58 protein-coding genes and 2 tRNA genes (1 of these 60 running past the window's edge) are annotated in these 57,671 nt (G+C 36.3%); 10 read left to right on the top strand and 50 right to left on the bottom strand.

What is annotated here, in order from left to right; genetic code table 11:
* The coding region (locus tag G532_RS15085) for an integrase core domain-containing protein (RefSeq protein WP_035512845.1) at positions 1 to 326 on the top strand (326 nt) is incomplete at its 5' end.
* A gap of 395 nt (positions 327 to 721) precedes the next feature.
* Complete coding sequence (locus G532_RS0109455; RefSeq protein ID WP_051189131.1) at positions 722 to 1,339, top strand: NUDIX hydrolase; 618 nt, start codon at positions 722 to 724, stop codon at positions 1,337 to 1,339.
* Between the two features lie 47 nt (positions 1,340 to 1,386).
* Here G532_RS0109455 and G532_RS0109460 read toward each other — a convergent pair whose 3' ends face one another.
* From G532_RS0109460 to G532_RS0109490, 7 genes are all read right to left on the bottom strand, one after another.
* Positions 1,387 to 2,358, bottom strand: a complete 972-nt coding sequence (locus tag G532_RS0109460; protein ID WP_027964599.1) for an ABC transporter permease — start codon at positions 2,356 to 2,358, stop codon at positions 1,387 to 1,389.
* Positions 2,351 to 3,271 (bottom strand): ABC transporter ATP-binding protein, encoded by a 921-nt coding sequence (locus G532_RS0109465; RefSeq protein ID WP_027964600.1) that lies wholly within the window; start codon positions 3,269 to 3,271, stop codon positions 2,351 to 2,353. Before G532_RS0109465 ends, G532_RS0109460 begins: the two co-directional genes overlap by 8 nt.
* Before the next feature lie 149 nt (positions 3,272 to 3,420).
* Positions 3,421 to 3,732, bottom strand: a complete 312-nt coding sequence (locus tag G532_RS15090) for a TIGR04104 family putative zinc finger protein (protein WP_035512847.1) — start codon at positions 3,730 to 3,732, stop codon at positions 3,421 to 3,423.
* Positions 3,733 to 3,748: 16 nt separating this feature from the next.
* Positions 3,749 to 5,536: a S9 family peptidase gene (locus G532_RS0109475; RefSeq protein WP_027964601.1), complete on the bottom strand. Its 1,788-nt coding sequence runs from the start codon at positions 5,534 to 5,536 to the stop codon at positions 3,749 to 3,751.
* A 416-nt stretch (positions 5,537 to 5,952) separates the two neighbouring features.
* The gene (locus tag G532_RS0109480) at positions 5,953 to 6,732 is read right to left on the bottom strand and encodes a class II aldolase/adducin family protein (protein ID WP_027964602.1); all 780 of its coding nucleotides are present in this window, start codon (positions 6,730 to 6,732) and stop codon (positions 5,953 to 5,955) included.
* Between the two features lie 28 nt (positions 6,733 to 6,760).
* Positions 6,761 to 7,747 carry a glycine betaine ABC transporter substrate-binding protein gene (locus G532_RS0109485; protein ID WP_027964603.1) on the bottom strand — a complete coding sequence of 329 codons (987 nt, stop codon included), beginning with the start codon at positions 7,745 to 7,747 and terminating at the stop codon, positions 6,761 to 6,763.
* A 24-nt stretch (positions 7,748 to 7,771) separates the two neighbouring features.
* The gene (locus G532_RS0109490; RefSeq protein WP_027964604.1) at positions 7,772 to 8,554 is read right to left on the bottom strand and encodes a carbon-nitrogen hydrolase family protein; all 783 of its coding nucleotides are present in this window, start codon (positions 8,552 to 8,554) and stop codon (positions 7,772 to 7,774) included.
* A 333-nt stretch (positions 8,555 to 8,887) separates the two neighbouring features.
* Here G532_RS0109490 and G532_RS15095 point away from each other — a divergent pair, with 333 nt between their 5' ends.
* The 3 genes from G532_RS15095 to G532_RS15100 are packed head-to-tail and all read left to right on the top strand — an operon-like array spanning position 8,888 to position 10,134.
* Entirely contained in the window at positions 8,888 to 9,364 is a 477-nt protein-coding gene (locus tag G532_RS15095; RefSeq protein WP_084500676.1) for an RDD family protein, read from the top strand.
* 12 nt (positions 9,365 to 9,376) lie between these two features.
* Positions 9,377 to 9,706, top strand: a complete 330-nt coding sequence (locus tag G532_RS15870) for a CHY zinc finger protein (protein ID WP_084500678.1) — start codon at positions 9,377 to 9,379, stop codon at positions 9,704 to 9,706.
* Between the two features lie 29 nt (positions 9,707 to 9,735).
* A complete protein-coding gene (locus G532_RS15100) occupies positions 9,736 to 10,134 on the top strand; it encodes a rhodanese-like domain-containing protein (RefSeq protein ID WP_027964605.1) in 399 nt (132 codons plus the stop codon).
* A gap of 40 nt (positions 10,135 to 10,174) precedes the next feature.
* On the opposite strand, the gene G532_RS0109505 is transcribed toward G532_RS15100, so the two are convergent.
* The 7 genes from G532_RS0109505 to G532_RS0109535 all read right to left on the bottom strand — a co-directional run bounded on the left by G532_RS0109505 (position 10,175) and on the right by G532_RS0109535 (position 15,783).
* Entirely contained in the window at positions 10,175 to 10,882 is a 708-nt protein-coding gene (locus G532_RS0109505; protein ID WP_027964606.1) for a YwaF family protein, read from the bottom strand.
* Positions 10,883 to 11,065: 183 nt separating this feature from the next.
* Complete coding sequence (locus tag G532_RS0109510) at positions 11,066 to 11,665, bottom strand: class I SAM-dependent methyltransferase (protein WP_027964607.1); 600 nt, start codon at positions 11,663 to 11,665, stop codon at positions 11,066 to 11,068.
* Between the two features lie 222 nt (positions 11,666 to 11,887).
* Positions 11,888 to 12,151, bottom strand: coding sequence for an HPr family phosphocarrier protein (locus G532_RS0109515; protein WP_027964608.1), 264 nt, complete (start codon positions 12,149 to 12,151; stop codon positions 11,888 to 11,890).
* Positions 12,152 to 12,162: 11 nt separating this feature from the next.
* Positions 12,163 to 12,612, bottom strand: a complete 450-nt coding sequence (locus G532_RS0109520; protein WP_027964609.1) for a PTS sugar transporter subunit IIA — start codon at positions 12,610 to 12,612, stop codon at positions 12,163 to 12,165.
* Between the two features lie 23 nt (positions 12,613 to 12,635).
* Positions 12,636 to 14,030 carry a PTS fructose transporter subunit IIC gene (locus G532_RS0109525; RefSeq protein WP_027964610.1) on the bottom strand — a complete coding sequence of 465 codons (1,395 nt, stop codon included), beginning with the start codon at positions 14,028 to 14,030 and terminating at the stop codon, positions 12,636 to 12,638.
* A 29-nt stretch (positions 14,031 to 14,059) separates the two neighbouring features.
* Positions 14,060 to 14,998, bottom strand: coding sequence for a 1-phosphofructokinase (gene pfkB / locus G532_RS0109530; protein ID WP_027964611.1), 939 nt, complete (start codon positions 14,996 to 14,998; stop codon positions 14,060 to 14,062).
* The gene (locus G532_RS0109535; RefSeq protein ID WP_035512849.1) at positions 14,995 to 15,783 is read right to left on the bottom strand and encodes a DeoR/GlpR family DNA-binding transcription regulator; all 789 of its coding nucleotides are present in this window, start codon (positions 15,781 to 15,783) and stop codon (positions 14,995 to 14,997) included. The genes pfkB and G532_RS0109535 overlap by 4 nt, the downstream gene beginning before the upstream one ends.
* 189 nt (positions 15,784 to 15,972) lie before the next feature.
* Here G532_RS0109535 and ptsP point away from each other — a divergent pair, with 189 nt between their 5' ends.
* Positions 15,973 to 17,688, top strand: coding sequence for a phosphoenolpyruvate--protein phosphotransferase (gene ptsP / locus G532_RS0109540; protein WP_027964613.1), 1,716 nt, complete (start codon positions 15,973 to 15,975; stop codon positions 17,686 to 17,688).
* A gap of 82 nt (positions 17,689 to 17,770) precedes the next feature.
* On the opposite strand, the gene G532_RS15105 is transcribed toward ptsP, so the two are convergent.
* The 4 genes from G532_RS15105 to G532_RS0109560 form a co-directional block, all read right to left on the bottom strand.
* Positions 17,771 to 18,652, bottom strand: a complete 882-nt coding sequence (locus G532_RS15105; protein WP_051189133.1) for a hypothetical protein — start codon at positions 18,650 to 18,652, stop codon at positions 17,771 to 17,773.
* Positions 18,653 to 18,811: 159 nt separating this feature from the next.
* Positions 18,812 to 19,042 carry an excisionase family DNA-binding protein gene (locus G532_RS0109550; RefSeq protein WP_027964614.1) on the bottom strand — a complete coding sequence of 77 codons (231 nt, stop codon included), beginning with the start codon at positions 19,040 to 19,042 and terminating at the stop codon, positions 18,812 to 18,814.
* Positions 19,043 to 19,162: 120 nt separating this feature from the next.
* The gene (locus tag G532_RS0109555) at positions 19,163 to 20,017 is read right to left on the bottom strand and encodes a protein-glutamine gamma-glutamyltransferase (RefSeq protein WP_245570130.1); all 855 of its coding nucleotides are present in this window, start codon (positions 20,015 to 20,017) and stop codon (positions 19,163 to 19,165) included.
* Between the two features lie 79 nt (positions 20,018 to 20,096).
* On the bottom strand, positions 20,097 to 20,549 hold the full coding sequence (locus tag G532_RS0109560; RefSeq protein ID WP_027964616.1) for a DUF4181 domain-containing protein: 453 nt from the start codon (positions 20,547 to 20,549) through the stop codon (positions 20,097 to 20,099).
* Positions 20,550 to 20,661: 112 nt separating this feature from the next.
* Between G532_RS0109560 and G532_RS0109565 the strand changes: the two genes are divergently transcribed.
* Complete coding sequence (locus G532_RS0109565) at positions 20,662 to 21,309, top strand: uracil-DNA glycosylase (protein ID WP_027964617.1); 648 nt, start codon at positions 20,662 to 20,664, stop codon at positions 21,307 to 21,309.
* A 204-nt stretch (positions 21,310 to 21,513) separates the two neighbouring features.
* Here the strand turns inward: G532_RS0109565 and yihA are convergent, their stop codons facing one another.
* The 8 genes from yihA to G532_RS0109605 form a co-directional block, all read right to left on the bottom strand.
* Positions 21,514 to 22,095, bottom strand: a complete 582-nt coding sequence (gene yihA / locus G532_RS0109570) for a ribosome biogenesis GTP-binding protein YihA/YsxC (RefSeq protein WP_027964618.1) — start codon at positions 22,093 to 22,095, stop codon at positions 21,514 to 21,516.
* Positions 22,095 to 24,422: an endopeptidase La gene (gene lon, locus G532_RS0109575; RefSeq protein WP_027964619.1), complete on the bottom strand. Its 2,328-nt coding sequence runs from the start codon at positions 24,420 to 24,422 to the stop codon at positions 22,095 to 22,097. The genes yihA and lon overlap by 1 nt, the downstream gene beginning before the upstream one ends.
* A 154-nt stretch (positions 24,423 to 24,576) precedes the next feature.
* Positions 24,577 to 25,860 carry an ATP-dependent protease ATP-binding subunit ClpX gene (gene clpX / locus G532_RS0109580; protein WP_027964620.1) on the bottom strand — a complete coding sequence of 428 codons (1,284 nt, stop codon included), beginning with the start codon at positions 25,858 to 25,860 and terminating at the stop codon, positions 24,577 to 24,579.
* A gap of 280 nt (positions 25,861 to 26,140) precedes the next feature.
* A complete protein-coding gene (gene tig / locus G532_RS0109585; RefSeq protein WP_027964621.1) occupies positions 26,141 to 27,427 on the bottom strand; it encodes a trigger factor in 1,287 nt (428 codons plus the stop codon).
* 135 nt (positions 27,428 to 27,562) lie between these two features.
* Entirely contained in the window at positions 27,563 to 28,549 is a 987-nt protein-coding gene (locus G532_RS0109590) for a hypothetical protein (protein ID WP_156882574.1), read from the bottom strand.
* Positions 28,550 to 28,773: 224 nt separating this feature from the next.
* The gene (locus G532_RS0109595; protein WP_035512852.1) at positions 28,774 to 29,646 is read right to left on the bottom strand and encodes a fructosamine kinase family protein; all 873 of its coding nucleotides are present in this window, start codon (positions 29,644 to 29,646) and stop codon (positions 28,774 to 28,776) included.
* Between the two features lie 86 nt (positions 29,647 to 29,732).
* Positions 29,733 to 31,103, bottom strand: coding sequence for a C40 family peptidase (locus G532_RS0109600; protein WP_027964624.1), 1,371 nt, complete (start codon positions 31,101 to 31,103; stop codon positions 29,733 to 29,735).
* Positions 31,104 to 31,569: 466 nt separating this feature from the next.
* Positions 31,570 to 31,803, bottom strand: coding sequence for a phage holin (locus tag G532_RS0109605; RefSeq protein ID WP_035512853.1), 234 nt, complete (start codon positions 31,801 to 31,803; stop codon positions 31,570 to 31,572).
* A 189-nt stretch (positions 31,804 to 31,992) separates the two neighbouring features.
* Between G532_RS0109605 and G532_RS0109610 the strand changes: the two genes are divergently transcribed.
* Positions 31,993 to 32,337, top strand: coding sequence for a hypothetical protein (locus G532_RS0109610; RefSeq protein WP_027964626.1), 345 nt, complete (start codon positions 31,993 to 31,995; stop codon positions 32,335 to 32,337).
* 277 nt (positions 32,338 to 32,614) lie between these two features.
* Complete coding sequence (locus G532_RS0109620) at positions 32,615 to 33,349, top strand: potassium channel family protein (RefSeq protein ID WP_245570131.1); 735 nt, start codon at positions 32,615 to 32,617, stop codon at positions 33,347 to 33,349.
* Between the two features lie 109 nt (positions 33,350 to 33,458).
* Here the strand turns inward: G532_RS0109620 and G532_RS0109625 are convergent, their stop codons facing one another.
* The 23 genes from G532_RS0109625 to zapA form a co-directional block, all read right to left on the bottom strand.
* On the bottom strand, positions 33,459 to 33,758 hold the full coding sequence (locus G532_RS0109625) for a hypothetical protein (protein WP_027964628.1): 300 nt from the start codon (positions 33,756 to 33,758) through the stop codon (positions 33,459 to 33,461).
* Between the two features lie 464 nt (positions 33,759 to 34,222).
* Positions 34,223 to 34,296, bottom strand: a tRNA-Arg gene (locus tag G532_RS0109630).
* Between the two features lie 26 nt (positions 34,297 to 34,322).
* Positions 34,323 to 34,396, bottom strand: a tRNA-Gly gene (locus G532_RS0109635).
* Between the two features lie 155 nt (positions 34,397 to 34,551).
* Positions 34,552 to 35,142: an XTP/dITP diphosphatase gene (locus G532_RS0109640; RefSeq protein WP_027964629.1), complete on the bottom strand. Its 591-nt coding sequence runs from the start codon at positions 35,140 to 35,142 to the stop codon at positions 34,552 to 34,554.
* 12 nt (positions 35,143 to 35,154) lie between these two features.
* Entirely contained in the window at positions 35,155 to 35,892 is a 738-nt protein-coding gene (gene rph / locus G532_RS0109645; RefSeq protein ID WP_027964630.1) for a ribonuclease PH, read from the bottom strand.
* A gap of 131 nt (positions 35,893 to 36,023) precedes the next feature.
* Complete coding sequence (gene racE / locus G532_RS0109650; RefSeq protein ID WP_027964631.1) at positions 36,024 to 36,827, bottom strand: glutamate racemase; 804 nt, start codon at positions 36,825 to 36,827, stop codon at positions 36,024 to 36,026.
* A gap of 4 nt (positions 36,828 to 36,831) precedes the next feature.
* Entirely contained in the window at positions 36,832 to 37,275 is a 444-nt protein-coding gene (locus G532_RS0109655) for a MarR family winged helix-turn-helix transcriptional regulator (protein ID WP_051189134.1), read from the bottom strand.
* Between the two features lie 140 nt (positions 37,276 to 37,415).
* On the bottom strand, positions 37,416 to 37,640 hold the full coding sequence (locus G532_RS0109660) for a helix-turn-helix domain-containing protein (protein WP_027964633.1): 225 nt from the start codon (positions 37,638 to 37,640) through the stop codon (positions 37,416 to 37,418).
* Between the two features lie 120 nt (positions 37,641 to 37,760).
* Complete coding sequence (locus G532_RS0109665) at positions 37,761 to 38,204, bottom strand: acyl-CoA thioesterase (RefSeq protein ID WP_027964634.1); 444 nt, start codon at positions 38,202 to 38,204, stop codon at positions 37,761 to 37,763.
* Positions 38,205 to 38,290: 86 nt separating this feature from the next.
* The gene (sdhB, locus tag G532_RS0109670; RefSeq protein WP_027964635.1) at positions 38,291 to 39,058 is read right to left on the bottom strand and encodes a succinate dehydrogenase iron-sulfur subunit; all 768 of its coding nucleotides are present in this window, start codon (positions 39,056 to 39,058) and stop codon (positions 38,291 to 38,293) included.
* Between the two features lie 18 nt (positions 39,059 to 39,076).
* A complete protein-coding gene (sdhA, locus tag G532_RS0109675) occupies positions 39,077 to 40,831 on the bottom strand; it encodes a succinate dehydrogenase flavoprotein subunit (RefSeq protein ID WP_027964636.1) in 1,755 nt (584 codons plus the stop codon).
* A 42-nt stretch (positions 40,832 to 40,873) separates the two neighbouring features.
* Positions 40,874 to 41,488: a succinate dehydrogenase cytochrome b558 subunit gene (locus G532_RS0109680; RefSeq protein WP_027964637.1), complete on the bottom strand. Its 615-nt coding sequence runs from the start codon at positions 41,486 to 41,488 to the stop codon at positions 40,874 to 40,876.
* Between the two features lie 156 nt (positions 41,489 to 41,644).
* Positions 41,645 to 43,447, bottom strand: coding sequence for an excinuclease ABC subunit UvrC (gene uvrC / locus G532_RS0109685; RefSeq protein WP_035512856.1), 1,803 nt, complete (start codon positions 43,445 to 43,447; stop codon positions 41,645 to 41,647).
* 122 nt (positions 43,448 to 43,569) lie between these two features.
* Entirely contained in the window at positions 43,570 to 43,884 is a 315-nt protein-coding gene (gene trxA, locus G532_RS0109690; protein ID WP_027964639.1) for a thioredoxin, read from the bottom strand.
* 199 nt (positions 43,885 to 44,083) lie between these two features.
* Positions 44,084 to 45,055, bottom strand: a complete 972-nt coding sequence (locus G532_RS0109695) for an electron transfer flavoprotein subunit alpha/FixB family protein (RefSeq protein ID WP_027964640.1) — start codon at positions 45,053 to 45,055, stop codon at positions 44,084 to 44,086.
* A gap of 30 nt (positions 45,056 to 45,085) precedes the next feature.
* A complete protein-coding gene (locus G532_RS0109700) occupies positions 45,086 to 45,859 on the bottom strand; it encodes an electron transfer flavoprotein subunit beta/FixA family protein (protein ID WP_027964641.1) in 774 nt (257 codons plus the stop codon).
* A gap of 18 nt (positions 45,860 to 45,877) precedes the next feature.
* Entirely contained in the window at positions 45,878 to 46,651 is a 774-nt protein-coding gene (locus G532_RS0109705; RefSeq protein ID WP_027964642.1) for an enoyl-CoA hydratase, read from the bottom strand.
* Positions 46,652 to 46,665: 14 nt separating this feature from the next.
* Positions 46,666 to 47,256 carry a fatty acid metabolism transcriptional regulator FadR gene (locus G532_RS0109710; RefSeq protein ID WP_035512857.1) on the bottom strand — a complete coding sequence of 197 codons (591 nt, stop codon included), beginning with the start codon at positions 47,254 to 47,256 and terminating at the stop codon, positions 46,666 to 46,668.
* Positions 47,257 to 47,347: 91 nt separating this feature from the next.
* Complete coding sequence (locus tag G532_RS0109715) at positions 47,348 to 49,039, bottom strand: long-chain-fatty-acid--CoA ligase (protein WP_027964644.1); 1,692 nt, start codon at positions 49,037 to 49,039, stop codon at positions 47,348 to 47,350.
* Positions 49,040 to 49,317: 278 nt separating this feature from the next.
* Complete coding sequence (locus G532_RS0109725) at positions 49,318 to 51,666, bottom strand: endonuclease MutS2 (RefSeq protein ID WP_027964645.1); 2,349 nt, start codon at positions 51,664 to 51,666, stop codon at positions 49,318 to 49,320.
* Positions 51,667 to 51,954: 288 nt separating this feature from the next.
* A complete protein-coding gene (polX, locus tag G532_RS0109730; RefSeq protein WP_027964646.1) occupies positions 51,955 to 53,658 on the bottom strand; it encodes a DNA polymerase/3'-5' exonuclease PolX in 1,704 nt (567 codons plus the stop codon).
* 82 nt (positions 53,659 to 53,740) lie between these two features.
* On the bottom strand, positions 53,741 to 54,283 hold the full coding sequence (locus tag G532_RS0109735; protein ID WP_027964647.1) for a CvpA family protein: 543 nt from the start codon (positions 54,281 to 54,283) through the stop codon (positions 53,741 to 53,743).
* Between the two features lie 2 nt (positions 54,284 to 54,285).
* Entirely contained in the window at positions 54,286 to 54,549 is a 264-nt protein-coding gene (gene zapA / locus G532_RS0109740) for a cell division protein ZapA (RefSeq protein WP_027964648.1), read from the bottom strand.
* Positions 54,550 to 54,683: 134 nt separating this feature from the next.
* Between zapA and rnhC the strand changes: the two genes are divergently transcribed.
* Positions 54,684 to 55,601, top strand: a complete 918-nt coding sequence (gene rnhC / locus G532_RS0109745; protein ID WP_027964649.1) for a ribonuclease HIII — start codon at positions 54,684 to 54,686, stop codon at positions 55,599 to 55,601.
* A gap of 180 nt (positions 55,602 to 55,781) precedes the next feature.
* Here the strand turns inward: rnhC and pheT are convergent, their stop codons facing one another.
* Positions 55,782 to 57,671: the 3' portion of a phenylalanine--tRNA ligase subunit beta gene (gene pheT / locus G532_RS0109750; RefSeq protein WP_027964650.1), read on the bottom strand. The gene runs 540 nt beyond the window's last position; only the last 1,890 of its 2,430 coding nucleotides appear in the window; its start codon lies off the right edge, out of view — the gene reads right to left on this strand; its stop codon occupies positions 55,782 to 55,784.

Raw genomic sequence — 57,671 nt, forward strand, 5'->3', positions numbered from 1 at the left:
TTATTATCCGAACGGATAATGGGCCTCAGTTTGTGAGCGAACATTTTGGTGATTATTGTGTAAACCGAGACTTATATCATGAACGAATTCCACCACGTACGCCTGATATGAATGCTTATATTGAATCTTATTTTAGCCGTTTACAGGCTGAGTGTTTCGATCGACATCCATTCCATCTATACGACGAAGCCTATCACTATATAAATGAATTCACCGATTTCTATAATTACGATCGACCCCATGGCAGTCTAAAGAATTTATCTCCAGATGTTTTTTATGAGCGTTGGAGAGCGGGGCATATAACACAAGAACCCCTTTCGATTTGACACTAGAAAGGAACTTGATAAGGAGAGGGAGAGGTGATAGCCTAGAGAGCTGCCGAAATATTCAACTCGGTCTTTCGGAGCAAATCGCCTCTCCAGAGGCTCCTTGTCAAGTTCATTGGACTCTAAAAAGAAGCAAACTTAAGCAATTCTAAGTTTGGGTGGGAAAAACCAATAATTTGTCCCGAATTAGGGGGCTGGACCGCTATTCTTGATATAATTCATTTCTTCTTGATAACAGTAGATTTTTCTGGATATACATACCGCTTTTCTGGATATATGTTATTTCTTATTCACAATTTACACTACCTCTTCTCGCTATTAACTCGTTCTCTCAAATAACAAACGATAGATAATTTCTGATATAGTAAAAGAGACCGATTTTAAGAGGAGAGAACATGATGAAAAAAGATTCCTTATTACAAACCTTACAATCACATCAACCTGGCTTTTTAGGTATGCCACATGTTAAGCACTACTCTATCATTCTTCCAATAATTGAAAAAAACAATGAACTACATTTAGTATTTGAAGTCAGATCCCTGCATATGAGACGCCAACCAGGTGAAATATGTTTCCCAGGTGGTCGCGTAGATGAGAAAGATCCGCACCCGGAGGCAACTGCTTTAAGAGAAATGGAAGAGGAAATTGGTGTGGAACAATCTCGCGTCAAAAATCTATTTGAATTAGGCACGATGGTTACTCCTTTTGGGCTTAAATTGAATGCTTTTGCAGGATTAATAGATAATGTCCAAGAGTGGAAATTGAATCCCATGGAAGTAGATGAAGTATTCACAGTTCCGCTTCAATTCTTCTTTGAAAATCAACCTGAAAAACATTACATCCATATTGAGGTCACACCAGATCAAGATTTCCCCTATGAGTCCATTCAAAATGGAAAAGACTATCAATGGCAAAAGGTTCCTTATGAAGAGAACTTTTATTATTACGAAGGTAGAGTCATCTGGGGTTTAACAGCCAGAGTGCTAAAAGATTTTATTAAAGTGTTAAAATAATATAAAAGCTCCTTTAGCAACGTTTAAGTTGCCAAAGGAGCTTCTTTTTATTGTCCTGCTACATCTCTTTTCGTAAAGAATAGCCACGCTAACGTCACGAAAACTAAATAATAGACAAGGAGTACCGTAAGAGAAAATGGAAGGGTTAATCCTTCTAATAGCATATTTCCTGTTTCAAATTGCTGTAAATTAGTGTTCGCAAATAAAATATACTTTGCCCAGCTTTGTTCTGCAAAAAACCCAACGATCATGTTTCCAGAAAGCATTAAGAAGATTGCTAACCCAATCGCTAAAGAGCTTTGACGGAAAATGGTTGAGATCATAAATGCGAATGTCGCCATCATTACTAAATTGACTAAACTATACCCATACGTTTTCAAAGCTTCAGTAAATAATGTGACCTCTTCATACCCAGAAGCTCTTGCAGTTACAATAGTTGAATCAAACCCTTCAAACCCAAAGAAAATCATACCAGTTATTAAGGATAAGAACCACACAAAGATCAGTGTGTATAAAGCAAACAACAATACTGCGACATATTTAGATAACAATATTTTCGCTCTACTGATCGGCCTAATTAGAAGCAGCTTGATCGTTCCCCATTTAAATTCATTAGATACAATTCCTGCAGCTATAATAATGGTTAAAAGACTAATTAAAGAAGACAAAAAAGCATTATCGTTTACAAAGTCTAATGCACTATAACCTCGTGGGGGTGCATCATTTTCTAATCGATATGTATTTTCAGCAAGCTGGTCATTGTTCATTTCAATTATAAACTCGTTTTGTCCTTCATCTTCAGCAGCTTGTTCATTATCTTCTATTAATTGTTCATTCTGTTGTTCAAGTTCAGTTCTCCAATCATCTCCAGCAGATGACTGGTCTCCTTCTCCATATGTTAACTCTATAAATGCTAACCCGATAATCAGGGCAGCGATTAAAATATACATTACCCAAGTAGATTTTTTTATGTATATTTTAAATTGTTCATTATATGTTTGTTTAAAAAATTTACTCAATTGTATTCGCTCCCATCAAATCGAAGAATTGATCTTCTAAAGTTTCTTTCGTTGTTTGAATCTGATACACACTTATATTTGAATCAACTAAAAGTTTATTCACAGAAGGGATTTTTTCTTTTTCTAACATTACTGATACAAAATGGTCCCGCACTTGTACATCCGCTTCTAGTTCATTCATTAATAGCTGCTTCGCCTGTTCAGCTTGATCCACTTCAAAAGAAACCACAATACCAGCAGCATCTTCATCTGACTCATGCAAAGATTGAATTTTTACTATTTCTCCGTGTTGAATAACACCAATCCGGTCACACATCAATTCAATTTCGGATAATAAATGACTGGAAATAATCACAGACACTCCATCATTTTCAGCAAGAGATCTTATGTACTTTCTAATTTCTCTAATTCCTGCAGGGTCCAAGCCATTTGTAGGTTCATCGAGTATCAAAATAGATGGTTTATGAAGTAGGGCTTGTGCAATACCTAAACGTTGACGCATTCCTAATGAATATTTTCCTACTTTTTCATTAATCGCCTTTTCTAAACCGACTAATTGAATAACTTCTTCTACTCGATCTTTTGTAACATCTTGATTCATGCGTGCATAATGATTTAAATTCTGTCTTCCGGTCATAAACGCATACATTTCTGGATTTTCAACAATTGCACCGACTTCTTTAATTGCCTGATGAAAATTGGATTTGATACTATTACCAAGGATTTTTATATCACCTTCTGTAATATTCATCAAACCGACCATCATACGAATCGTTGTCGTCTTTCCCGCTCCGTTTGGTCCAATAAATCCAAAAACTTCTCCTTTGTTAATCGAAAAGTTAACTCCTTTAATGATTTCCTTTTTACCAATCTTCTTATGGACATTTGTTAATTCCATGGTTACTTCTTTCAATGTTACTCCTCCTTTTGAACGCTACTTCGTAATACGACCTAAAGGGATAAAAAGTTTCACTAAATCTATATTATGACGAACGATTTTTATACTTATCCTGTTCAACAAAATGAGTACAGCCCTTGCAGATAGATCTACAAGGGCTGTACCTAAAACAAAGGTTCTTCTTTATTAGAAAGCTTCATATACTTAGGCCACAATAACAAAGGTATAAAAAGCAATATTACCGCAATTACAATAATCAATACTAATGGTAAATCATAATAAAAATATAACGCACGTAACGGGATCCAAGCGAAAAAATAAATTAGGATAAACAGCATGGAACCATACCAAATGCTCTCAGTGGTTAAATATTGCTTCTGCCCACAATTCGGACATTTTACACCTCGCTTGAAGCCAAGCATTTTTAATGATTCTTTGTAGCTCCACTGGTATTCGCAGGATTTACATATATCCATAAAAACTAGCCTCCTGCTATTGGTGCTTTTCTAAAAACTTCAACATGGTCTGATATACATTAATTTCATTTTCTTTTTTCGAAAATCCATGTCCTTCATCATCTAACACCAGATAGTCTACATCTCTTCCTTCATTTCTTAGCTTTTCTACAATTTGATCTGATTCTTCTTTCACAACTCGAGGGTCTTTTGCACCTTGAATGACTAACATCGGCTTCTTCATTCCATCTAAATAGGTAACAGGTGAATCCTTTTCAAATCGTGCTCGATCCGCTTCAGGATCACCTAACCAGCGTTTCATAATTGGCTTCCAGTGTTCTGGTACGGAATTCACGAATGTAAATAAATCAGAAACGCCAAAGATATCAACGACTGCCTTAAAGTATTCTGGGTGACGCCCATGTAATAATAATGCCATATAGCCACCATAACTTCCGCCTATTAAGAACAGTTTTTCTGGACTGGAAATTCCTTGGTCAAATAACCACTGAATCCCTTCTAAACAATCGAGGCGAGGTCCTTCTCCCCAATCCTGTTCCACTAGTTTCACAAAATCGGAGCCATATCCAGTGCTACCACGGAAATTTGGACAGAAAATATTATATCCTCTATTTAACAAACACTGAAACATTGCACGGTAAAATTTACGTTCTGACGCCTGCGGTCCCCCATGTGGCCAGAAAATAGTATAGCCATTACTGTTTTCTGCATGCGCGCGGAACAATAAGGATTCAATTTCTGTACCGTCATAAGATATATAAGTAACTACCTCAGGATCAACCATTTCCTCTTTTGTTACGCCTAGAACACTATTGTTCGTCAACTGATTCCAGTTACCTTTTGAATCATATTTGAAAAGATTATGCGGAAGAATTGCACTTCTACCTAAAATGTATACATTGCCTGATTTAGCCACTTGCACTTTTTCAATCACATCAACAGGAGTTTCAATACTTTTAAGATTTTCTCCTTTTAAATCACAAACATAAAAGTGATCTTCTACCCCTTTTTCCGTTACTAAATATAATTGTTTGTGCTCCTTATCATAAGTAAGGGAAGTAATGGATTCCTGATCTATCTCAAGTAGTTTCTCGAATGCTTTCGTATTGATATTATAGGAAGCCAAGTAACGATAATCACTATCAAAATCCGTAACAAAATAAACTGTCTCATTATCGATAAAAGTAGCTTCAAAGCATACATGCGCTTGCTCTGGATCTGGAGTAAGATAATGTTCTTCACCATTTGCTTTAACAAATCCTAATACATACGTATTTGCAAACATTTTAATGAAAGAAAAAGACTGTTCATCATCGGAAACAGCTGTTAAATAAGTAGGTGATTCCTTCCCTTCATTTATTAAAAGATCCTCCCCATTTGAAAGGTTTCGCATTCGGGTATTAAGGTAACTCGGGTTATCTTCCGAAGTCATATAATATAAACGTTCCCCGTCCTCCGTTAAATGAGAGTAAAAGTATTTCTCCGAAGCTTCCCCTGTAATCAACGGCTTTGGAAGTCCGCCTTCTGGTGCTATAGCATAAATTTGATAATTCTCATCACCATCCGAATCGTATCCAGCTAATACATAGCGCTTTTTCGGATCAAATTTCAAGAAATCAACCGATTCATCTTGGTGCGCAAATAAGTAAGGAAATTGATCAGGAAGATCCATCCCCCATACATTCACCTTTCCATTCAGGTTAGAAGTAAATAGCAGTTGGTCTTCATCAGGACTTACTGTGAAATTAGAAATCACGTAAGAGCGAAAAAATTGCTCTACAGTTGGTTTAGGAAACGTAAGCATAATTAAAAAACCTCCATAAAATTTTAAAATTTCGATTGTTGAAATATTCAGTTTTCATTATATCATAAAATATTCCTTAACCTATTACAACGAAGAAGATAACTGAAAAAGTAAGTTTATTTGAAAATAGATTTATTAACTTCACATTAAAAACTGGCTCTATGCCGGCATGCGGGATCATGTACCTGAATAAAGGTAATGCTTGCCGGCACAAGGACGACATCACCTGAATAGGTTCCCTGAATGCCGGCATACGAACCTATGCACCCGATTGCTCCCCTTTTATGCCGGCATACAGTTCTAACAGTATTCCCTTTTACATTACTTCATTATTAAGTTATAAAAATTAACACCCTCTATTTATTGAACCATGCATTCAATAATAGAGGGTGTTCCCATTTATTTTATACTACCATTTATTCTAATAAATCAGGTTGTTCGGAAACAATTCGTTCCCACATTGGTTGGAAGCTTTCCCAACCGTCTACTTCACGTCCAACTTGTCCTGCCGTATGAGCTGCATCTTCTGGTGCGATCGAGTTTACGATTCCAGCAGATTCAGCTAATAGTTGCGATTGACAAGAACGTTCCATCGTAATGAACCAAAAAGCAGCAGCATCAACAGATTCACCAACTGTAAGTAGTCCATGGCTTCTTAAAATCACAGCTTTGTTATCCCCTAAGGCTTTCCCAATTCGTACGCCTTCTTCTTCGTCAAAAGCTACACCTTTATATTCATCAAAAATGGAATGATCATTGTAAAACGAACAAGCATCTTGTGTTAAAGGATCTAATAACTTTCCGCTTATCGACCAGGTCTTTCCATAAACAGAATGCGCGTGAGCAGAGGCTATTACATCTTCTCTTGCTTCATGTACTGCTGAATGAATAGAGAAAGCAGATTTATGAACGGAATATTTCCCTTCCACTACTTGCCCTTCACTATTCACAAGTACCAAATCAGAAGCTTTAATTTTATTAAAGTGCATGCCATAAGGGTTCACCCATAAATGATCTTTGCGTTCAGGATCACGGTACGTTATATGCCCCGCCGCCCCTTCTGAAAAACCAAATTGGCCAAATAAACGGAATGCTCCAGCTAGCTTCTGTTTATTATGTTGGCGCTCCTCTTCATAATTATTAAATGTCGGCTTTTTTAAATAATCTTCTACACCTTTACCTAAAATACGTTCCATGTATGTTCAGCTCCTTATTTCAATGAGATTATTGAATTTCTTCTCTTACTTTATCTGCTACTTCATCTGAAACCCACTCTGTCCACATGTCTTCATGTTCCTCTAAAAATTTAACTGCTGCGTCATGTGCTGAGGCACTTTCATTTTGAATGTATACTAATGCATCGTTTGCGATCTCACTGTTTGTTTGATAACTGCTTAGGAATTCAGTCACTTCTGGTGCACGATCAGGTAAATCACTTGTTACCACAATTTCAATGTCTTGTGTAGCAATGCTTTCTAGTGGACCTTCTTCTTCTTCGACAATTGGTGTCATATCATATTGTCCCATAATCCAATTTGGTTCATAGTTATATCCTACCCACGGTTCACCCGCATCGTATGCAGCTGATAAAGATGTATTAATAGCAGCTTCTGAACCTGGTCTAGTATAGTTAAATGTCTCATCTAAACCATAATGTTCATATGCGTCATGCAAAATCTCATCCACAGTCCATCCAGGAATTGCTCCGATAATCTGTCCTTTAGATGAATCTTCTGGGTCTTCAAAAAGCTCATAATAGTCAGGTAGGTCACTAACATATTTTAAATCCGGTGCGACTGGATCAATTCCTCGCTCTTCATCCCCTTCAATAACATACGTTGGGACATAAAACCCTTGGTAGTTGTCATCGAAGTTCAGGCTGACAGCTTCAAATTCACCATTTTCTATACCCGGCTCATAGATCTCAGCTAAGTTATCTTTCCATACTTCCATATGTACATCGATTGAACCTTCAGAAATTCCTGTCCATACGGCAGAGCTCGAGCCTGTCATCTGCTCTGTTTCGTAATCATAACCTGCTTCTATAATTATACTTGCGATTTCATTATGAAATAACAAACTATCCCAGCCAGCATCGGCAAATACAATTGGTTCCTTATCTTCCCCAGCGGCTTCCGAGTCATTACAGGCAGTCATTACTACTAATGATAATAAAATACTAGTGATTATAAATGATTTAAATAATTTCATAATTACTATCTCCTTCATAAAAGTTTATTGTATTAATTTTTGATAGGTTTTACTTTGTCGATTTTCCAAATACTCTAGGTCAACATTTCGTTTTTGAAACAAAGGAAGATCAAAAGTAGAAATTTGCTCCTTCTCTTCTAGTTTTACAATCTTATTCCCAAAAGCGTCATATGCAGCACTTTCTCCAAAGAATTCAAATTCCCGTTCCCAGCCTGTGCGATTACATAATACGATTGGAACCTCATTTTCCATTGCCCGACTTTTTAAAAATACTTCCTGGTACGATTGATAAGGCTTCATATTATTAGTCGCTACTAAAATGAGATCTGCACCTTTTAGCGTTAGCACTCTTGCTACTTCCGGAAAATCTAGATCATAACAAATCATTAATCCAATTCTTCCTAATGGGGTATCAATTACTTTATACTCCTCGCCTGCGGTAAACACTTCTTTCTCTGTTCCATATAAATGAACTTTTCTATATGTAGTTAATATTTTTCCTCGAGGTGAAATTAATGCGGTAGAATTGAACAGAGTTCCATCCTCAGATTTTTCCGGGAATGAAAACAACGTGTATAGGTTATAGGTGTTACACAACTTTTTTATATAAGTAATTGATTCTCCATCGATTGTTTCTGCAACGGAGAAATCGAGATCCTGTATAAAGTATCCACTTAAACTTAGCTCTGGAAGCAAGACTAATTCAGCAGAGTCTTTATATGCTTGTTGAAACGTTTCTTTGATGCGTAATAGATTTTCCTGCTTCTTTCCTAAACCAGGTTGAAACTGACCGATTGTAATTCTCACCAATTCACCTCCAAATAATTTCAAACATATGGGCAACATTATTAATGATAGGTGAAGCATATAAATGTTACAAACAAGTTATAGGTTAGCTTAAGACGATCTAGCTACTAAATGAGCCGAATAATCAACTTAGCAAAGTAATCACCTGTAAATACGACAAAATACTACAGAATACTTCCATGTATGAATGATAATAAAACTATTTCTATACACATTTTCCATATGTAACATTCATTTCAAATAAATAGATGTAAGTTTCCATCACTAGTATTGAAATTTATGGTATAAGAAGGTATATTTACAATAATTATCGATTTGACTGGAGGTGTTCTTTTGGAAAATGTAGAAACAAATCCTGCTGGTTTTTGGGTCCGGCTAGGAGCAGCTATTATTGATGGCATATCACTGACCCTATTGACAGGACCACTAGCACTCGCTTTATATGGACAATTCTTTTATGAAGGTTGGAGTATTTTAGACTTTGTAAACTTACTATATTTCATTTTATTACCTATAGTTTGGTACGGTTATACTTTAGGAAAGCGTGCTGTTAACATTCGTATTAGAAGAGTAGATCAGGAAAAAATCGGACTAAAAACTATGCTTCTAAGAGAGTTTCTATCTGCATTTCTATACGCGATCACATTAGGTATTCTAGCTATTGTTAGTTTGTTTATGGTAGTTTTCAGAGAAGATAAACGAGCGATTCACGACTTAATTGCTGGAACCTATGTTGCTAAAACGAATTCCTTCTCCTTCCGTGAAGTGCCTGCACCAAAATATGATACATATCACGACTATGTAAGATAGCGAGGTGTTTACATGTTCGTATTCGGACAAGAAGTAATTGGAACAAAGGTAGATCCATACACAAAGTGTGAACATTATCATAGTTCAGTAGATATTATAGCGATTAAATTTAAATGCTGTGATACGTACTACCCTTGTTATAAATGTCATGAGGAGAACACCGAACACCCTATAGATAGATGGGCAATCGAAGAGCGAGATACAAAAGCCATTCTTTGTGGAAAATGTGGTCACCAGTTAACCATTAACGAATACATGCAAAGTGCTAACAGTTGTACCAATTGTAATGCTACATTTAATGTACACTGCAAAAACCATCACCATTTATACTTTGAATTGTAAAGAAATAACCAAGAAGGAGTGTACATTTCATGAAAAAGTATTTTCTCTTCATAATTCTAATTAATATGTTTTTACTAGCTGCGTGTGGCGAGGAAGAGCCAGTCGAAGAAGCAGAGTCTGTTAATGAATATGAAACGATCGAACTTGAACAAGTCACAGAATATCAAAATGATGGGTACACGGTTGTAGATGTGCGAGAAGAGGAAGAGTATCAGGCTGGACATATAGAAGATGCTATAAATAAACCTCTCTCAGAGCTCCGAGAAGATGATCTAGAACCTCTAAACAAAAAAGAATCTTACGTAATTATTTGTGAGACTGGGAACAGATCTCAAGAGGCAAGTGATATTTTGATTAATAATGAATTGGATGTAGTAAATGTAGAAGAAGGCATGAGCACTTGGGAAGGTGAAGTAGTCACTGAATAATATAATACTTTTAAGTAGAGAGGGGACCATTTTAGTCCCTCTATTTTTTATGATTTCTAGTAAGATAATAAACAACTACAAATAATACAAAAGCAATTCCCTCAAGAAAGACTAAATAAATTGGATATGGCCCTAAAAAGTCAATTAGTGTTTCACTGCTTGGGGGTCTATTTAAGAACATATAATTCGAATCTAAAAGCGTATTGATCAAATAGACAAAGATAGCAATTATATTTAATACAACAAAGGAGCGGACTACAGAAAAAAAGGTTGGTCGGAATTTTTCCACCCAAAGCATATAAAGACATGCTAAAACAACAACTAAGTGAGCTACAAAAAACTGAAAGAATCGAAAATGAGGATAACCGAAGAAAAGTTCAGGTGTAATCATTGCAAAGGTAGCACTTACTAAACTAATGAAAAACACTACTTCGAATACACGGAAACTTTTTGTGAGCAACATAATAATACATAAGTACAAGGACAAAGAACTAAGTTGCAGTGGCAAGTTATATTGCATGGACCATTCTCCATGAACTGCAAACCACCAGTGAAAACTTAATTCACTAATAAATAAACCTGCAACTAATAAGGCTGTTGCAAGTTGTTGATAATTACTGCGAATATGGTATCGCAAGATATATGTTACTATTACAATCATAATTGATATGATTAAAGCCAATAAGTGAGAAGAAGAAAACAACTCAAATGGATATTGATTACGATCAAAACCAAAAAAGCCATTCATAAATAAGCACCTCTAACTATCTTATTTAAAACAGCAATTAACTTGATATTATGTCCATTAAACTATCAAGAGGATTACCGAATAGAGGAATTAATACAAATAACGTTAATAAGAAAGCAATAATGAAAAATATCATTGTTTTTTTATCCAATTTCCTCACCCCAATCCCTTTCAATAGTAAATTTATTTCCTAACAACTACTTGAATAACATGTCCCGTGCCAACATGACCTTTTCCTTCATTTCGTTCTACTTCTCCATAATAGAAATGTTCTCGTTTATACCCTCTAGTCATTTTAAGAATATCTTTTGCACTGTACAACATCTCAACCGTTTTCGGCCCACCTGTCTCATAATCTAACTGGGACTCGGAGTATACCTCTATTAAAATCGTACCACCTTTTTTCACTGACTGAAAAATATTTTCTAAAAAATAGGGTTGATCTGCTTTTGCAACATGGCCGAATACCATGATTGCTGCATCATATAACTCCTTACCAACTTCCTCTTTCGTTAAATCTGTAGCAACAGTTTCTACTTGTACATTATTAGTCGCAGCTAATTTTTCCGCCTTTTTAAGTCCAACTGTGGACTGGTCAAAGGCAGTTACATTATGACCCATGGTAGCCAAGTAAACTGCATTTCTACCTTCTCCTTCTGCAAAACAAGCAACTTTAGAATTTGCAGGGATTATATCACTTTTTTCATTTATAAATTCATTTTCAATTTCACCATATATAAAATCTTCGTCATTGAATTTTTGATCCCATTTACTAGTAGACATACGATCAAACTCCTTTTTCATTTCTCGCATTACAGTAGTGTTTATTCTGTCAATTTTACACAACTTACGTTCAAATGTATAAGGAAATGGGAAATTGAAATCAACTTTTAATATTTATATTCAAAATTTATTTGTTATTCCCCATCTTTATATGATTTATCCCAATATGAAACAAAAAAACTACCTAACAAAAATAATATTGTCAGGTATTTTTATGGATACTTATCCTTCGAAGTTACTTTCAATTAACTGCACTAAAGCATCTACTGCCGCTTCTTCATCTGAACCATCTGCTTTAATTCCAATCGCTGTACCCTTTTCAATACCAAGGGTCATAATTCCTAGAATACTTTTTGCTTCTGTTTCTTGATCACCAGTTACAATCTTAATATCAGAAGAGAATTTATTTGCTTCTTCTACTAATTGCTGCGCTGGTCTTGCGTGTAATCCGGTATCGTTAGTAATGGTTACTTCTGTTTGCTTCATTGCTGTTCCTCCTACTGTTCTAGCGCTTCAAATAATTCGTCGCTAGTCGTTGCCTCTTGTAATTTATTTCGAAAATCTTCGTGCATTAGTTTTCTTGATAACTGAGATAGAATCTGTAAATGCTCATTACCAGCTTGCTCTTCTGGAATCGCAATTAAAAATACAGATGTAACAGGCTTCCCATCTAAAGAATTCCAGTCAATTTCTTCTGATAAACGGGCAAAAGCTAGTCCAGGTTCTTTTACGCCTGATGATTTACCATGTGGAATAGCTACTCCAAAGCCGATTCCTGTAGACCCCTCTTGCTCACGCTTTAATACCGCTTGTTTGTAAACATCAGAATCTACCACTACTCCAGTTTCCACCATTGTTTCTGTTAGTTTGTCTAAACATGACTCTAAAGAATCAACGTTTATATCAAGTAAGACATGATCTTTTTGTAAAATCTCAGATAGTTGCATATATAAATTCTCCTTTTATACTCTTAGTTTGTTGCCTCAGCTGCTTTTGCCTGAGGTGATTTTCTTTTTAGTAACACTACTAATAGAGCAGTTACTATTGTACCAATTGCTATTGCTAATGCATATAAGAATACATTGGTTACCGCATTAGGAATTGCTAACACGAAAACTCCTCCGTGTGGTGCTAGTAATTCTGCTGAAAATAGCATCGATAATGTACCAGCTGTTGCTGAACCTGCGACTAGAGCCGGAATCACTCGTAGCGGATCAGCTGCCGCAAATGGGATTGCTCCTTCTGTAATAAATGAAATCCCAAGAACACTTGCGGCTTTTCCTGCTTCCTGTTCCTCTTTGCTAAATTTATTCTTAGCAATAAGTGTCGCAATCCAAATTCCAAGTGGTGGCGTCATACCTGCAGCCATTACAGCTGCCATTGGACCATAAATTTCACTTCCTAGTAAACCAACTGCGAATGCGTAGGCTGTTTTATTTACTGGACCACCCATATCTATTGCCATCATAGCACCAAGAATTAATCCTAAAAATACTACGTTAGCTCCAGTCATTGATTGTAACCAGTCTTCTAATCCACCCATGATCGCACTAACTGGACCACCAATTACATAAATCATTAATAAACCTGTAGCTAAAGTTGCTAACACTGGAATGACTAAAACTGGCTTAATTCCTTCTAAGTTTTTCGGTAGTTTCACATAATCTTTGACTAACTTAGCTAAATAACCAGCTAAGAAACCTGCAATAATACCACCTAAGAACCCTGCTTCAACTTGTTCTGCTAGCATACCTCCAACTAAACCTGGGGCTAAACCTGGTTTATCAGCGATGGAGTAAGCAATGTACCCAGCAAGAATTGGAACCATTAAGCCAAGTGCAGCTCCACCAATTTGATCTAAATTAGCTGCTAAACTTCCTTCTTCTTCTGCAGCTTCAATTCCAAATATAAAGGATAAAGCTATTAGAATACCACCGGCAACTACTATTGGAATCATAAAGGAAACACCATTCATCAAGTGTTTATAAAAGCCTTGTCTTTCTGCACCTTTTTCCTTTTTACGTTGTTCTGCTTGTTCTACGTAATCATCAGAAGATTTCTCTTCCATCGCTAAAGCACGGTCGATTAACCCTTCTGCATCTTTAATTGCTTCTCCTACTGCTACTCGAATAATATTCTTTCCTGCAAAACGACTTTCATCAATATTTGTGTCAATAGCTAATATAATCGCGTGAGCTTCTGCAACTTCCGCATCTGTAATTTCATTTTCTGTACCGACACTTCCTTGCGTTTCCACTTTCATGTCTACTTCTTTTTTCTTAGCGGCTTGATCTAATGCTTCAGCTGCCATAAAAGTGTGAGCTATTCCAGTCGGACATGCTGTAATGGCTAATAACTTTTTCATTATTCTTACCTCCTACTATAAATTTTTGTTCAAATATTCGTGACTTCTATTTTGTTAACACTCTCTTTTATTTCATCAATTGTGCAAACATTGGTACCAGGCTTGGACGCTGTGATCGTACCAGCTGCTGTTGCCCATTTAGCAATTTCTTTAAGAGTAAAATCATGGTCAAGAGAATAAATCATTGCCCCTACCATTGAATCTCCAGCTCCTACAGTGCTTCCCACTTGGATATCAAACGGTTTTGTTTGATATGCCTCTTCCCCACTTACAAACAGGGCACCTTTTGAACCTAATGAGACAACTACTAACTCGATGCCACCATGAATAAGTTCCTTACATTTTTGCACAATTTCTTGTTCGGATTTAAAGGTAGTTTCAAATAGATCCTCTAACTCATGAATATTAGGTTTAATTGCAAATGGTTTTGCTTGGATTCCTTCACGAAGAGCAGTTCCACTTGCATCCAAAATACATTTAACACCTTTGTTGTTTGCCATTGTTATGAGTTTTTTATAAATAGTATTTTCCATCCCACTTGGAGTGCTACCTCCTAATGCAAAAAAAGATGTATGATCCAATAGCTGATCCACATTATCACTGAAAGCTTGTTCATTATTCTTACTTACATAAAACCCTGGTTCATTAATCTCCGTTGTTTCGCAAGTAGATTGATCTACTATTTTAAGATTCGTTCTCACTTCCCCATCAACTTCATAAAAACTTGTGTCTATTCCTAATTGTTGTAAATCCTTAACTAACTTCTCTCCATTTTCTCCTGCGATTAACCCAGTAGTATATACCGGTTGTTTTAATTGCCGGAGTACTTTTGCAACGTTAATTCCTTTTCCTCCAGGATCGGAATGTGCTGGCTGTTCCAATCGATTAAGACTACCTAAATTTAACTTTGGAACATAGATTGTTTTGTCAATAGCTGGATTTAAAGTTATCGTTAACGCTTGCTTCATCTGCCTTCCTCCTGCTGAGATACGATGTCCAGTAAAATATTTTTCTGATGAAATGCTTCTACAAAACTCAAGTCAACCTCCCCGTCAGTGATACAGCCGGTAAGGTCAGATATCTCTCCAAATTTTGCAAATGCTACTTTACCAAATTTACTATTATCAGCTAATACGTAAATCTCAGTAGCTTGATCGATCATCTTTCTTTTAGTACTTGCTTCAATGATATTAGGCGTCGTCAGTCCCCCACTCAAATCAATTCCATTCGTACCTAAAAACGCTTTATCTACATGCAAATGATCTAATGCTTGATCTGTAATCGGTCCAACTAATGCTTGTGTTTCATGTCTTAGCCTTCCTCCAAGTACAACTACTTCAATATGAGGAGAATTCTTAAGAGCTTCTGCATGAACTACTGAATTAGTGACAACTGTTAATTCTTTCAATATCTTGATTGCTTCAACTAAAGGTAATGTGGTGGTACCGGCATCAACTAAAATAGTATCGCCATTATTAATATAACTAGCAGCTTTGCGAGCAATCTTTTGCTTTTCTTGATAAAAGCGGTCCACTCTTTCGATCATGGTCGGTTCAAAATTCACGCTATCATTGGAAACCGCACCACCATGCGTACGCTTTAAAAGTTTTTCTTTTTCCATTTCATTTAAATCTCTTCTGATCGTGGATTCTGAAACTCCAAACGTTTCGACAAGGTCTTGCACGGAAGCGCGTCCATGTTGCTCGATATCGGATAAAATTCTATTTTTACGTTCCTCACTATACAAAGGCATTAGACACCACCTTCCTTAAAAATAAATGTTTTTGACTATTTATGATTGATTGTTATTGACTGATTATGATTGATTATGATTATAATAGAAGATGAAAGCGGTGTCAAAGTAATTTAATTTATTTTTTTATGATTGTTTTTGCTCGTTTCTATTTTAATTGGTACATTAAGAAGGAAGGGATTGATATATATGAAAGAATTAAAAGGTATAGGAGCTTCAAAAGGAGTATCTATTGGAAAGGCGTTTATTCTGAAGGATTTAAATCTTACTATTCCTGTAGAGCCTTTAGGTGACCTTGAAACAGAAATGTCACGTTTTCACGAGGCAATAAACCAATCCACGATCGATTTAGAAAAGATTGAAGCTCATGTTGAGAAAGAAATGGGAAGTGAGCATGCAAAAATATTCAAAGCTCATTTATTAGTGTTAAAAGACCCAGAATTAATTAAAGCGGTGGAAAGTAATATGAAAGAAAATAACATGAATGCCGCAAACGCATTAAATGAAGCAGCCAATAAATTTATCACATTGTTTGAAAGTATGGACAACGCATATATGAAAGAGCGCGCTGCAGATATTCATGATGTTTCTAAACGAGTTCTTTCTTATATACTAGAAGAGCCACTAGTAACAACAAGTGATATTACAGAAGAAGTCATTTTGATTGGCCACGATTTATTACCATCAGATACTGCTCAATTAAATAAAGACTTCGTAAAAGGTATTGTCACAGATATTGGCGGGCGGACATCTCATTCCGCAATCATGTCTCGTTCTATGGGAATCCCTGCTAATGTTGGAACAAGCACTGCTACAAAGGATATTCAACCAGAAAGCACTGTCATTTTAGACGGGGAAACAGGAGTTGTGATTGTTGAACCCGACGAAGAACAACTAGCTTTTTATCAAAACAAACTTGATGAGGAACAGAAAAAGGAAAAAGAGTTAAAAAAATTAGTTGGTCAGGAATCTAGTTCCAAGGATGGTCGTCAAGTGGAGTTAGCAGCTAATATTGGTTCTCCTAAAGATCTTGAAAATATTATTGAAAATGACGCAGAAGGTATCGGGTTATTTCGAACGGAATTTCTCTATATGGACCGTGAACAATTACCTTCGGAAGAAGAACAATTTGAATCTTATAAGGAAGTTTTATCGACCATGCAAAATAAACCTGTCGTCATCCGGACACTTGACGTAGGGGGAGATAAAGATTTACCTTATTTAGATTTACCCGATGAATTGAATCCTTTTCTCGGCTTCAGAGCAATTCGACTCTGTTTAGAAAAGGAAGATATCTTCAGAACTCAACTTCGTGCCCTCCTACGTGCAAGTACACATGGAAATTTAAAAATAATGTTTCCGATGGTTGCAACGTTAGAAGAATACAGATCTGCAAAGCAACTGTTGGAAGAAGAAAAGGTAAAATTGATAGAAGAAGGCTACCAAGTTAGTGAAACCATTGAAATCGGAATAATGGTAGAGATTCCTTCTACTGCTATCCTTGCTGATCAGTTTGCAAAGGAAGTTGATTTCTTCAGTATCGGAACAAATGATTTAATACAATACACCCTAGCTGCTGATCGAATGAATGAAACCGTTAGTCATCTCTATCAACCATACCATCCAGCAGTATTACGTTTAATCAAACAAGTGATTGATGCTGCGCACGCAGAAAATAAGTGGGTAGGTATGTGCGGAGAAATGGCAGGAGACGAAATAGCCGTACCAATTTTATTAGGTCTCGGATTAGATGAATTCAGCATGAGCGCTTCTTCTATCTTAGAAGCTAGAAAACAAATTCGTTCCCTTTCTTTTGAAGATACTGCTAACATTAGTTCAAAAGTGCTTTCAATGAGTACAAATGAAGAAGTAGAACGTTTTATTAAACAAAAATTTATTCATTAAACAATAAAAACCCCAGCGAGACTGAATGACAGTCTTACTGGGGTTAAATTTGTTCTTCCTACTGTTCGAGTGATTTTTCAGCTTATTGTTTTACCAACTCTGCATGTTTAGCTACTTTCTTTCCTCTTTCAATTAATGTTTCCAACTCTTCACTTTGAGTTTTTAATTTTTCAAGTTCACTTTCCACTTCTTTTCTAATGACAGGAACCAAATCGTTCACTTCCAACAACTCAAAGATTTCTATGCGAAGTAACCAATCATTTGGATGGTTAGTCTGCAATTCTGCCCATACTTGTTCGAGCTTATTTTCAGGGTCGTCGATCAATCCATCACGAATGTCACGAACCGCTTGATAAAGTAAATCTAAAGGTGTCAATGTTAGTAAATGACTTTGATCTTCTATCGTTTCCACCACTTCCTCTGGATAAAATGCTTCCCCGTCAGCAGCCCCTGCAAAAACGGATACAACACTTTCACCGACGGCCATATCAAATCTTCCCCAATCAGGTTCAAAAAGCTTGGTGTTTCCGAGCTTCACGGTGCACTCTGAGAATGAAATTAAAACAATGCTTCCATTTTTATGCACGATCTCCTCTACCTTACCATTCACGTTCACACCGCTTTCAAATTCTAAAAATACCTTTTCTCCATTCACAACTCCCAGTTCTTTCAACTCTCCTTCTGACAAAGTTTCCAGTGGCGCGTTTGCAGATTTCAATTTTCCAACTGGTGAACCAAATCCGTCCACATGGTGATCCGTCCCATGCCCATCAATCTGTTCATTATCAGTAGCTAAAGCAGTTGGGCCTACCGTATTCAGATAAACAATTTCTCCTGCTTCATTAGTTATACGTTCATTAAAAATCCCTGTAACCTGTAAGCCAGAAGAAAGCACGGAAGTCGCCGTATTTTCCGACTGAATTGCTTTATCGAGACTCTCTGTTCCGCCTTTTTTAAATGCCATTTCTTCTGCGAACTCTTCTAAACCTTCTATTAACTGTTCGAAATTCTCACAAACAAATAACTGTGGTTGAGGTTTTGTAATATCAAATCCTGTATGAACAATCTCTTGAACATCAAATGGAAGCTTTTGTACTTCCGGATTTAATCTATATTCCTTTTTTCAATCCTCATCATTAACGTCTGGATCTTCAGGTAATGGTTCCTCTAAATAGTCTTGTATCATTTGGCGATATTTCTTCATTTGATCAAAGTAACTACTAAATTGTTCACGATTTATTAAAAATTGATTTCCGTCATGAATACTTCGAATCTGTCCTTGAAGAACAAGATTTTCCACATGGGTTTCAGGGAGTTCAAGATAATCAGCTAATTCCGTTACTGTTAAATACACAAACAAACTCCTTTCAAACAATAAATACCAGATTTCCATTGTACCATATAGAAAGTATATTCATTTAAAAAATAAAGCCCCTTTCTATGACAGAAGAGGCTTCAGTAATTTCCATCTATTTTATTCATCTGGATTGTATAGTTCTATTAACCAGCAATACCTTTCATAATCAATGGAAGTCTTATTATGAGTAATAAGCACATGCGGCCATTTTTTAGAGCTACTAATTCTAACATTATCAGAAACGTTTGCTAAATATCTAAATGATGGACGAGCGACTAAATCCTTTAAATATGCTGAGATTTCCGCTTCAGGAATCCGACTTCGGTTCAGAGTAGAAATCATATCTTGCGCAGTTTTGATACCGACACCGTGCCCAAAATATAAATCATCAAAAAGCACAACCGCATTTTCTCCTCTCCACTGAGAAGAGTCTGGGTGAAATTCTGGATTTTCAAAATAAACGACATCACCTGGAATGAAATATGTGGTATGAGTCGTATAGATCGGTAAATCTGGATCAGCGTGCCAACTATATATATAAAGGTCTGGATATAACTCATCAAATAATTCTTCACCAATTAACTGTAAGATTGCATAATAATAAATAATGACAATTGCCCCTGCGCATTCAAACGCATACATAGAACTATTATTATAAAAATCTTGAATACCCGCAGATGGGGAAATGTCAGGTTTTAATTGAATCCCACCTATAGGCGTTACTTGCCAAACTTGAGGATTTGCACGTGTATCTTCAAACCTTGCGAACCTCATATTACTATCATTCATCATAACCGCACTGTTCATGATTTGTTCTCTTAAACGAAGCTCAAAACGTAATTGATTAAGAGAAGTAAATGAAAACGTATCTGGTGAATCATATAGTTTCCTAAGAATTCTCTGTTCTGTGTTAGTCAAATCACTCATACTATCCAAAGAAAATGACATTCCCGCAACTTGAATCACACTCATAACCCCTTCCCTTTGAAAGTAGTAGTTTATAAAGTGTATTCAATGCATTGGATTATCATCATTAAAATATTGAAAATAATTATTTGACACTTCCAGCCTCAAAATCTTCTGGACTTGGATGAGGTTCAGGTTCTGGAATCAGATCGAAGAAATTATTTGAAGCTAAGAAAGTAAAAAATACTAAGGTAACGATCGTATGCATACCAAAAATGATATATTGTTTTCGCTCTCTTCGGTAAAGATACTCCATTATTGTATTTAATAGAGTCTCTAGCAACGGTATTAAAAAGACTAAGACAAGAAACGATAATTGCATGCGATGAATATTATAAGAGATAATCATTGGTGCTAAAATAGTTAATGGAATAACAATACTTCTTGTTAACTTCTTATGTAAATCATTAACGTAATCTCTTCCCCACTTTTTCTCTGGTTTCTTAATATCCAATTGTTTTCTAAGAAATTTTTCTAATATGTAAATAAATGCACCATAATTAAGAAGGATCAAAATTAATGGTAAAATCCAATCCACGCTTACACCTACTTTATTTTATTTTCCATTAAGGCTACCATATAATTTCCATTAAATCTATATCATAGTAAGAATTATGTTAAACTAAGTAAAAAAACGTGAGGTCTAAACTATGTTTATTATTCCAGAATATTTAGCTGAGTTGGGAAAAAGGCGAATAGAAGGTTACCCCGTCGATGGATTTGTGTACGGAAAAGGACCTGATCATCCTACATTAATGTTAGTTGGAGAAGCTCCAGGAGAACAAGAACTGATTGATGGGATCCCTTTTATCGGAAGGGCTGGAAAGGAGTTAATGGCTTCTTTATCAATGATTGGTCTAACAAGAGAGGATGTCTACATCACAAGTGCTGTGCGAAGTCGTCCTTATAAATGGGGGACAAAACGAGAACGAAACGGAGATATGATAGAGAAAAAATACAATCGCCCACCTAAGAAACCTGAAATCTTTGCCCATGCACCTATTCTTGATTATGAAATAAGTCATCTTCATCCTCCTTTAATTGTCACGTTAGGAAATGTTGGCCTTCAACGACTGATAGGTCCTACAGCAAAGGTTACAGAACTCCATGGAAGGCGTATCGAAAGCAGTGTTCAATATCTTCCTGATTACAGCAAAGATCAGTTTGCATGGACCAATCAAAAGTATACAATCATCCCAACCTTTCATCCGGCATCCGTATTTTACCGACCTTCTCACCGAGAAAAATTAGAGCAGGATTGGCAAGAGATAGGGAGATACATTAAAGAAAATGAATAGCTTTTGAAACCTGTTGCCGGCATAGGAACTTTTTCACCCGAAAACAGGGTCTCTCTACCCGATTAATGTTCTTTACACCCGAATAAGCTAGTTATCTGCCCGAATACATTCCTGCTATACCCGAAAACGAGGTCTGTTCGCCCGAATAGTCATTTCACCATATAAAAAGCCCCCTCCTTTATAAAAAGGAAGGGGCTTCACTATTTACAAGACTGATTTTATTACTTTCCAAGCTTCATCTTTCCCTTGAGCAGTTTCTGCAGAAAAACCGATAAGCTCATCACCTTCAGCCAAGTTTAATTCTTTTCGAACGATTTTTAAATGCTTTTGTACTTGAGCTTTCTTCACTTTATCCATTTTAGTCGCAACGACCATCACTTTAAGTTCAAAATACTTCAAGAAGTTATACATCATGATATCGTCTTTCGTTGGGGTATGACGAAGGTCCACAATCATCACGGTCATTCGCAACTCTTCACGTGCTTGAAAGTATTCTTCCATCATCTTTCCCCATTTTTCTCTTTCTGTCTTGCTTACCTTGGCATAGCCATAACCTGGGACATCCGTAAACATTATTCGATCATTGATTCGATAAAAATTTAACGTTTGTGTTTTCCCTGGTTTAGAAGAAGTTCTTGCTAAATTTTTGCGATTAATTAATTTATTAATGAATGAAGATTTCCCCACATTGGATCGTCCGGCTAAAGCAATCTCAGGTAAGCCTTCGTCTGGATATTGCTCTTTTTTCACCGCACTGATTACAATCTCTGCATTCGTGACTTTCATTACGATTTCTCCTTTTCAGAAAGAGCAATGTCTAGGACTTCATCTAAGTGTTTAACTTTGATAAAGGTCAGGTCATTTCGAACACTTTCTGGTAAATCATCTAAATCTTTATCATTCTCTTCTGGCATAATGATCGTCGTCAATCCAGCTCGATGGGCGCTTAATGATTTTTCTTTTAGTCCACCGATTGGTAAAACTCGGCCTCTTAACGTGATTTCTCCAGTCATACCAACTTCCTTCTTAACTGGACGATTTGTAAATGCTGACACAAGTGCTGTTGCGATCGTTATTCCTGCTGAAGGTCCATCTTTTGGCGTCGCACCTTCTGGAATATGAATATGCACATCATATTTCTCATAAAAGTCTTTTTCTAACTCAAATTCTTTGGAACGCGAGCGAATATAACTAAACGCAGCTTGGGCAGATTCTTTCATCACATCGCCAAGTTTTCCTGTAAGTGTTAATTTACCAGTGCCATCAGCAATGGAAACTTCAATGGAAAGGGTATCTCCGCCTGCTTGCGTATATGCTAAACCAGTAGCTGTTCCAATTTGGTCCTCTTGCTCTGCTTGTCCATAACGGAATCGTGGTTTACCTAATAATTCTTCCACTTGGCTTTCCGTTACGACCACTCGTTTCTTTTCACCAGAAACAATAATTTTAGCGGCTTTACGACAAACCGAAGCAATTTCTCGCTCCAGGTTACGTACACCTGCTTCTCTTGTATACATACGAATTAACTTTAGAATTGCATCATCACGGAATTGAAGCATGTTCTTATTTAAACCGTTATCTTTCAATTGTTTCTTGATCAAATGCTCTTTAGAGATATGCAACTTTTCAATTTCCGTGTAACCAGCAATTGAGATGACTTCCATTCTGTCTAATAATGGTCCAGGGATTGTCTGTAGATTATTGGCAGTTGCCACAAACATAACTTTTGATAAATCATACTGCTCTTCTATGAAATGATCACTAAAGGAATGGTTTTGTTCTGGGTCTAACACTTCTAACATAGCTGATGAAGGGTCTCCTCTAAAATCATTCGCCATCTTATCAATTTCATCTAATAAAAACACAGGATTGATTGTTTCAGCCTTTTTCATACCTTGGATAATTCGACCAGGCATCGCACCTACATACGTGCGTCTATGACCACGAATCTCAGCTTCGTCTCGTACACCACCTAATGATGCCCTCACAAAATGACGATCAATAGCTCGAGCGACCGATTTTGCAAGCGAGGTCTTTCCTACTCCAGGAGGTCCAACTAAACATAAGATTGGTCCCTTCATTGACTTGGTTAATTGTTGCACAGACAAATACTCAAGAACTCTTTCCTTCACCTTTTCTAAACCATAGTGATCTTCATCGAGAATCTTTTCTGCATGCTGAACATCTAAATTATCTTCTGTTTCTTTGCTCCAAGGTAAAGCCACAAGCCACTCGATATAATTTCGGATCACAGAGCTCTCCGCAGAACTTTGTGGAACTTGCTCATAACGTTTCAACTCTTTATAAGCAACGTACTCAATTCGCTCAGGCATCTCAGCTTCTTCAATTTTTTCTTTCAATTGAGCTAGTTCACTATTTTTACCATCTTTTTCGCCTAACTCTTTTTGAATAGCTTTCATTTGTTCACGAAGGTAATATTCTTTTTGTGTTTGTTCCATCGATCTTTTCACACGCTGTCCAAGCTTTTTCTCCATTGATAGAACTTCTTTTTCATTGTTTAAAACTTCTACAAGATAATTTAATCGATCAGTGACATTAACTGTGTCTAAAATCTTTTGTTTTTGCTGAAGTTTTAAAGATAAGTGGGAACTAATAATATCAGCAAGTCTTCCAGGTTGGTCAATGTCTTTGACTGTCTCATAGGTTTCTTGCTTTAACTTTTTCGATACTTTTGTATACTCTTTAAAGTTATTTATTAGCATACGCATTAGAGCTTGCTCTTCCACTTCATCCCCATGTTCATCTTCTACTGTCTTATAGGTCACACGGAAAAATTGCTCCTGGTCCTCAAAGCTATCAATTTCAGCACGCTCCATACCTTCAATTAGAATTCGGATCGTTCCATTTGGTAGCTTAACCATCTGTTTAATATAAGCAATTGTTCCCATTTGAAAAATTTCATCATCTTTTGGTTCATCAACTGTAGAATCACGTTGAGCAGCTAAAAATAAATATTTATCTTCTACCATTGCTTGCTCTAATGCATCAATTGATTGTTTACGTCCAATATCTAAATGTAACACCATGGAAGGGTATACTATTACTCCACGCAGTGGTAACAGTGGTATAGATTTTGTTGTCTTTTTCGTCATGGGTTTTCACCTCCGGCATCATTCTTTTCTACTATTTATTATACACGTTTCGACTGGTGATATTGGTAGAACTGCAAAAAAATATAGAAAAAGGGTACTCTCATCTAAATAGAGGAGAGTACCCTCATATCATATACTCTGGCTGGAAATTTATTTATGCACTTTCTCTTGGTTCTTCATTTTGATCAACGACTGAACCATCTTCCATTACTAATTTTGGCTTCCCATTTTCATTTTCAACAGTCTCTTTTGTAATAATACATTTCTCAATATCATCACGAGAAGGTAGTTCAAACATTACATCTAACATAATGTCTTCAATAATGGAACGTAGACCACGGGCACCAGTATTACGTTCTATTGCTTTATTTGCAATAGCTCTTAATGCTTCCTCTTCAATTTCTAGCTCAACTCCATCAATATCAAACAGTTTTTGATATTGCTTGCTTAAAGCGTTTTTCGGTTTTGTTAAAATCTCCATTAGTGCATCTTCATCTAATGGTGTAAGGCTACCTACTACAGGTAAACGACCGATAAACTCTGGAATTAAACCATAGCGTAAAAGATCCTCAGGAAGTACTTTTTCAAGTAACTGAGATTTATCCATTTCTTCGTTCTCCGGATCAGAACCAAAACCAATTACACGTTCACCTAAGCGACGCTTCACCGTTTGGTCGATTCCATCAAATGCCCCACCTACAATGAATAGTACATTGGTCGTATCGATTTGGATAAATTCTTGATGAGGATGCTTACGTCCACCTTGAGGAGGGACGCTTGCTTGCGTTCCTTCTAGAATCTTAAGAAGTGCTTGTTGGACACCTTCACCAGAAACATCACGCGTGATAGATGGATTTTCTGATTTTCGAGCAACTTTATCGATTTCATCAATATAAATAATCCCTTTTTCAGCTTTCTCTACATCATAGTCAGCTGCTTGGATTAACTTTAATAAAATGTTTTCAACATCTTCACCTACATAACCAGCTTCTGTTAAAGAAGTAGCATCCGCAATGGCAAAAGGTACATTTAAAATGCGCGCTAATGTTTGAGCTAATAATGTCTTACCACTACCTGTTGGACCTAATAATAAGATGTTACTTTTTGCTAATTCCACATCATCTTTTTTATCCGTAACAGTAGCATTTACACGCTTGTAGTGGTTATAAACAGCTACAGAAAGTGATTTTTTAGCCGTTTCTTGGCCAATAACGTAATCATCCAATATATCGCAGATTTCTCTAGGTTTTGGAACCTCTTTAAATTCTTCATGATCAGCTGTCGTCCCAAGTTCTTCTTCAACGATTTCTGTGCATAAATCTATACACTCATCACATATATATACTCCTGGTCCAGCAACTAATTTGCGAACTTGATCTTGTGTTTTTCCACAAAATGAACATTTCAACTGTCCTTTTTCTTCGCTAAACTTAAACATGCTTTCACCCCATCATTCTATATTTACAAACAAACTTGCGAATGTTTGAACAAATTACACATGTTAAAAGACACTATTCCATGTCCCATAAATTCCATTATGTACTCCTAGATGTAAATAGTCAAAGGAAAAACTTCTCTTAAAATTTCAACAATTACACTTCAGAATATGATTATCCCTTACCATACTTTATGTATATGTATAAAGCAGTTAAAACATTAAAAATAGTGCAAAACAAGGCACGTGATTTCTACGCACCTTGCCTCACTATATAAATTAACTATACTGTTTTTGCATTTTCAACTAAGAAGTCAATAGCTTTTTTAAGCTTCAAGTCTTCCGTTAATGCATCAGTGTTACCACCAAGCATTTGCTTTAATTGCTCGATGTCTGTTTGGTACATAGAAGCCATTTCTTCTAATTGCTGCTGAATATCTTCTTCTGTTACTTCAAGATTTTCTTTTTCAGAAATTGCTTCAAGCGTTAAATTCGTACGTACACGTTTCGCAGCATCTTCCTTCATTTGATCTTTAAGAGCATTCTCATCTTGACCAGAGAACTGGAAGTACATGTCTAATGTCATGCCTTGCATTTGTAAGCGCTGCTCAAACTCTTGCATCATGCGATCTAATTCAGAATCTACCATTGCTTGTGGAATATCAGCTTGAGCATTTTCTGATGCTTTTTCTACTAATGTTTCACGCTTTTGGTTTTCAGCTTCTTGCTGCTTTTGATCTTCTAAATTTTTCTTTGTTTTTTCTTTTAATTCATCTAAGGAATTAACTTCGTCATCAATGTCCTTTGCAAATTCATCATCAAGCTCAGGGACTTCCTTTGCTTTCACTTCATGAATTTTAACTTTGAACGTAACTAATTTTCCAGCTAGGTCTTCTGCCTGGTAATCCTCTGGGAAAGTTACTTCTACATCTAACTCTTCTCCAGCTGACTTACCTACTAACTGTTCTTCGAATCCAGGAATGAATTGCCCTGAACCGATTTCTAGAGAATGGTTCTCTGCAGTTCCACCTTCAAACGCTTCTCCATCTAAGAAACCTTCAAAATCGATGACAGCTGTATCGCCGTCCTCAACTGTTCCTTCTTCTTTTACAACAAGTTCTGCTTGCTTTTCTTGCTGTGATTTTAAATCTTCTTCTACTTCTTCATCTGTAACGTTCACTTCTTGCTCTTCTACTTCAAGTCCTTTGTATTCACCAAGTTCTACTTCTGGCTTCACTGTTACAGTAGCTTTAAATACTAACGGTTCACCTTTTTCAATTTGCTCAATATCTACTTCTGGTTGAGCAACTGGGTTGATTCCTGTTTCGTTAACAGCACCCATATAAGCTTCAGGTAACACGATATCAACCGCATCTTGATATAAAGCTTCTACACCGAAGCGCTTTTCAAAAATCGAACGAGGTACTTTCCCTTTTCGGAAACCAGGTACCTGGATATCTTTCACTACTTTTTTAAAGGCTTGATCTAAAGCTTGATCAAATTGCTCCGGCTCAACTTCTACCGTTAAGACTCCTTCATTTCCTTCTTTTTTTTCCCATTTTGCTGACATATTTCTTCCCTCCAAAATCTATTCTTCCATATTTATTAACTGTCATTTTCATGCATAATAAGCGTTCATGCATAATGCAACCACTATATTATAACATAGAAATTTTGCTGTTCAACATTAAGACTTATGAAAAGGCTAATCCTCTATTTGTGAGAAGTATAGCTTTTCTAAATGTTCTATTTCTTCCATCCATGCAAGTTGTTCTTCATTTGCAATTTGATCTATCTCTCCGTCTTGATCAAGCTGCAAATACTTTTTTGCTAACAACTGAACGGCCTCAGCAAGGACATTTGCCTGATCGTCTTCTGGAACCAAAGGATATTGGATATACAAATATCTATATAATATTTGTTTGACGAACGCATAAAGCGTGGGATCTTCATTCTCTAAATCACTAAGCGCATTCATAACCTTAAGCGCAAAATCACTTTCTAAAACATCCTTTAGTTCAATTGGCTTTACATGCTCAGAAGTACCGAACTTTTCAATTTCAACCTTATGTGCAACTTCTTCGTCCATCAACCATTGAAGAATTCCTGTTTTAATGACAGGATTTAATCTCGCATCACTTAAATATGGAATTAAATCTTCTAAATACTCTTCAATCGGATATTTTCTGTGCATAGATAAAAGCTTCCATTGTTCTTGAAAGTTGCCTGATTCTAAAGATTCAAAGAAATGATTCATATGATTTTCGGATTCTTGTTCACTTTGAGTAGATCGCAAATCTTTACTCATATCGTACAATTGCATAAATTGTTCTTGGTATTCTGCAGGGATTTTCTCTGTTTCATAAATTTCATCTAATAAGTCAATTAATTCGGTATACTGACTCGTTTGAAATAAAATCGATAAATAAATATGTAAGTATTTAAAATAATGTTCTTCTTCTTTCATTAATCGACGACACAAACCAATTGCTTGCTCGAAATGACCAAGCTCAATTTGCGCAATGATTTTCGCAGTTAAAATATCACTCGATGCTGCATTGAATGATTCTAACTTTTTTATATGTAATAATGCTTGTTCGTAATTTTTTTGCTTGATTGCTTCAAAGACCTTCTTTTCCAATTCTTTTCGCCAACCAGGGAACATTACTACATCCTGGCGTTCATCGCTCATAATCACCCAACCCATCATGTTTTATAGTACTAAATAGTATACCCCTGCACGTACTCCTCAAAACCTATGTATAAAAATGTATAAACTAAAGACTTGTACCTAGATAAGTATATTCCTATTGTAACAAAGATAAACAAAAGAAACTGCTTACTTTTTAAAAAAACAATGAAATTTTCACCCCTAAATTTTCCAATAGTGAGTGAATTCAACTTTTAACTGCATTCTTAACTAACATCTCCAACGTACTTTGATAAGATACGGTCCACACTTGAACCATAAGCTTCACCAAACATGTTTAAATGAACCAGCAAATAAAAAAGTTGGTAAATTTCTTTAACATCTTTATAGTAATTTTCTACCGGATAATAACTTTCATACGCTAAACAAAATTCTTTTTCAAAACCTCCAAACAATTCGATAAATGCCAGTTCAAAGTGTCGGTCACCATATAAAAAGGACGGATCAATTAAATACGGGATTCCATTCTCACCAGGGATCCAATTGCCACTCCACAGATCTCCATGTAAATAAGAAGGCTTCACGTCTTTCGGTATAAATTGATCGATGTCTTCTATTAAGGTGTATAACTGTTTTGCTCGATTATTTCTTATAACACCTTGATGAGTGCCAATCTCCAACTGACCTTGCAAACGACATTCCGCATAGTAGTCTGTCCAATTATCATATAATTTATTCTCTTGTTTCAAAGTACCAATATAACTAAAAGAGCCATAGCCATGTTTTTCATTGAAAGTCTGATGCATCGTTGTCAAATGTTGACCGAATAATTCAGATGTGTCTTTATTTATTTCTCCATTAATCCAATCCAACAATAGAAAGCTTTCTTCTACTGTATCTTCTATGGCATGAATTTCTGGCAAAGGAAAACTATTCGTCTCTTTTAATTTCTTAATTCCTTCTACTTCTTTTGATAAAAATTCCTTAGGGGCATTAGACTGATACTTCAAAAAGAACGGACCATGATTAGTCTCAATTCTATAGTTATCATTGATGTCCCCACCATGCACAGGTTGAATACTTCTAACTTGCAAATCAAGATGATGCCTTTCAAAGAATTGATTGATTTGAAGTTTCATAGCATTAGCCTCCTAGTTGGATAAAAAAACATCTTAAAGTCATTATAACTTTAAGATGTTTATAGATTCATAGAAAAGGGTACTAATTAATTAACACGACGTACATGTCCACTAAAGTTATCTGCCCAGTAACCAGATGACATACTAGCAACAGAAACACCATATTTATTCTGAGCACCTAAGAATTGGCCGTTACCTAGGTATATACCAATGTGACCATTTGTTTTATAAGTATCAAAGAATACTAGGTCGCCGCGTTGCATGTTACTTGCAGATACTTTCGTTCCAACGGATGCAAAGTAATCAGTAGTACCTTGATAGTTATAACCACCTTGACTTAAAGCCCAAGAAATAAATCCTGAACAGTCAAATCCAGATGGAGATTTTCCACCCCATACATACGGAGTACCTGACTGACTCATTCCTGCAGAGATCGCACCTTCCATGCCGCCGCCTACAGAAGGTTGGCTACTTGTGCTTGCAGCTTGTGTTACAGATCCTTCGTCAGATGAACTTGATGATTCATTTGAACTGGAATTTGAATTATTACTAGAATTTGATGAACTATTAGAGTTTGAAGAACTATTTGAGCTTGAACTGCTGTTATTATTACTAGAGTTAGAGTTGTTATTCTCTTCTTCCTCTTGTTCTTGTTGAGCAGCTAAGACAATTTGTTGTTGACGTTCTCTTTCTTGCTCTTCTGCTTCCTCGATATCAGCTCTAATATCACCTTGTAATTGAGCTAATTGAGAGTCTTCTATTTCAAGTTCTTCTTGTAAAGCTACTAAGTTTTCTTCTTTATCTTCTAATTCTTCTTGTTTAGCAACAGTAGATTCCTTTTGCTCTTCGATTAATTGTTGCATACCAGAAAGTTCCTCTTGCATATCTTCTAAACCTTCTAATTTAACAACCACTTCTTCTTTTTTATCTTCTACAGCAAGCATGTCTTCAATTTGTTGATCAATTAAGCTTTTATCTGATTCCATAATTTTGTTTACAGATGTAGCTCGGCTAATAAAGTCACCAAAGTTACTTGCTCCCATAACAACTTCTAAGTATCCAACGTTACCGCCATTTTTTTGTAAAGTTTTCATTCTATCATTTACTAACTCATGACGAACTTCGATACGTTCTTCTAATTCTTCAATCTCAGCTTCGATCTCTACGATTTGAGATTCTCTATAATCAATCTCTTCTTCTGTTTCATCCATCTTAGCTTGATTTGCTTCAAGTGCTTCATTAACTTCTTCTAATTCTGCTTGAAGTTCTTCTAGTTCAGTAAGTACTCCAGCAATTTCAGCCTCAGCTTCTGAAAGTTCTTCAGATAACTCAGATCTTTCATTCTGGACTTGATTATCACGATCTCGTAAATCGTCTATGGATTCAGCACTAACATTTGCTCCAAATAATAAAACCAAGCTTGTCCCGATAGATAGAGTAGTAAGTCTTTTTAACATTCTCTTTCCCCCAATGAGTAATCTCTTTAATCAATACTATTTTAATAAACGTTCTATTAAGCAACTAATTAGGAGTATAACATAAGAAATTAGTAACTAATATTTCAGTTTGTTAACAATTTTATTTCAATATGTATAAAATCCTACCTATTTTACTTACAAATTTCTACATTTTATTAAGCCTAAGTGCTATAGTTACATCATTTGAGGTTAACTAAAGTCTTATATTTTACGTAATTTCGCCTCTGTAACATTTCTGTAATCATTGTCGAATTTCATACCAGAATAACAATATTAAAAGTGAGCTTTCCTGTCAACGTTAATCTATTAGAATATCCCCACCTATCACGAATCTATTAACAAATTATTCTAATGTCACATGCGAATGAATAGAGTTATATAAAGTACAAAAAAAACTGGTATGAAGTAGACTCAATTAGTCCTACTAAATACCAGCTATCACATTTCACTTCGATAATTTATTCTTTTTCAATAGCTCATGTTGTTGCCTTCCTTTTTCAGTCACGTAATTATTTTTAAACCAAGCCCACAATCCTACTGTTGTCGTCACCAGTGCAGTAACACCTGCTTCAAGCTGCTCATTACTGTATGGTAAGGGAGATTTACCGAATAAAACTAACGCTTGATTTATTAAAATGATTAAAAACACGATTGACCTAATTAATGTTCCCCTATCCATAGATATATTCCCTCCTTGCAATTCAACTTTAATTTATCTATATTCAAAATCCGTTAACATTTAGAACAAGTGGTTATAGTTCATTTGCCTACGACACATTAGAAGATTAATGATGAGATAATAGAATTTAATTTAAAAATCATGTAAAATACATGTATTAACATATATTAGAAATGAGGAGGAATTAAAATGATTAGTAAGATGATGAAGTACGTATTATTAGTTATTTTAATTGCTTCTTCATTATTGATAAATAACTATGAAACAGTATTCGATCATCCCATTTCAGGTTTATCCGAGACTGTTGATGAGACAGGGTTTTTAACTGTTCTTCCTGCAATAGAACTTGATGATACTGGGAAAACCATAAAATCGACTAGTAGCATATTTCATCAATTAACATTAATTATTATTTTCACAACAACTGCTCTCATCATCCCACCTTGGTACTTTAGGTGGAAACGATTATTGTTGAACCCACAATACTTTGGGGCTGATTTAATGAACTTCCAACCTCTTTTTAAACCCATTTAAAAAGTAGGGAGGGATAAAGGATGTTTTTCTTAAACATTTTTCTTGTTACCTTTTTTTCAATTACTGGTTTGAGTTTGTTCTCATTTCAAGGCATTGAAATATTTCATGCAATAAATGACTTGTTAAATAATAAATAATAGTTTAGTGCATAGCCGGCAATAGGCTATGCACTTTTTTTAAAAAGAAGACTATGAATATGTAACTTGATATAGATATTTGTATTTGATTTATAGTAAAATAAAATCATTAAATGAAAAAGTTGGAAAGAGGAAAGACATTGAAAATAAAGATGAAGGCTTTGTATGAAACGCTTTTATTTAGTATGGCTTTATTATCAGTTTTTCTTATTTGGTCTGATCATGGAGTTTCTCTTTATTTAGATAGAATTGTATGGGGAATATTCGTAATAGATGTTTTAACTCGATTCATAGTTTCGGAGAAAAAATTAGATTACATAAAGAAAAATCCGTTTGATATTATAGCGATTATTCCTTTAGATGCTATATTTCAGTTAGCAAGATTTGTCCGTTTATTTAGAGTCATTCGATTATTACTTATCGGAAGACATTTTGCTCAACACTTTTTTAATATTATTAAAACAAATGGATTAGACAAATTGATTGGTATATCAGTTATACTCATTTTTATATCATCAGTCCCAATTCTATATACCGAATCAAGTATTGAAACATACCAAGAGGCAGTATGGTGGTCCATTGTCACTTCAACTACAGTAGGTTATGGAGATTTATCACCTGAGACAGCTCTCGGAAGAATGATTGCTGTAACTTTAATGTTTTTTGGAATTGGGTTAATAGGAATGGTTACAGGATCTATTGCCACTTATTTTATTAAAGAAGATACTTCTGAAAATGAGACTATAAATTATATAAATGCTCAACTAAAACATTTTGAGAACTTGAGTGAAGATGAAATAGAAAGAATCATTTATTTACTAGAAGATTTGAAAAAAGAAAAATTAGATAAACCATCTCAGCTAAAGACAAATTAACTGAGATTAATAAAGGATGAAGAAACACTAATAGAAAGTGTTCTTTATCCTAAAGTCTATTTAAAATTGTCCAAAATAAAATCAGCACCTCTATGGATGCTGATTTTTGTTACTTATATTCCAAATCTCCTGAGCCTTGCAATACTACATTTGTTCCAGTATCTTGGCTAACTTCTGTAACAAGGGCACTGCCTTCTAGAGTTTCGCCTTCATCATTAACCATTTTCAAATGAAGCATTTCAGCATTTTTTTGAGCATTTTCTACTTTCTTCTTTCCATTCTCGACATTTGTTAATTCGAGACTCCAAAATGATTCTGAACCGGTATCAGTATGAGGAAGAACCCCTTTTTGGAAGCTAATTTCTTCGTCATCGATAATTAGTTTGTCTAAATAATGAGTTTTTGGCATATAATTTCCTCCTGACTAACGCAATTTCACTATTTACCACGTGATTATTATAAATACCCATTTAAAGTACGTATTAAACAACTAGGCTAATTTGGAAGATATTATAGTTAAATCATTGATATTATAAAATTAATTTTTTTAAGTAAAGTTAAAAGGAGAATAAAAAAATATGTATATACTTTTATTTTATCTAACATTTATATTTATGTTCGTAGTTTTTATCCTTTTAACATACATTCTTTACCACAATCTTCGTGGTCCGAAAAATATATCTTCATGGTTACTAATACTTTCAACTTTAACCTTGCTACTATTTTTAGCTTGGCAATCTTTAGATTATTTAAATGTCATATAAAACCCTATTGTAAAATCGATTTTAAAACAAAAACGCTTAGAACCATTATTATTAAAGGTTTCTAAGCGTTTTTATTATTATTCTATCATAACCTATGTGTGTTACCTAGCGTCCCGAGCAGGATTCGAACCTGCGACCGACAGCTTAGAAGGCTGTTGCTCTATCCTACTGAGCTACCGGGACATGTTATATTGATTTTTTTCATAAAATGGAGCGGGTGATGGGAATCGAACCCACAACATCAGCTTGGAAGGCTGAGGTTTTACCATTAAACTACACCCGCAATAGTAATATTTCTTATTTAATTCTAGTCTGTCCTTTCGTATCGGACAAGGATTATTATATAAAACAAATACCGTATGTGTCAACAATACATCGAAGAAAATTTTAGAAGAAGATAAAAAACTGAATAGACAATTGCCTATTCAGTTTCAATCCTTAAATTAAAGGACGAATTTTTTCAATTAATCCGTCTAATGCTTTTCTTCTATGGCTAATCGAATTCTTTACTTCCGTTCCTAGTTGAGATAATGTCTGATCGTAATCCTCAGGAATAAATATTGGATCGTATCCAAATCCACCTTCTCCTTGTGGTTGCTCAGAAATCTCGCCTTCACATCTACCTTCAGCAATTACTGTTGGTTGATGTGGTCTAGCAAAGGCCATGCTACAAACAAATGCAGCTTTGCGGTCGTCTAGGCCTTTCATTTTATCCAAGACTTTCTCTAGGTTGCGTTGATCGTTCTTCTCTCCACCTGCATAGCGTGCTGAGTATACGCCCGGCTCGCCACCAATCGCATAAACAGATAATCCTGAATCGTCTGCGACCACTGGTATCTTATAAATGTTTGCGATTGTTTCTGCTTTCAGTCGAGCGTTCTCTTCGAAGTTTGCACCTGTTTCTTCTACATCTGCTACATCTTCAAATTCATCAAAGACACTGATTACTTTCATGTCTAATTCACCAAAGATTGTTTCGAGTTCTTTAAGTTTTCCTTTATTTGTTGTTGCTACATATATTCTTTTCATGACATATACCTCCTACTTAAAGTACGTGTTTAAATCTCCAATTGCTTCAGACTGAATCTCAAACAACTCTGAGATCCCTTTTTTCCCTAATTGAAGCATTTCTTGTAGTTCCTCTGTGGAAAATGTAGCTTCCTCTCCTGTGCCTTGTAGTTCTACAAATTTCTGCTCATCTGTCATCACTAAGTTTAAGTCTACATCAGCAGTAGAGTCCTCTTCATAACAAAGGTCTAGGATTGCTTCTCCCTCTTTAGAAATACCAACAGAGGTCGCAGCTAAATAATTACGAACAGGCATTTCAGTTAAAGTTTCTTCCTTTAATAATTTGCCACATGCTAATACAGTTGCCACAAATGCACCTGTAATTGAAGCAGTACGGGTGCCACCATCTGCTTGGATTACATCACAATCGATCCACAGTGTACGTTCTCCAAGTTTCTCAAGGTCAATTACTGCTCTTAATGCTCTACCTATTAATCGTTGAATTTCCATAGTACGTCCTGCGATTTTACCTTTAGCGGATTCTCTTATATTTCGTTGTTCTGTGGCACGAGGTAGCATAGCATATTCAGCAGTAACCCAACCTTTGCCTTGGTTACGCATGAATGGTGGTACTTTATTTTCAATACTAGCATTACAAATAACTTTCGTTTCCCCTACTGAAATGAGGACAGATCCTTCTGGATGTTTGGTAAAACCTGTTTCAATGGTTATATTTCTTAATTGATCCTTTTCTCTTCCGTCTGTTCGCATTATTAATTCCTACCTTTCACATTCACGTTTATGATTGTTATTAAACATTTAAAGTCATTTTTTTCTATTTTATAGTTAAATCATTTCATAAAAAAACTTATACCATTCTAGCTTCCCGGTATAAGTTACTTTTATGCTAAAGTTACTTGTTTTACGATACTACTCTTAAATTGAAAAAACTCTTCTATAAGTGGCTTCACTGATTGTAAGTCGCCAGTAACGTATATTTCCGGTGCTTGTGGGTCCTGATCCATCACATTATGCATTTGGCTGAAAGTAAGTACTGTACTAACTTCCGCACCTGTCTCTAGGGCAGAGGATAGAACGGTGATGCTTTCCCCAACCACTTCTTCGATAACGGACTGAAGAATGGGGTAGTGGGTACAGCCCAGTATTAACGTATCAACTAATTGATCTTTTTTTATAGCTCGAAGACTTTTATCAACTACTTCTTTAGCTTCCCTCTTTGAATATTTTCCGGACTCAATTAACGGGACAAATAATGGACAAGCGACTGATATCGTTTGTAATTCTGGATTAATTTCTTTTAATGCTACATCGTAGGAACGACTAAGTATTGTATTTTCCGTGCCTATTATGGCAATATGGTTCGTATTCGTTGATTTTATTGCTGCTCTTGCGCCTGGTTCTATAACACCAATCACAGGTATATCTAGTTGTTCTTTCAATTGTTGTAAGACAACGGCAGTGGCAGTATTGCATGCAACGATTAACATTTTAATATCGTAACCCATTAAAAAGTCTACTAATTCCCACGTGAAAGTAACTACTTCTTCTGAAGTTCGAGATCCATAAGGGCATCTTTTTGTATCCCCTAAGTAAATGAATTTCTCACGAGGTAATTGTCTTTTTAATTCATGTAATACAGTTAAACCACCTACACCGGAGTCAATAACACCTATTGGCTGATTCACGTGGCTATTTCTCCTTTTGCTGGTTATCTTCATGTACTTTCATTTCGTCATATAATTGACTCATAGACCCTCTTAATGATTCTACTTCTTTTAAAGTAAATGAGCTAAGTACTTCTTGTAAGTATTCTTGTCGTTTTTGAATTACTTCATCAATGATTTCTTCCCCTTTTTCTAAGAGGTGAATGCGTACAACGCGTCGATCTTTCGGATCGCGTACACGTTCAATGAGTTCGTTTTTCTCCATCCGGTCAACTAAATCAGTAGTGGTACTAAAAGCTAAGTACATTTTTTTTGAAAGTTCTCCAATGGTAAGGTCTCCACGGTCTAACAACCATTGTAATGCAATAAATTGTGGTGGAGTAATCGGATAATGGTTTAAAATTTCACGACCACGTTGCTTCACCATGTGAGATATATATCGAACATTTTTCTCTAATTCTGCAATCATTTTTGAATCTACAGTTGAACGCAATGAATTTCCTCCTCGTATTTCTACCTTATTAGTTTATTTTCACGTTTTTTAGTCAAAATTGCAAGCGTCTAAGGTATATGACATAGAAAAAACCGGCTATTAGCTAGCCGGCAAAGTTACAGTTTGATTTCTCCAAGCCGTATTAATTCCACTACTGCTTGGGAACGCCCTTTTACTTGAAGCTTCTGAATTGTATTAGAGATATGATTACGAACTGTTTTCTCTGATATAAATAATTGTTCAGCTATATCTTTCGTAGTCTGATCCTGTACTAATAACTCAAAAACTTCTCTTTCTCTTTTCGTTAGAATATTACTAGGTCGGTATGGTTTTTTATCCAAGCATTAACCCCTCCTCCGAATGAAGAGTGAGCTCAACCGTTTATGAGGAACTTACGCAGTCACCATAGTTTATGTGAATATTAGCAAGAGCGTTCGTAAATAGGGCGCCTGTTTTCACTTTTATGCTTCTTGTAGTACTTTTTGTTGCTGTTCTGTAAATGGGGTTGGTTTTCCTGTTGTAATATCTATTTGTACAATTCTACCGCGACCAACAAGACATACCTCCCCCTTTTGATTCGTTGCCATGTAATGAATGTCTAAGGACGTATTGCCGACGTGGTTTGCTTTTACATGAAGGTCGATTTTATCTCCAAAATAAATTTGTTGAAGGAAATCACACTGTAAGTCTCCTACGATCGGAGCAATTTTAGACTCTTGTGTTAGTTCTCCGAATAAGTTCAAATCTTCCATATAGGTAATTCTTGCTTCTTCAAAATATATAAATGGCGACACATTATTCACATGACCAAACATATCCGTTTCAGAAAAACGAATTTTAATTGGGGTAGAAAACGAGAACCCTTGTTTCCACTCATTAAAATCTTCTATGTACGATATTTTCATGCTTATCCCTCTTTCTGTTGTTTATCTATTTAAAGAAATATAAAAAGGACTGACACCATGATGTCAGCCCCTAATAATTGGTTTACTTAATTATGATAGTCACTACCGAAGAATTCCTTAAAGGAATGCACAGTAGCTTCACGGTTTAGTGCAGCAATCGATGTCGTCAAAGGAATACCTTTTGGACAAGCTTCTACACAGTTTTGTGAATTACCACATTGTTGTAATCCGCCTTCACCAGTAACTGCATCCATACGCTCTGCTTTATGAAATTCACCTGTTGGGTGAGAGTTAAATAAACGAACTTGAGATAATGCAGCTGGACCAATAAATTCAGAATTACTATTTACGTTAGGACATGCTTCTAGACACACACCACATGTCATACATTTAGATAATTCATACGCCCATTGACGTTTGCTTTCTGCCATACGTGGACCTTCACCTAAATCGTACGTTCCATCAATTGGAACCCATGCTTTTACTTGTTTAAGTGAGTCAAACATGCGACTACGATCTACCGCTAAGTCACGCATAACTGGAAATGTCTTCATCGGCTCTAACTTAACTGGTTGTTCTAACTGATCAATTAGAGCTGTACAAGATTGCTGTGCTTCCCCATTGATTACCATAGAACATGCACCACAAACTTCTTCTAAGCAACCCATGTCCCAAAATACAGGCGTTGTTTGTTCGCCCTTTGCATTCACTGGGTTACGACGAATTTCCATTAATGCAGAAATAACGTTCATGTTATTACGATACGGAATATCAAATTCCTCTTCATAAGGAGCAGCTTCCGGCTCGTCTTGACGCTGAATAATCAGCTTAATCGTCTTGTTTTCATCCGCCATACTCTTTGCCTCCTATGCTTATTTAGTCTTCGAATAGTCACGCTTACGAGGTTCAATAAGGGATGTATCAACATCTACATACTCAAAGTCAGGACCATTTTTCTCCGGATTGTAAGTAGCTTTTGTTGTTTTTAACCATTCCTCATCATTACGATCTGGAAATTCTGGTTTATAATGCGCACCGCGACTCTCGTTACGGTTATAGGCACCTTGTGTAATGACACGTGCTAAGTTTAACATACTATCTAGCTGACGAATAAACATTGCTGTTTGATTGCTCCATCTAGATGTATCATTAATGTTAATATCTTTTGCACGTTCCATTAACTCGGTAATTTTTTCATCTGTCTTTAATAGGTTATCATTTTCACGAACAACAGTCACATAATCCGTCATCCATTCACCTAATTCACGGTGAATTTGATACGCATTTTCTTTACCAGTTGTCATACTCATGATCTTATCAAACTTCTCTTCTTCTTCGCGCAATTTAGCATCGAACAACTCTGAAGTTTGATCTTCCGCTAGCTCATCAAGTCCATCGATGTACTTAATTGCATTTGGTCCTGCAACCATTCCACCGTAAATACAAGATAATAATGAGTTAGCACCTAAACGGTTACCACCATGAATGGTGTAATCACACTCACCTGCAGCAAAAATACCTGGAATATTGGTCATTTGATCATAGTCAACCCATAGACCACCCATGGAATAATGCACAGCAGGGAAGATTTTCATTGGTACTTTCTTAGGATCTTCGCCAACGAATTTTTCGTAAATTTCGATGATTCCACCAAGCTTCACGTCTAATTCTTTCGGATCTTTATGAGATAGGTCTAAGTAAACCATGTTCTCGCCATTAATTCCTAGCTTTTGGTTCACACAGACATCAAAGATTTCACGTGTAGCGATATCACGAGGTACTAAGTTACCGTATGCAGGGAACTTCTCTTCTAAGAAGTACCAAGGCTTACCGTCTTTGTATGTCCAAACACGTCCACCTTCCCCACGAGCTGATTCACTCATTAAGCGTAATTTATCATCACCAGGGATTGCTGTAGGGTGTATCTGGATGAACTCCCCATTAGCATATGCTGCTCCTTGACGATACAAGTTAGATACAGCAGAGCCTGTGTTAATTACAGAGTTTGTTGATTTACCAAAGATAATTCCTGGTCCACCAGTAGCCATAATTGTAGCATCTGCTGGGAATACTTTAATTTCATGAGATTGAATATCTTGAGCAACTACTCCACGAGATCTACCACTTTCATCAAGTACTGCTTCTAAGAAATCCCAACCTTCGTATTTCGTAACTAAACCATTTGCTTCATGACGGCGAACCTGCTCGTCCAAAGCATATAATAATTGTTGTCCTGTTGTCGCACCTGCGAATGCTGTACGGTGATGCTGTGTTCCACCGAAACGTCGGAAATCAAGAAGTCCTTCAGGTGTACGGTTGAACATAACTCCCATACGGTCCAGCATATGTATAATGCTTGGAGCTGCGTCACACATAGCCTTTACTGGTGGTTGATTTGCTAAGAAATCGCCACCATACACCGTATCATCAAAGTGTTCCCATGGTGAGTCACCTTCACCTTTTGTATTAACTGCACCGTTAATACCACCTTGAGCACATACAGAGTGGGAGCGTTTAACAGGAACAAGTGAAATTAAGTCAACGTGCACGCCAGCTTCAGCTGCTTTAATAGTAGCCATCAAACCAGCTAAGCCACCGCCTACTACCACGATATTTTTATTACTCATAAGAAGTTTCACTCCCTTTATCTTTAAAATAAAATCAAATTATTATGATGCAAAAGCGATTAATGATGCTAGACCCATATAAGTGAAGATAATGAATACACCCAAGGATACAATCGTCATTACGCGTTGAGATTTTGGTGTCACGGTAAGACCCCAAGTTACTGTAAATGACCATAAGCCATTAGCAAAGTGGAATACTGCTGCAACTACACCAAGAACATAAAAGCCAAACATAAATGGTGATGAAAGAATTTGAGCCATTAAGTCAAAGTTAATTTCCGTCCCATAGATCGCATGAGCTAAACGAGTTTCCCATACGTGCCATACAACGAAAATCAATGTAATAATCCCTGAAGCACGTTGTAAGATAAACATCCAATTACGGAAATAACCGTAGCGTTTTAAGTTCATCTCAGAAGTCAACGCAATATATACTCCATAAATTCCATGGAAAAGTAGTGGAATATAAATAAGTGCAAACTCTAAGAAAATTCGTAATGGCAGATTCTCCATAAAGTGAGCTGCTTGGTTGAATGCTTCTGGACTGTATGTAGCAAAATGGTTAACTACCAAGTGCTGCATCAAGAAAAGACCAATTGGAATGACTCCTAATAATGAGTGTATCCTGCGATAAAAGAACTCGCGGTTCTCTGACATGTGTTACCCCCCTCATTTTTCGTTAAATGATTTTTGTTTTTAACATACATACTTCCTGCAAATTTTAGTATATATAACATGTTTATTGTACTTCTAACGCGTCGCAGCGTCAAGGTAACTTGCCCGAAGTTTTGACAAGTTTTTCCCTAAAATGTTTTATTCTTTTGGAACATTTTCTTTATCATTGTTTGTTAAATATTCTTTTATATTCTCTGCAATGTTAAAAGGAATACCTAATTTAGCCATTTCCTTTGATTCCGCTTGCTTTATAGCTTCTATTGACCGGAAATGTTCTAATAAAATTTGTCGTCTTTTTGGGCCAACACCTTCTATTTCATCTAGCGCAGATTGAATGGACTGTTTGCCACGTAATTGTCTATGAAAACTAATAGCGAACCTGTGAACTTCATCTTGGATCCGTTGAATAAGATAAAATGGCTGACCATTCCTTTTTAATGGTACAGGGGCTGGAGGATCACCATATAGCAATTCACTGGTTCTGTGTTTATCATTCTTCGCTAAACCACATAACGGGATATCAAGTCCTAACTCATCTTCTAGAACCTCTCGGGCAGCTGACATTTGGCCTTTTGAACCGTCAACCATTATTAAGTCTGGTAAAGGTAACCCTTCCTTCAGCACACGCTTATACCTTCTTCTAACAACTTCCCTCATGGTTTCATAGTCATCCGGTTTGTCTACCGTTTTAACTTTGTATTTACGGTATTCATTTTTATTCGCTTTACCATCAATAAACACAACGAGTGCTGATACAGGATTCGTACCTTGAATGTTTGAGTTATCAAAAGCTTCTATACGATGGGGTGTTTCAACATGGAGAATTTCACCCAATTCTTCCACAGCATTAATGGTACGATGTTCGTTTTGTTCAATTAAAGAAAACTTTTCAGATAAAGCAATCTCTGCATTCTCTGTCGATAGGTCAACCAATTTCTTCTTTTGACCTCGGTAAGGTGTATGAACTTTCACTTCCAGATATTCTTCTATCAATTCATGGTCTGTACCCATAGGAACATTTATTTCTTTTGGTTTAATATGGTTTGAATGTGTATAAAAGCTAGCAATAAAGCTGATAAATGCTTCACTCGCATCATTGTAAAAAGGAAAAATGGATACATCCCTTTCTATTAATTTACCTTGGCGGATAAAGAAAACCTGTACACACATGTAACCCTTATCAACAGAGTAGCCAAACACATCTCTGTCGGATAAGTCATGTAACTCCATTGTTTGTTTTTCCATAACAGCTTCGATATGGTCAATAAGATCTCTGTATTCTTTTGCTTTCTCAAAATCCATGTTCTCTGAAAAATCATGCATTTTCTGCTTTAATTCTTCTTTAATTTCTTTATGTCCTCCATTTAAAAAGGTAGAAATCTTCTGAACGAGATCTTGATTGGTTTCTTTAGAAACTGGAAACTCACAAGGGCCTAAACATTGATTGATATGATAATACAAACAAACACGCTTTGGCATCGTGTTACATTTTCTAAGTGGATATAAACGATCTAATAATTTTTTCGTTTCTCTTGCTGCATAAACGTTCGTATAAGGTCCGAAATATTTCCCTTTGTCCTTCTTCACTTTACGGGTAACAATTAATCTCGGGTGTCTTTCATTTGTAATTTTTAAAAATGGATAACTTTTATCATCTTTAAGCATAACGTTATATCTCGGGTCATGCTTCTTTACGAGGTTCAATTCTAAAATAAGGGCTTCCACTTCTGAAGCGGTTACAATGTATTCAAAATCAGCAATTTCATTTACTAGGCGTTGCGTTTTTAAGTCGTTTGCACCTTTAAAGTATGAACGTACTCGATTACGAAGTGCTTTCGACTTACCAACATATATTACTTCCCCTTTTTTACTCTTCATTAAGTAACAGCCAGGTTTGTCGGGTAAGATTGCTAATTTATTTTGAATATGGTCCGCTGTCATGGTCGTCACCTCAAATATTATGTAAGTTTATAAAATAATAAGTTATGAAAAAGCTCGAAGGATCAATTTACACTAAAATAAAGAGCTAACTCTGGTGAGTCAGCTCTCCATTTATAAAATTGTTAGGCATTTTTATTAACTAATTGCTCTAATGCTTCTTTTGGTTGGAAGCCATGTGCTTGATCTACTTGTTCTCCATTTTTGAAAAGAATTAAAGTAGGGATACTCATTACACCGAACTTTTGTGCAGTTTCTTGATTTTCATCTACGTCAACTTTGACGATTTTAACTTGCTCATTCATGTCAGAATCTAACTCTTCTAAGACAGGAGCGATCATTTTACAAGGGCCACACCAAGGTGCCCAGAAGTCTACTAGTACTAAACCATCTTGTGTTTCTTCACTAAAGTTTTGATCAGTTGCATTTACAATTGCCATCTATAATTCCTCCTAAACATTCAATTTCTAATTTAGTATAGCACGATAAAGTTTATCCATGCCAATAGTTTGTTTATGACTTAAAATCATTAGATGATCCACTTATTTTATACCCGAAAAACAGTGAAAATAATCTTCCTTCAGTCAAAATAAATAAGCTAGGCACGTATTTTACGCACCTAGCATTTTGTTTTCATAATTAGCCTTTTAATGCTTTTAGTTCTTCAGTTAATTTCGGAACAACATCAAATAGGTCGCCAACAATTCCATAATCTGCAACGTTAAAGATATTTGCTTCTGGATCTTTATTAATTGCTACGATTACTTTTGAGTTAGACATACCAGCTAAGTGTTGAATTGCTCCGGAGATTCCTACTGCAAAGTACAAGTCTGGTGTAACTACTTTACCAGTTTGACCAATCTGCAAGGAATAATCACAATATCCTGCATCACAAGCACCTCTGGATGCACCAACTGCTGCTCCTAGTACGTCTGCCATTTCATGAAGAGGCTCGAAACCTTCTTCACTTTTCACACCACGTCCACCAGCCACAATAATATTTGCTTCTGATAGATCTACACCTTCAGATGCTTTACGAATTACTTCTTTAATAATAGTACGTAGATCTTTTATATCTACATCTATAGAAGTAACATCGCCTGAGCGACTGTCATCTGCTTCTTGAGGCGGGATGTTATTTGGTCGAATCGTAATAAAAGTCTTTCCATCTGTAATCTGTTTCTTCTCAAATGCCTTACCAGAATAGATCGGACGTACAAAAGTTGCATCGTCTCCACTACCCTCGATAGAAGTAACATCAGAAATTAAACCATTGTCTAATTTACTAGCTAAGCGTGGGGATAAATCTTTACCTGCTGACGTGTGCCCCATTACTAGGCCATCTGGGTTTTCTTGTTCAATAACTGCCATAGCAGCTTGCGTATATGCGTCTGTTGTATATTCTTTTAAGTCGCTGTGCTCAACAGTTACTGCGCGGTCTGCTCCATGCTTAATCATTTCATTTGCGAATGATTCAGCGTTCGCATCCGTAAACACAACAGCTACTACTTCACTACTCTCATCTATTTGACGAGCTGCTGCAACTGTTTCAAATGAGACGTTACGTAATTCTCCGTCGCGAGCTTCTCCAAATGCTAAAAACTTACTCATGATTTAATTGCTCCTTTCTACACCTGTATATTAAAGTACTTTCGCTTCTGATTTTAATAATGAAACAAGCTCTTTTACTTGGTCATCGATTTCGCCTTCTAACACTTTACCTGCTTCTTTTTCAGGTGGAAGGTATATTTCTGTTGTTTTAGTTTTTGGTTCCACATCGTCTTCATCTAAATCTAAATCATCAATCTCAAGCTCTTCTAAAGGCTTCTTCTTCGCCTTCATAATACCTGGTAATGATGGATAGCGCGGCTCGTTTAAACCTTGCTGACACGTAACTAATAGTGGTAAAGAAGTCTCTAGTTTCTCCACATCACCTTCTACGTCACGCTCAATATTAACTGTTTCTCCGTCAATATTAATAGCAGTAATAGTCGTTACATAAGGGATATCTAGCTTGTCTGCTAGTCTAGGACCAACCTGACCACTAGCTTCATCAATCGCAACATTTCCGGCAAGGATAATATCTGCTTCTTTATCCTTGAAGAAAGCTTCTAAGATTTTAACTGTAGTTACTTGGTCGCCCTCTTCTACATCATCTTCTGTATTAATTAATACAGCTTGATCTGCTCCCATTGCTAATGCTGTACGCAATTGCTGTTCAGATTCTTCATCACCAACAGTTACGACAGTCACCTCACCACCGTGGGTATCACGGAGATTAATAGCTTCTTCCACTGCATACTCATCGTAAGGGTTAATGATGAATTCAGCACCATCATCTTCAATCTTTCCACCACTTACTTGAATTTTTTCCTCTGTGTCGAATGTCTTTTTCAATAGAACATAAATGTTCATTGGATTACCTCCCTTAATCTATTGATCTTTGAAATCTGGCTTTCTTTTATCTATGAAAGCTTGAATTCCTTCTTTTGCATCATCATTTCCAAATACTTTCCCGAACTCTTCAGCCTCTTTTGACACACCATCTTGAAAACTTGATGTTTGGGCGTATGGTAGGAGTTCCATGATTGCCTTAATTGATGGACCACTTTTAGATGCGAATTTAGAAGCTAACTTATTAGTAACAACTTCCAATTCTTCTTCAGCTACGGCATGATTAGCAAGGCCATATTGTGCTGCTTCTTCACCAGTGATTGGCTCTCCAGTGAGAATCATTTCGTATGCTTTAGGTAGACCAACATAACGAGGCAATCTTTGAGAACCAGCAAAACCAGGAATAATTCCTAAATTTAATTCTGGAAGACCTAATTTTGCATCTTTCGTAACAATTCTTACGTGACAGGCCATAGCCAACTCCAAACCTCCACCTAATGAGGCACCGTGAATTGAAGCAATCACTGGAATATGGAATTGTTCAATACGATTGAATAGTGCTTGTCCTTTTTTAGATAACCCTGCATAGTCATCCTCTTTTTGAAAGGAAGTGAATTCCTTAATATCTGCTCCAGCAGAAAAGAATTTCCCTTCGCCTTTTAAAACAATTGTTTTGATTTCTTTATCTTTTTCAACTTCATCTAGAACTTTGTCTAGATCCATTAAAATTCCTGAAGATAAAGCGTTTGCAGGAGGGCTTGAAATAACAACTTGTGCTACGTTTCCTTCTTTGTTCCATGAAAGAAAATCCATTCTGACAACTCCTTCTAACTGTGATTTCGAAGTCCGTTGTAAATAAGGTGATGAACTTCTTTTGCTTGTTCAATTAAATCATAGCGCTGGTCTTTCATTACCCAGTTTGTCACCACTTCATCTAGTGTACCAAAAATCACTTGTCGAACCAATTTTACATTCAACTGACTTTGAAAAGTCCCATCTTCCATACCCTCTTTTAAAATATCGTCAATCACAATGAGATAACGTTTAAGCACTTCATTAATTTGAAGGCGTAAACGTTTATTTGACTGACGAAGTTCTAATTGGGTCACTACTGCCAACAGTGGATCTTCAGAAAGTTGTCTAAAGTGCATTTCAATCAGGCGGAAGAGTTTTTCGTCCGCCTGATCAGTTTGTGCAATCTCTTCTTCAATCTTCCCGATAAACTGACCCATCTTTTCTTGAAATAGTGAAATTAAAATATCTTCTTTGTTTTTAAAATAAAGATAAATGGTACCGTCCGCTACGCCAGCTATATTAGCAATTTTTGAGACTTGAGAGTGATGATAGCCATTTTCGGCGATAACCTCAACTGCAGCGTCTAGTATGAGTTTGTACTTTGGTTTAGACTTATTATTCATAGCAATCTCCCTAAAATGAATGAATGGTCATTCATTCCATATAATATAAATAAATCAGCTGGCTGTCAACTTTTTTGTGTCTTGTTTGAAATTAGCTTTTTTCCATCTTAGCTTTTTCTTCATCTACTAATTTTCTCCTTAGGATTTTTCCTACAGCAGTTTTCGGTAGTTCCTCTTTGAATTCATATAGTTTTGGAACTTTAAATGCAGCTAAATGTTGACGACAGAACTGATCTAAATCTTCTTCTGTAAGCTGACTGTCTTCTTTTAATACAATATAGGCTTTTACAGTTTCCCCGCGATATGGATCCGGAACTCCTGCAACCACTGCTTCTTGGATTGCTTCGTGTTCGTAAAGAATCTCTTCTACTTCACGCGGGTAAATATTAAATCCACCTGCAATAATCATATCTTTCTTTCGATCAACAATATAGAAGTATCCTTCTTCATCGATGTAACCCATATCACCAGTGAGTAACCAGCCATCTTTTAAAGTAGCATTCGTTTCCTCTTCTCGACTCCAGTACCCCTTCATAATTTGAGGCCCTTTCACACAAATTTCACCGACTTCACCAGTAGCTACTTCCTCTTGTGATTCCATATCAATTATTTTACTATCTGTGTCTGGCCACGGAACCCCAATACTGCCAGCACGTCTAGATGTCCATACAAAATTAGCATGTGTTACAGGTGAAGATTCTGTCAGACCATAACCCTCTACAAGTTTACCACCAGTTACTTTTTCAAAATTCTCCTGAACTTCTGCTGGTAATGGTGCGGAACCACTAATACAAGCTTCTACAGAAGACAAATCGAATTTATTTAACTTCGGATGGTTTAAAATTCCGATGTAAATGGTTGGTGCGCCTGGGAAAAGTGTTACTTTATGCTTTTCAATTCCTTTTAATACTTCGTCTACATCAAATTTAGGAATTAAAATCATTTTTTGTGCCATCATGACGGATAAATTCATTACGGTAGTCATCCCGTAAACATGGAAAAAAGGTAATACACCTAAAACTGTTTCTTTAGCATATTCTGTTTTATACAACCATGTTTGACACATTTGAGTATTAGAGGTCAAATTCATATGCGTCAACATAACCCCTTTAGGATAACCTGTCGTACCGCCTGTGTATTGTAATAAGGCAAGGTCATTTTCCGGGTCGATCTCTACTGATTTCACTTGCCCGTTAGCTTCTTCTAACATCGAATTCCATAGATACGTTCCATTTCCATGCTCAGGTTTTACTACAATACCATATTGTTTCTTTTGTAACATTGGTTGGATTAAATTCTTTGGGAATGGTAGGTAATCTTTAATTCTTGTCACGATAATATTTTCAAGGTCTGTTTCATTTTTGATAGCGTTTGCACGCGGAAGCAAAATATCAAGACATACTAACACTTTGGCTCCAGAATCCTTCATTTGATACTGTAATTCACGCTCAGTGTATAAAGGGTTCGTCTGTACGACGATCGCACCAGCTAAAAGCGCTCCGAAATAGGAAATGACAGCTTGTGGTACGTTTGGTAACATAATTGCCACTCGGTCCCCTTTTTCCACTCCTAATTCTTGTAAATAACTTGCGACTTTTTTCGAAGCATCATAAACTTCTTGATACGTTAATTCTGTCCCTAAAAAATTAATTGCTGCTTTGTCAGGATAGTTTTGAACACTTTCTTCTAGATAAGCAAATAACGGTTTCTTGTCATAATCGATCGTGTGTGGAATCTCTTCTGGATAGTGCTTCAACCATGGCTTTGTGACTTCAACCCCCATTAATCAACATCCTCCTTCAAAATAACTAGATTTATAATTATTATAAACATAAACTGACTTAAATTAAAAACATTATTTAAAATAATCTGAAATTTATCTCTAATAAAAAAGCTTCTTTAGTCACTATTTCAGAATAAAGAAGCTACTTTTACTAGTTCATCACGACGAAAATTATTCCAATTACGATAAACACTGCCGCAACAACTATTAATACTTTTGCTAATGTTTCCATTGTCCATCCCTCATTTTAACTATATGACTCTTATGATTGTCCTATACTATTTCAACTCAAAAATCGTTACACCTGTACCGCCTTCATTTGCTGTACCGAATTTATGTTTTTTAACAGAACGATGATTTCGAGCGTAAGCCTGTACACCTTTCATCAATGCACCAGTACCTTTTCCATGAATAATGGAAACTTGATGATAATTAGCAAGCAACGCCTCATCTAGATATTTATCTAATCGATTAAGTGCGTCTTCATATCGTTCACCACGTAAGTCTAATTCGGGTTTAACGTGATAGTTACTGCCTTTCACCGTTGATAATGGTTTTGTTTCTACTTGCTTAGGACGTTTAATAAACTCCATCTGATCTTGCTTCACTTTCATTTTCATAATGCCTAGTTGCACTTCATATTCTTTATTTGTAACTTTTTGAACAATATGACCTGTTTGATTAAAAGTTAAAACATGGACTTCATCACCAGGGTGAAACTCTCTTGATTCCTTTGATTTCTTTTCAGGTTTCTTTTGCTCTGGTTCAAGTTCTGACTTCTGATCAGAAAGCTTTTTTCGGGCGTCAATAAAACGGTGCTCTTTCACACCTGCTTCTTCGCGCATATTTCTAATTTCAGTTAATATTTCTTCTGCTTGTTCTTCCGCCTTGGAAACTACTTTGGAAGCCTTTTCTCTCGCTTTTTCTAAATATTGATCTTTATTACTCAAATAATGTTGGTATTCTTGAGAAAGGGACTGATAAAGTTCTTCCGCTTCTTTTAAACGCTGCTCTGCCACATCATAATCCGTTTCTGCTCGTTTCCTTGATTCCTCTAGTGATGCAATCATATTTTCGACAGATCGTGAATCTTCTCGCACCATCCCTTTTGCTTGGTTAATAATTTCATCTTTTAACCCTAAACGCTTAGAAATATCAAATGCATTACTTCGACCAGGTACACCTAGCAACAAGCGGTAAGTAGGTTGTAAAGTTTCTATATCAAATTCAACAGAAGCATTCGTCACTTCTTCTCTATTATACCCATATGCTTTCAATTCGGGATAGTGAGTAGTAGCAATCACTCTCGCTTTTCGCTCAACCACATAATCTAAAATAGACATAGCAAGTCCAGCTCCCTCTTGTGGGTCTGTCCCTGCTCCTAATTCATCAAATAAAACGAGTGACTGAGACGTTACTTGATTAAGAATTTCCACGATATTTGTCATGTGAGAAGAGAACGTACTTAGGCTCTGCTCAATAGACTGTTCATCTCCAATATCTGCAAAAATGTGATCGAACACGGCCAGTTCTAATCCATCTAACGCAGGTACTTGTAATCCAGCCTGAGCCATTAACGTACAAATGCCTACCATTTTCAACGTTACTGTTTTACCACCTGTATTTGGGCCCGTGATCACGATTGCGGTAAAATCAGCACCCAGTTCCACATCATTTGGAACAACTTCACCATCTGCTATGAGTGGGTGACGAGCTTGTCGCATATGGATAATCCCTTGATTATTCATTTTTGGTTTCGAAGCTTTCATATCGTGTGCAAGTTTTCCTTTTGCAAACATGAAATCTACTTGTTGGAGTGTATCAACATTTGTACGCAAGAAACTCGCATCTTCTTTAATGAATTGGGTTAATTCTACTAGAATCCTGTCTACCTCACGTTGTTCATCCACTCGTGATTCTTGCAGTTTATTGTTTAATTCAACTACTGCCTGGGGTTCAATAAATAATGTTTGGCCCGAGGAGGATTGATCATGAACCATTCCGCCAAAACTTGATCGGTATTCTTGTTTTACAGGTAACACATAACGATCATTTCGAATCGTCACAATCGCATCAGATAACATATTACTTTTTGATTTCGTATAGCCATCTAATCGATCACGAATGCTGCTCTCATAGGAACGAATCTGAGAACGGATTGTCCTTAGTTTACTCGATGCCCCGTCCATCACATTACCATAATCATCGATACAGCCTTTAATGGCTTGTTCTAACTTAGGAAGGCTTGTAATGTGTTCAGTTAATTCATCTAATAATGGCAAAGATAACTCTTCATCTTCCAGTGTACTCATGAATTTTTTCCACTGATTACCACCATAAATTGTACTTGCGATTTCTAAACACTCAGTAGCTGATAAAACACCATCGATTGTCGCTCGTTTAATTTGAGGGCGAATATCATGAATGCCACCAAGAGGAACATTTCCTTTCAGTCTTAACACTTGCGTAGCCTCATCCGTTTCTTGTTGCAAACGATTTACTTCTTCAAGGTCTGTTGAAGGAAATAGTCTAGAAACATAATCCTTGCCTAAACTGGTTGCTGCTTTTGTTAGTAACATATCTTTTAATTTATCAAATTCTAATTGTCTTAATATTTTTTGATTCATTCCGCTCACCTTTTTTCATTTGACTCTGTTAACGTTAAATGTTGATTTCATTCAGTATACCCCATATGGAGGAGAAACGCGTGAAGCGGAGACGCCTGAGGGATCAGCGCAGCTCGAAAATCCATTTTTCCGGAATGGCAATGGAGGAAAAATTAGTTGAGAGCAAGCCCCTAGGGACGGCTAAAGTCCGTTACGTCCTGTAACGAACACCGTCATTAGACCATCCAGGTCGTCACAAGCTTCCGCTTCTAAGCGATTCGACAGTATCAACATTGGGTATTAATAGAGCTATTCATTTAAAAACTGTGTCAATTTCTCTAATGACCAAGTATTTACTACTGTATCACGCTCTATCCAACCTTTTCTAGCAGCTTGAACCCCGATCGTCATATCCGCCAGCATCTTATAGTTATGAGCATCTGTATTTATAGCAATTTTCACGCCACGCTCTTGAGCCACTTTTAACCAATCCCAAGCTAAATCTAAACGATTTGGATTCGCATTCAATTCAATAATAGTATTCGTTTCTTTAGCCAAATCAATAAATTGCTCATAGTTAAAGGCATACCCAGCCCTTCTTCCTAATAGTCGTCCAGTAGGGTGGGCGATCATATCTACATGTGGTGAACGCATCGCTACTTCTAATCGCTTCATGATCTCTTCTTCTGGTTGATTAAAGCTAGAATGGATGGAAGCTATTACAAAATCCATCTCTTCCAAAAAAGTATCCCCAAAGTCTAAACTTGCATTTGGTAGTATGTCCATTTCTACACCTGCAAGAATGGTTATTTCATTATACTTTTTATTCAACTCATTAATCTGCTCTCGTTGTTTACGCAGCCTTTCTTCGTTCAGCCCATTAGCTACTTGTAGAAATTTTGAGTGATCTGTAATTGCAATATGCTGATAGCCATATTCAATAGCTTTTTGTACCATTTCCTCAATAGATTGTGCACCGTCACTCCATGTACTGTGCATATGCAAATCAGATTTGATCGACTCTTGCGACACTAACGTTGGCATTGTTTCTACTTGAACTTCTTCACCTGTCTCTCTTAGTTCAGGTGGAATATATGGCATGTCTAAAAAGGAAAAGAAGGCTTCTTCTGAATCAAATGTGTGCACTTCACCTGAATCTACATTCTCGATTCCATACTCACTGATTTTATAACCTTTTTGCTTAGCAATCCTTCTCATTTCTACATTATGATCTTTAGATCCGGTAAAATGATGTAAAGTTGTATAAAATGCTTCTTGTTCCACTAATCTAAAGTCAACAGATAAATCCCACTCCCCTGAAATTACCACCGTCACTTTTGTACTACCACTTGCTACGACCTCTTTTACTTGTTCTAATTCAGTAAGTTGTTTGGAAACTTTCTCGCCATCTTTAGTCGCTATAATATAATCTAAATCCTTTACCGTTTCTTTTAACCGTCTTAAGCTTCCTGCTAATGCATAGTCAGAAACTCCGTCCATTTTTTCTAGTTGCTCAACAATTTGGTGATGTATTGGTAAAACAGTTGAAATAGGTAAACGTTCCGGGCGACTATATTGTTCATCCAAAGCCTGGATCATTTTATCGACTGTTTTCTTACCGAATCCCTCTAAAGCTTCTACTTCACCATTTTCACATGCTTTTCTGAGTGTAGCTTCATCTATTACCCCAAGTTCTTGATATAATTTAGAAAGTTTTTTACCACCAAGTCCTTGTAATTTTAATAGAGGAACAAGTCCTTCTGGAACGTCCTGCTTTAACTTCTGCAAGGTCTCTGTATCATGATTTTCTATAAACTCTTCTATTACAGCTGAAGTACCTTTACCAATACCTGATAGTTTGGCAAAGTCCTCTATCTCACTTAATGAACGTTCATCTCGCTCCAGTGATTGCGCAGCTTTGCGGTAGGCAGAAATTTTAAAGGCATTTTCCCCTTTTAATTCTAAATAGACTGCAATAGTTTCTAAGTGTTTGATTACTTGTTTTTTATCCATTTAAATACTCCCTTAACTGTTGTTCAAATTTGTATGGATGAGATAAAAAGAAAAGAGGCAACTCGCTCGGAGTCTACCTCTATTAACTGTTGATCTGTGTAAACCATAAGTCTTTAATACGCTCTGAGAATAGTGGTGTACTCTCAATAATAAATTGTGCAATAAATGACCCTTGTATCGCATCTTGGATGAACCCTATGGAAACCAAGGATACAAAGAATATAAAGAAGAATATAATTAAGTACATTTCAATAAAACCAACAATTGCTCCTAATAAATTATTCACACTTTTTAAGATTGGAATATTAGCAACAAAGTCTAACATATTCGCTAGTACTTGCAGTAAAATCTTCACTACAAAGAAAATAAACACAAAGGCAATTCCATTATAAAAAGCATCAGAAATTGATGCATTTCCTGCTAAACTAGACCAAAAATGGTCATCTGATAAATTGGGATTAGGAATCCATAACTCTATAACAGATGCTAAGTCTCGAAAGTACAGCCAAGCAACGATAAATGCTACGATAAATCCTAATAAATGAAAAATTTGAAGTATAAATCCTCTTTTTAAACCAATTAAAAAGCCGAGAATTAGTAATATAAACAAAATAATATCTAACATGATTATTTTCGATCCTCTTTCCTCTGACTCTGCACTAATGCATCGTAATCTTGTTTTAGTTTAATATAATCATTCATGGTGTTCAATGCTGTTAATACAGCTAATTGCGTGGTATCAAAAGAAGGCTTCGCATAGCGAATTTCGTCCATTTTTTGGTCTACTAAGCTTGCAACCATTTTTATTTGATCAGGCGATTCCTGACCAACAACTGTATATTTACGATGATGAATATCAACGGTAACTTTATTCTTATTTGATCCAGTCATCGATAAGCCTCCTTCTCGATTCTCTACAACATATAGTAACACGTTTTGACATAGGAAGGAAAGTACAGATATTTGGCATCGCGCACACTTTCCTCACATGATATACTAATCAAAAATCGATAAAGGAGCAAGTCATGGGACAGACCGTAATCAAACTTGATCAACAAACACTTAAAAGACTTCAAAACACTTACCAATCTTATAGCTTAGACAAGACTCCTCCCCATGCTATTTTAGCTGCAAAATATAATGGGAATACCATCACTGCTTATAAATCCGGCAAAGTTATGTTTCAAGGGGATTCTCATGCAGAAGAAGCTTCCAAATGGGGAGAGAATACCGAAACAAAAGCGAAGCAAAAAATTATAAACTCTGCTTCTATGGAAGTTTTAAAGCAAGATCATATTGGTTCTGATGAAGCTGGTACAGGCGATTACTTTGGTCCAATAACAGTAGCTGCCGTTTATGCTACTGAAAAACAACAGGAACTGCTGCGTGAGCTAGGTGTTAAAGATTCAAAAGCCTTAAAGGATGACACAATCTCAAAAATAGTAAAAGACATTTTAAAAACTGACATCATATATAGTTCTGTAACATTAAGTAACCCAAAATATAATGAGTTAAAAAATCGTGCATGGTCACAAGTACGAATGAAAGCATGGATGCACCATCAAGCAATCAACCATGTAATCAATAAATTAGATGAAAAAGAATACTCTGGTATTGTAATTGACCAATTCTGTGAACCTGGTGTCTATTACAATAAGATTCGTGCTTCCAATCAAGAACCACATAAGGATATTACATTCCTCACAAAGGCGGAAAGTCAATCTACTTGTGTGGCGGCTGCCTCCATGATTGCGAGGTTCCGATTTGTTCAAGAGATGGAGCGGTTATCAGGAGTTGTAGGTTTCGATTTACAAAAAGGTGCTTCTAATATAGTTGATAAACAAATCAAGCGTATTATCGATAAAAAAGGGGAACCATTTCTAAATGAAATTGGAAAGGTTCACTTTGGGAATACGAAAAAAGCGAAGAATTTGAAGAAATAAGAAATATTTAAAGAGTCCAAACATGAAAAGAGGCTGGGACAAAATGGTGGTAGTCATTACTCATCCGGACAATAAATTGCGGTGCGATTAACTCGCTCCGACTACGCTTTTTTGGCGCATTGCTCGGGTTTTCATGCTATCACTTTAATTTGTCCTAGCCTCTTTAAATAAATTTCAATATTATCCTCTTAATTCCGCTTCATACACTTTCTCAACTTGTTCTACAATCGATTTGCGTGCTTCCTCGATCTCTTCATCCTTTAAAGTACGTTCACTGTTTTGGAAAACAAGGTTAAAAGCGACTGATTTCTTTCCTGCTTCCATATGTTCCCCATCATACACGTCAAATACAAGAATAGATTGTAGATGTGGCTGTCCCGCTTCTTGAATAACTTTTTCTAATTCGCTTGCAGTAACATTATCGTTTACCACAAAAGCTAAGTCCTGTGAAATGGCAGGATACTTTGTGATCTTTTCATAACGTTCTTCTTGGTCAGACAGTTCTAAAATAGCTTCTAAGTCCAAGTCGTACACGTACGTTTCCGATAAGTCATAATCCTTTTGAGTGGTTGGATGTAATTGTCCCAAATAGCCAATCACACGTTCCCCAGATTTCACAATTGCCGTTCTTCCTGGGTGCATACCATCTAGTTCAGCTTGTTCATACGCGACTTCTGGCACAGCAAAATGGGATAGTAATCCTTCGACGATTCCTTTTAGAATAAAGAAATCTACTGGTTGTTTTTGTGCTTGCCATGGGTGATTAATCCACAATCCAGTAATAGCTCCTGTTGTTCTTAATTTCTCCTCAGGCTGAGTACCTTCCCCTTTAGTTTGCGGATAAATTGGTCCTATTTCATATAAAGCGATATTGTACTGGTTACGAGCGACATTGTACCGCACGCTTTGTAGCAATTCTGGTACTGCACTTAATCTTAAATGACTGTGTAAATCAGTCATTGGCATCGCTAATGGAACGGCATTGGCCTCCATATTTTTCACTTCTGGACTTACAAATTTATAGGCATTTTTTTCTGTAGTAAGGGAGTACGTAATTGCTTCATTTAATCCAGTAGATTGTAAATAATCATGTGCTTTTCGTAATGCTTTTTGCCGTTTCGACAAACCACCTGGATGCATTTCTCCAGTTGGTAGTGTATATGGAATTCGGTCGTATCCATAAATACGTGCGATTTCTTCTACCATGTCTTCTTTACGAAGCACATCTCCACGTCTAGGTGGGATCGTAACTGTAATTAATTCGTCTTGATTTTTCGCCTCAAAGCCTAAACGATTAAATATTTGATACATCTCTTCCATAGAAATAGATGCGCCAATTCGCATTTCCATTTCTGGTCGAGAAAAAGTAATATGTTGTGGCTCTACTTCAAGTGAGCCTTGTTCCACCATATCACCTAGTACCGTAGCTCCTGCAACTTCTTGTAAGAGTTGTGCTGCACGTGTTGCTGCGTCTCTCACACGAGTTTGATCGAGTCCTTTTTCATAACGAACACTTGCCTCACTACGTATGCCATGGTCTTTAGACGCTTTACGAATCGAAGCAGGATCGAATGATGCCGCTTCTAATAAAATCATCGTTGTATCATCTTGTACTTCTGATTTTTCCCCACCCATTACACCTGCAATAGCATGAGCTTCTTTTCCATTAGTAATGACTAAATGATCCGTTTGTAGGGTACGTTCTTCTCCATCAAGTGTCTTAATCGTCTCTCCTTCATTTGCTAAACGAGTTACCACTTCCTTAGAACCGAAACGTTGATAGTCAAATGCGTGTAATGGTTGACCATATTCTAATAATACGTAATTCGTCACATCGACAACGTTATTAATTGGTCTAATCCCTGCACTCATCAGACGATTCTTTAACCACTGTGGAGATTGTTTTACTTCTATGTCTTTTAAAATCCAAGCTCCGTAAAATGGATTAGCTTGTTGGTTATCGAGTTGAACCGAAATATGATTACTAGAAGCTTCCTCTGCTTTAGTCACCTGTGGTTCAGGTAATTGAACCTTTTGGTCGTATATAGCTGCTGTTTCGTAAGCCATCCC

This window comes from Halalkalibacillus halophilus DSM 18494, assembly GCF_000423105.1.
Classification (GTDB): Bacteria; Bacillota; Bacilli; order Bacillales; family Alkalibacillaceae; genus Halalkalibacillus; species Halalkalibacillus halophilus.

Excerpts from the sequence above, each read along its gene's own strand:
- G532_RS15100 (WP_027964605.1), top strand. The coding sequence starts at position 9,736 with ATGAAAAAGTATTTTCTCTTCATAATTCTAATTAATATGTTTTTACTA.
- G532_RS0109700 (WP_027964641.1), bottom strand. The coding sequence starts at position 45,859 with ATGAACATTTATGTTCTATTGAAAAAGACATTCGACACAGAGGAAAAA.
- G532_RS0109600 (WP_027964624.1), bottom strand. The coding sequence starts at position 31,103 with ATGTTAAAAAGACTTACTACTCTATCTATCGGGACAAGCTTGGTTTTA.
- rnhC (WP_027964649.1), top strand. The coding sequence starts at position 54,684 with ATGGGACAGACCGTAATCAAACTTGATCAACAAACACTTAAAAGACTT.
- G532_RS0109485 (WP_027964603.1), bottom strand. The coding sequence starts at position 7,747 with ATGAAATTATTTAAATCATTTATAATCACTAGTATTTTATTATCATTA.
- G532_RS0109535 (WP_035512849.1), bottom strand. The coding sequence starts at position 15,783 with ATGCCTTTGTATAGTGAGGAACGTAAAAATAGAATTTTATCCGATATC.
- G532_RS0109705 (WP_027964642.1), bottom strand. The coding sequence starts at position 46,651 with ATGGATTTTCTTTCATGGAACAAAGAAGGAAACGTAGCACAAGTTGTT.
- G532_RS0109555 (WP_245570130.1), bottom strand. The coding sequence starts at position 20,017 with ATGAGTGTGATTCAAGTTGCGGGAATGTCATTTTCTTTGGATAGTATG.
- zapA (WP_027964648.1), bottom strand. The coding sequence starts at position 54,549 with ATGACTGGATCAAATAAGAATAAAGTTACCGTTGATATTCATCATCGT.
- G532_RS0109655 (WP_051189134.1), bottom strand. The coding sequence starts at position 37,275 with ATGATTGCAGAATTAGAGAAAAATGTTCGATATATATCTCACATGGTG.
- G532_RS0109715 (WP_027964644.1), bottom strand. The coding sequence starts at position 49,039 with ATGGGGGTTGAAGTCACAAAGCCATGGTTGAAGCACTATCCAGAAGAG.
- trxA (WP_027964639.1), bottom strand. The coding sequence starts at position 43,884 with ATGGCAATTGTAAATGCAACTGATCAAAACTTTAGTGAAGAAACACAA.
- sdhA (WP_027964636.1), bottom strand. The coding sequence starts at position 40,831 with ATGAGTAATAAAAATATCGTGGTAGTAGGCGGTGGCTTAGCTGGTTTG.
- G532_RS0109525 (WP_027964610.1), bottom strand. The coding sequence starts at position 14,030 with ATGAAAAAGTTATTAGCCATTACAGCATGTCCGACTGGAATAGCTCAC.
- pfkB (WP_027964611.1), bottom strand. The coding sequence starts at position 14,998 with ATGAAGCAAGCGTTAACGATAACTTTAAATCCAGCTATTGACAAAACA.
- polX (WP_027964646.1), bottom strand. The coding sequence starts at position 53,658 with ATGGATAAAAAACAAGTAATCAAACACTTAGAAACTATTGCAGTCTAT.
- yihA (WP_027964618.1), bottom strand. The coding sequence starts at position 22,095 with ATGAAAGTCACGAATGCAGAGATTGTAATCAGTGCGGTGAAAAAAGAG.
- G532_RS0109455 (WP_051189131.1), top strand. The coding sequence starts at position 722 with ATGATGAAAAAAGATTCCTTATTACAAACCTTACAATCACATCAACCT.
- G532_RS0109605 (WP_035512853.1), bottom strand. The coding sequence starts at position 31,803 with ATGGATAGGGGAACATTAATTAGGTCAATCGTGTTTTTAATCATTTTA.
- G532_RS0109625 (WP_027964628.1), bottom strand. The coding sequence starts at position 33,758 with ATGCCAAAAACTCATTATTTAGACAAACTAATTATCGATGACGAAGAA.
- G532_RS0109475 (WP_027964601.1), bottom strand. The coding sequence starts at position 5,536 with ATGCTTACGTTTCCTAAACCAACTGTAGAGCAATTTTTTCGCTCTTAC.
- G532_RS0109710 (WP_035512857.1), bottom strand. The coding sequence starts at position 47,256 with ATGAATAATAAGTCTAAACCAAAGTACAAACTCATACTAGACGCTGCA.
- G532_RS0109505 (WP_027964606.1), bottom strand. The coding sequence starts at position 10,882 with ATGAATGGCTTTTTTGGTTTTGATCGTAATCAATATCCATTTGAGTTG.
- G532_RS0109665 (WP_027964634.1), bottom strand. The coding sequence starts at position 38,204 with ATGAAAATATCGTACATAGAAGATTTTAATGAGTGGAAACAAGGGTTC.
- G532_RS0109515 (WP_027964608.1), bottom strand. The coding sequence starts at position 12,151 with ATGAAGCAAACAGAAGTAACCATTACTAACGATACCGGATTACACGCA.
- G532_RS0109510 (WP_027964607.1), bottom strand. The coding sequence starts at position 11,665 with ATGTCTACTAGTAAATGGGATCAAAAATTCAATGACGAAGATTTTATA.
- clpX (WP_027964620.1), bottom strand. The coding sequence starts at position 25,860 with ATGTTTAAGTTTAGCGAAGAAAAAGGACAGTTGAAATGTTCATTTTGT.
- G532_RS0109480 (WP_027964602.1), bottom strand. The coding sequence starts at position 6,732 with ATGGAACGTATTTTAGGTAAAGGTGTAGAAGATTATTTAAAAAAGCCG.
- uvrC (WP_035512856.1), bottom strand. The coding sequence starts at position 43,447 with ATGACAGCGGACCATATTCAAAATAAATTAGCAATCTTACCCGACAAA.
- G532_RS0109590 (WP_156882574.1), bottom strand. The coding sequence starts at position 28,549 with ATGAGCGATGAACGCCAGGATGTAGTAATGTTCCCTGGTTGGCGAAAA.
- G532_RS15870 (WP_084500678.1), top strand. The coding sequence starts at position 9,377 with ATGTTCGTATTCGGACAAGAAGTAATTGGAACAAAGGTAGATCCATAC.
- G532_RS15090 (WP_035512847.1), bottom strand. The coding sequence starts at position 3,732 with ATGGATATATGTAAATCCTGCGAATACCAGTGGAGCTACAAAGAATCA.
- G532_RS0109610 (WP_027964626.1), top strand. The coding sequence starts at position 31,993 with ATGATTAGTAAGATGATGAAGTACGTATTATTAGTTATTTTAATTGCT.
- G532_RS0109725 (WP_027964645.1), bottom strand. The coding sequence starts at position 51,666 with ATGAATCAAAAAATATTAAGACAATTAGAATTTGATAAATTAAAAGAT.
- rph (WP_027964630.1), bottom strand. The coding sequence starts at position 35,892 with ATGCGAACAGACGGAAGAGAAAAGGATCAATTAAGAAATATAACCATT.
- G532_RS0109595 (WP_035512852.1), bottom strand. The coding sequence starts at position 29,646 with ATGAAACTTCAAATCAATCAATTCTTTGAAAGGCATCATCTTGATTTG.
- sdhB (WP_027964635.1), bottom strand. The coding sequence starts at position 39,058 with ATGGCGGATGAAAACAAGACGATTAAGCTGATTATTCAGCGTCAAGAC.
- G532_RS0109735 (WP_027964647.1), bottom strand. The coding sequence starts at position 54,283 with ATGTTAGATATTATTTTGTTTATATTACTAATTCTCGGCTTTTTAATT.
- tig (WP_027964621.1), bottom strand. The coding sequence starts at position 27,427 with ATGTCAGCAAAATGGGAAAAAAAAGAAGGAAATGAAGGAGTCTTAACG.
- G532_RS0109695 (WP_027964640.1), bottom strand. The coding sequence starts at position 45,055 with ATGAGTAAGTTTTTAGCATTTGGAGAAGCTCGCGACGGAGAATTACGT.
- G532_RS0109640 (WP_027964629.1), bottom strand. The coding sequence starts at position 35,142 with ATGAAAAGAATATATGTAGCAACAACAAATAAAGGAAAACTTAAAGAA.
- G532_RS15105 (WP_051189133.1), bottom strand. The coding sequence starts at position 18,652 with ATGGCATTTAAAAAAGGCGGAACAGAGAGTCTCGATAAAGCAATTCAG.
- ptsP (WP_027964613.1), top strand. The coding sequence starts at position 15,973 with ATGAAAGAATTAAAAGGTATAGGAGCTTCAAAAGGAGTATCTATTGGA.
- lon (WP_027964619.1), bottom strand. The coding sequence starts at position 24,422 with ATGACGAAAAAGACAACAAAATCTATACCACTGTTACCACTGCGTGGA.
- G532_RS0109680 (WP_027964637.1), bottom strand. The coding sequence starts at position 41,488 with ATGTCAGAGAACCGCGAGTTCTTTTATCGCAGGATACACTCATTATTA.
- G532_RS0109520 (WP_027964609.1), bottom strand. The coding sequence starts at position 12,612 with ATGCAACTATCTGAGATTTTACAAAAAGATCATGTCTTACTTGATATA.
- G532_RS0109565 (WP_027964617.1), top strand. The coding sequence starts at position 20,662 with ATGTTTATTATTCCAGAATATTTAGCTGAGTTGGGAAAAAGGCGAATA.